This window comes from Sphingosinicella microcystinivorans, assembly GCF_003634215.1.
Taxonomy (GTDB): Bacteria; Pseudomonadota; Alphaproteobacteria; order Sphingomonadales; family Sphingomonadaceae; genus Sphingosinicella; species Sphingosinicella microcystinivorans.
In genome coordinates, this window is the sequence record NZ_RBWX01000010.1 from 230,000 (window position 1) to 283,346 (window position 53,347).

Genomic DNA, 53,347 nt, shown 5'->3' on the forward strand with positions numbered 1-53,347 from the left:
CTGCTGGGACAATTCGCTGACCAGGTATTCGCGTGCAGAGGTCTTCGCGCCGTCCGCGAGCGTTTTCAGGAACAATGTCTGCTTCGCCCGGTCACCGGTCATGCCAAGCAGGCGGGCAGCCGCGACGCGGTCGTCCGCCGCGAACGCCTGACGCTCGGGTGTCGGCACGGCAGGGTCGGTTGCCGCCGGAAGGGTGAGCGGCCGGTTCAGTCGCTCGGCAGCGAGCTGGCCATAGAAGGTGAGGGGGAAGCGTGCGGCGGTTTCGAGATTGCGATTGGCGTCGATGGTAAGCCCAGCCGCTTCAGCCGCGCGCCCCGCCCAGTAATGCCCGCGCGAGCGCGTGCCCGCGAACGCCGCCGCGGCGGCAAAGTTCTCGAAGTGGCGGACCGCTTCGCGCGCACGGTTCAGCTTGTGGAGCGCTGTCCACCCTGCCAGCCATTCAAGGCTTGTGAAGGTGTCACGCTCGGCTGCGTTGTAGCTGGTCAGCGGCCGGTCAAATGCGAAGCCGCCGTGATTGTGGGCGATCTCGAAGGCGAGGCTGTTCTGATTGTCGTTCACCGCGCCGCGCGCCGCCGCCAAAACCTCGACCATCCAGGCGTTGCGGTCTCCCGCGCTGCCGGGGGCGATGGCTGCGCGTGCAAGAAGCTGCCGGGCGGCAAGGCTGTTGCCGCTGGCGCGCAGGAAGGCGCTTCGGTCTGCAACAAGTCCGGGATCATTTTCAAAGCCCGTGCCGAGCTTGCCGAGCGCCAGATTTGCATCCACCGCTGCGGCCGCCGCGGCTGAGCCCCTTGCCGCTGTCGCCCGCTGGAGCGCGATGCGGGCTTCAGCGAGCGTGCGGTCGTTGCCCGCAAGGAAAGGGAGCATCCGCGTCGCGGTTGCGAGATCGCGCTGCCAGAGCAGCCGATCCATGCGGAACACATGGTCGTCGCGGCTGAGGATGCCGCCGAACGCCGCAAGGAACTGGTTTTCAAGCGCGGGGCCGATACCGCCGATACGCCAAGCCTGCTTCGCTTCCGTATTGGCCGCGTTGGTCATGCCTGCCGCCATCAGGGCTTCGGCGTGACGGAAGCGGCCGATGCCCGAAAGCGGCGGCAGAGCGCGGAAGAAGGAGAGGCGCGCGGCCATCGGCGTCGTGTCGGTGATCGTCCCCTCGGCGCGGCGGCGCAGATCGTCGGCGCCGGGCCAGTCTGGGTTGGTGCGCAGGAATTCCGAAAATTCGGAGAATGTGGCCGCGTATTCCGTACGCCGCAACCGATCCCACACCAGCAGCTTTTGCACGGTCGACGAACCGCTTATGCCCATCGCCGAGATGGGGCGGAACTCGCCGCGGGCCTGCGCTTCCAGCGCCGCCTTCAACGTATCCGCGTCGCCGCGGGACTGAGCCGAAGCAGGTGGTGCGGCAAGTGCCGCCGCCGAAAGCAGGGCAAATCGCAGAAGAACGCTGGTAACACTGGACACAGACTTTCAGAGCCTCCTATGACGCCACAAAGAGGCCGACTGCGGACGACGCGTGCAAGGGTGCATCAGCGGCGCGCGAGGAGGCAACGGGCGAGAGTAGCATGACAGCGAGATTCTACGGTTCTATTCCAGCACTTGTCACCCCGTTCCGCGACGGATCGGTAGATTTTGCCACCTTCGAGACTTTTGTGGAGTGGCAGATCGCCGAAGGCAGCACCGGCCTTGTGCCTTGCGGCACCACCGGCGAATCGGCGACCATGACCATCGACGAGCACAATGCCGTGATCGCGGCCTGCATAAAGGCGGCCGCCGGTCGCGTCCCGGTGATCGCGGGCTGCGGGTCCAACGACACGGCGTGCGCGGTTTCGCACGTCCGCCATGCCGAGAAGGCGGGTGCGGATGCGGCGCTCGTTGTCAGCCCCTATTACAACAGGCCCAGTCAGGAAGGCCTCTATCAGCACTTCAAGGCGGTGGCCGAGGCGACCAGCCTGCCGATCATCCTCTACAACATTCCCGGACGCAGCGTCGTCGACATCGCGCCTGCAACGATGAAGCGGCTTTCCGAGATTCCGAACATTGTCGGCGTCAAGGATGCGACGGGTGTGCTTCAGCGCATTTCGGAGCAGCGCCTTTCCTGCGGCACGGACTTCATCCAGCTTTCGGGCAACGACGACATGACGCTCGGCATCATGGCTTCGGGCGGGCAGGGCTGCATCTCGGTGACGGCGAACGTCGCCCCGCGCCTGTGCGCCGAATTCCAGACCGCCTGCCGCGAAAACCGCTGGAACGATGCGCTTGCGCTTCAGGACCGGCTGTTTCCGTTGCACGCGGGTCTCTTCTCGGACGCAAGCCCCGGACCCGCGAAATATGCGCTTTCGAAGCTCGGCAAGCTGCGCGAAGAGCTGCGTTTGCCGATGGTTCCGGCCGGAGAGGCCGCGCGGCGCATTGTGGATGCTGCGATGGCCCATGCCGGGATCTGCTGATGGTGCGCCCGCAACGGGCAGGCAGCTTCAGCAAGGTCAAGACCGTCGCTGAAAACCGCAAGGCCCGCTACGAATATGCGATAGAAGACGTGTTCGAGGCCGGTATCGCGCTGACCGGCACCGAGGTGAAATCGCTGCGCTTCGGCGAGGGTACGATCGCGGAGTCCTATGCCGAGGTGAACGGCGAGGAGGTGTGGCTCATCAACGCCAATATCCCCGAATTCAGCCATGGCAACCGCTTCAACCACGAGCCGCGGCGCCCTCGCAAGCTGCTGCTGCACAGCCGCGAAATCGCCAAGCTGCACGGCGCCGTCTCCCGGCAAGGGATGACATTGGTGCCGCTCTCCATATATTTCAACGAACGGGGTCGTGCGAAGGTCGAACTGGCGCTCGCCAAAGGCAAGAAGCTGCACGACAAGCGGGCGACAGAGCGCGACCGGGACTGGAAGCGCGATCAGGCACGCATCCTCCGGGATCGCGGTTAGGGTTTTTTGAATGCGGCTCATCAAGTGGCTGAAGGAAAAGCGCCCCTCGCGAGAGGCGATGCTGGAAAACCGCTGGATTCGGCCGTTCGCCAACACCATCGGCAATCCGGTCATCTGGCATTTCAACCGTAAGTCGGTGGCGCGGGGCGTGGCGCTCGGCATGTTCTTCGGGCTCTCAATCCCCTTCGCGCAGGCGCCCGCCGCGGCACTCTTCGCCGTGCCGTGCCGCGCGAACCTGCCTGTTGCGGCGTTTGTCACCTTCATCTCGAATCCGCTGACCACACCCTTCATCGCCATCGGGGCGTACCAGATCGGCGTGTGGGTTCTGAACCGGCAGGACGGTGGCCTGCTGGCGAACATGACCGCCGATCATTGGGCAGAAGACCTGATGGTGGTGGTGACGAACGCGCCGCTGCCGCTTGCGATCGGCCTGTTCATTATCGCGACGTTCGGCGCGGTGATCGGCTACCTCGGCATTCATGGTATATGGCGCCTGTGGATTCACCAGCGGATGGAAGCCCGCCGGAAGCGGGAAGCGCGGCGGACGGGAGACGGTGATGGGCGAGTTCCGGGAAAAGCTGGTTGAAACCAAGAAGGCGTGGGCGCGAGCCGGTCGCCTGCTGACGGGCAAGACCGCCGAACACGGCGTCGACCGCCTGCCCCCGGGGCAGCGGCTTGTCGAAAACTGGCCCGTGCTGGACCTCGGCATTCAACCTGATGTGCCGAAGGCGGACTGGCAGCTTGTAATCGACGGTGCTGTCGAAAACCCCGTGACGTGGGATTGGGACGCGTTCCTCGCACAGCCGCAGGTGGAGGATGTCTCCGACATCCACTGCGTGACGCAGTGGTCTCGCTACGACAATCGCTGGAACGGCGTGTCGACACGCCATATCGCCGATATTGTGAAGCCGCTCGGCGGGGTGAAGCACGTGCTCTTCACCAGCTATGACGGTTACACGACGAATGTCGAATACGCGCATTTCCTCGAAGAGGACTGCCTCGTCGCGCACACGCACGACGGCGCGCCGATCAGTCGTGAACATGGTGGCCCGGCGCGGCTGGTGATTCCGCGCTACTATTTCTGGAAGAGCCCCAAGTGGGTGAAACGCATCACGTTCTCCCTAGAAGACAAGCCGGGCTTTTGGGAGGTTCGCGGCTATCACAATCTTGGCGATCCCTGGCTGGAACAGCGCTACAGTTAAACGTTCGTATAACGGAGTCGGCTGTTCATCGAATGGCAGCATCGCACGTGCGCGCGCGCAGGATAGGCTTCCGGCATGCTCATCCGTTTCAGGGACTGCCAATCATGAAGATCATTTTCCTTTGCGCTGCCTCGGCGGCGGCGCTTCTCGCTGCGCCTGCGATCGCTGCTGACACGCCCGAGATTGCGCCTTGGGGTTTCGACGAAGCAGGCATGGACCGCAGCATTGCGCCTGGCGACGACTTCCTTGGCTACGGCGGCGGCACATATCTGCGTCAGCTCGAAATTCCGGCGGACCGTTCGAACTACGGCATGTTCACGAAGCTGCGCGACCTTAGCCAGGAACGAACGCGCGAGATCATTCAGACCGCCGCCGCCAGTCACGACGGGCCGGGCTCCACCGGGCAGAAAGTCGGCGACTATTACGCAAGCTTCCTCGACGAAGCGGCGATCGAGGCGAAAGGCCTGGCACCGATCAAGGCCGATCTCGATGCAGTGGCGGCGATCAAATCCGAACACGCATTTGCCGCTGCCCTTGGCGCTGCCCTGCGCAGCTACGGTCCGTCGCCGTTCGTCTATTATGTCAATCAGGACGAGAAGGCGCCGGACCATTATATACCGGTCTTCGTGCAGGGCGGCATTGGCCTGCCGGACCGGGACTACTATCTCGTCGACAAGCCGGCCTATGTAGAGGCGCGGGAGGCGTATAAGACGCACATTGCACGCATATTCATGCTTGCGGGCACACCTGCTGCTGATGCGGCGAAGAAGGCTGCTTCCATCTACGACCTCGAACACAAGTTCGCAGAGGTGCATTGGACAGTTGTCGACAGTCGCGACTCCGACAAGACTTATAACAAGTGGACGAAGGCGGACTTCACCGCAAAAGCGCCCGGTTTTGACTGGAACGCCTTCTTCACTGCCGCCGGGCTCGGCAGTCAGAACGAATATATCGTGAACCAGCCGAGCAGCTTCGCGGGTATGGCGAAGATCATCGGCGAGGCCGATGTGGCCACGCTTCGGGACTGGTTGACCTTCAAGACGCTGAAGGACGCCGCGCCGCTTCTGCCCAAGGCGTTTGTGGACGAGAACTTCGCTTTCGAGGGGACGACACTGTCTGGCACGCCCGAGATCCAGCCACGCTGGAAAAGAGGCGTCGATGCGGTGAACAACGCGCTCGGCGAGGCGGTGGGCAAACTTTACGTTGCCAAATACTTCACGCCGGAAGCGAAGGCGCAGGCGGACGAGCTGGTCCGTAACCTCATCGCGGCAATGGACGCGCGGATTGCAAACCTTGCATGGATGACCCCTGAAACCAAGGTGAAGGCGCGTGCCAAGCTCGCGGCTTTCAAGCCCAAGATCGGCTATCCTGTGAAGTGGGTCGACTATTCCGCTCTCAATATCGTGCCAGGCGATGCCGTCGGCAATGCGAAGCGTGCCGCGGTATTTGAATATGATCGCAATCTCGCCAAACTCGGCAAGCCCATCGATCGCGACGAATGGTTCATGACTCCGCAGACGGTGAACGCCTACGCGAACCCGACGATGAACGAGGTGGTGTTTCCCGCGGCGATCCTGCAGCCGCCTTTCTTTGACCCGAATGCCGACCCCGCGGTGAATTACGGCGGGATCGGTGCGGTGATCGGCCATGAGATCACCCACCACTTCGACGATCAGGGCCGCAAGTACGACCCCACCGGCAAGCTTGCCGACTGGTGGACGCCCGAAGACGTGAAGCGTTTCAAGGTCTACACGGACCAAGTGGTTGCGCAGTACGGCGCCTACGAGCCGCTTCCCGGCGCGCACATCAACGGGGAACTCACGCTTGGCGAGAACATCGCCGACATCGCGGGGCTCACCGTCGCCTACGATGCCTACAAGGCGTCGCTCGGCGGCAAGGCTGCGCCGGTGCTGGGCGGCTTCACCGGCGATCAACGCTTCTTCCTGGGATACTCGCAGATATGGCGGCAGAAATATCGCGACGCCCAGCTCCAGCAGCAACTCGCGACAGACCCGCACACGCCCGGCAACTGGCGACCGACGGCCGTGCGCAACCTCGATGCCTGGTATCCGGCGTTCGGCGCGAAGCCCGGCCAGAAGCTCTACCTGCCTGAAGATCAACGCATCCGCATCTGGTAAATCCTTGACGCGGGGAAGCCGTCCAGCCATGGACGGCTTCCGGCGTCGGGGAGTAGCGCAGCCTGGTAGCGCATCTGCTTTGGGAGCAGAGGGTCGCAGGTTCGAATCCTGTCTCCCCGACCAACTCATTTTTATTGTTTATTTTCAGAGCGTTAAGCGGTGGTGCCCAAAATTTCTTGGGCACCTTTTTTGGGCACTTTTCCCCGGCATCAAGGGCGCGTGCGTCAGTGTCGGGTCCTCTCCGCTAGTCGGTCGTGCGTGCGCGGTCTTGCACAAGCGCGCGGATTAGCTGCCGTAGCATTTCCTTGGCTTCGCGAATTTCCAATTCTTGCGGCAGCTTTGGTAGGGCGTGGCGGTAGGTATGGGCGGTTTCCTTGAAATGCTTTAGGCGCTCGGGCTCCACCCAGCCAGTTGCCGCTAATGCTTCCCACTTTTTTCGGTTGTCACCATCGGGCATGACCGAATTGCGGATGTATTCGAGCGCAACGTACAACAAGCGGTAGTCATCTCCGGCGCTACCAAATACAGCGCAAGCGGCGTCAAAATCATCGTCCTTTGCTCGTAACTCTAGAATGCGCTCAGTCAGACTGGGCACACGAATAGGCGCTTGGCCGTTGACGGTAATTTGAACCTTTCCTGCGCGGGCTCGAACAACAGCAGTTTGAGGTTCGATTGTGGCGCTAATTCCTAGAGACCCGCCGGTTTCTGACAGCTCTTCGAAATAGGGGCCAAGATGAACCGGCTGATACGAGGGTATAGCAATAGCGAGGGACGTATTGGCGTCTTTGAGGAATGCGCGGGTCTGCGCGCGACCGTCCATATGTCCCGACGCATTGATTGCACCGATCATTGATAGGAAGGGGTGCGGCTTGGCGTCGGTGCCGTACTGCGTCCACCGCACCTCTCTGCCCAGTTCCTCCCCGAGTGCTTGGATATCGAAACGGTGGCCTTCGAGCGACGCTCGCCAGCGATCATGAGGTCTCGTCATAGCTTCTTACCATAACGCCCCCGAAGCCATCACGGCACTGTCAAAACACCCCCTCAAAACGCCGCAAGAACACGCGAGGAGCCCTCGGGGTAGGTAGGACTACCTGACGCCGCGTTTCGTTCGTCCTTGCCTCATTTCGGCAGGGTTTTACGGGCGAAATTGACCGTCTGGCGCCAACGCCGCCTCCCGCTTCCTTCGGTGCCCCCTCGCGACCGCCTCAAACACCTCGGGCGTCTCTCCCATTCCCACGCTTCGCATGATGGCGTTCCGGCACCCGCGCAGCCGCGTGCCCTGAACGTAGCGCGCCGCGTCCACATCGTAACCGCTATGCCCCTCGTAGCTGAGGTACTTCCAGAACTCATCGTAGGGCAGCCGGTTGCCGTCACTCTGGCTGAACAGGTACGCGAGGCAGAACCGCAGCGCGAACGTCGGCCGGGGCTTCTCGCCGGTGTATTCGCCGATAGCCTCGTCCAGCGCCACGACGGCCTTGTAGATCATCTGTTCGCGGGTGAACGGCATGGCGCCGACGGTGAGCTAGATGGGCAACCGAAGTTGGTTTCGGTCTACCTCGGGCACGCCGTCCAGCCGCCGCACGACACTTTCGGCTAGCGCCTTCGCGGCATCCTTCCGGGCACCTTCGCTGTGCGTTGAGAGCCCGATGCGGGCACCGAGGGGCGCGGTGAGGAGTAGCGTGGCGAGTTCGGTGGGATCGATTCGGGACATGGGCCAAAGAGAACATAAGCGGAACATTCTTGCAACGGCCCTCTATCGAAGGCGCGACGGGCGGAGTAGGTGGAGGCCCTGAAGGTTCACCGATAGCCCCCGAAAGTTCCGCCGTGTTCGCCGCTGCCCTCATCCTCTCTTGCATCGCTCCTTCGGTCCACGACGGGGACAGCCTGCGATGCCAGGGCGAACGGGTCCGGCTGGTGGGCATTGATGCTCCTGAGATGGCCGACAGTCCCCGTTGCAAGGATGGCCGAAGGGCGCGTTCGGATTGCCATGAGGGCCGTGCGGTGACGTCGAGGGACTTGCTGCGGTCGCTGACGCGCGGCGAAGTGCGCTGCACGGTGACAGGGCGGGACACTTACGGCCGGGTGCTGGCGCGCTGCGTGTCGGACGGGGTCGACCTCAACAAGGCGATGTTGCGGGCCGGGATGGCACGCCGCTACAGGTGATTGACTTGGGCAACTTCGGGGGCATGTTGGCGTGATGGGGGATACGCTTCAAATTGTTGGAATATCCGCTGCCGCTGCCCTAGCCGTCGGGGGCGGGATGATTTCGCTCGCGCTTAAAGAGCCTGCTGTTCAAAAGGTGCTCTCTCGCTGGCTTCTCGTTACCTCGCTCATCCTTTTCACCCCCGTGCTGATTGCGCTGCACTTCCATGCACAAGGCATGGAGAGTGCCGCCGCTCTGCTAAAGGGAGCGGAGCAGGTGGCTGTTATTCAAGACGTGGCTTCGACCCGCTTTGCCAAGGCAATTTGCCTTCTAGTTTTGGCATACTTGGTGGCCTTGCTCTCGTTTTGCTCATGGCTACGAGACGTTAAACGGGACACCGAAAAGAAATAGGCTGGGCAGAAACCCCTATGCTGCCGACGTGCGCCGTAACCACGGCTCCGCCGTCCGCTCAATCTCGGTGAGTTCGGCCGGAAAGGTCCGGTCCTGAAAGCCCCGCACGTCTTCCAGCGAGCCGTGCAGCCAGCGCTCCCACTCATCGGCAAGCAATAGGACCGGCATACGATGATGCACCGGCGCGACCGCCGCGTTGCAATCGGTCATCAGCCCCGAATAGACCGCGCCCCACTCGTCGCTGTCCTTCCACATGCCCGCCCACGCGAACACCGGCTGGCCCTTCACCCGAAACCACGTCCGCGTCTTGGCGCCTTGCTCGCCTTCAGCCTCGGCAAAGCTGGTCAGCGGGATCAGGCAGCGGTGTTCTGGACGGTGCGCGATATGGCGCCACATGAAGCTGGACAGGTCGGCAATGTTGTTCACCGGCTTGGGTTTGATCGGCAGGCCGGTTTTCTTGCTCTTTTGCGGGAGCGGAAAGCCCCACGTCATCGCCTGTACCACGCGCCCGCCGTCCGCCTCGCGCACCACCATGCCGGGGGCGCCGGGATACACGTCGCCTTGCGCGGCATTGAAGGCGGTCGGCATCCGAGCCTTGAAGGCGTCGGCGATGTCGGCGGCGCTCACGTTGAGGGTGTAGAGGTTGCACATTGCGCTAGCGTATCATGCTTCCGACCGGCAACAATGGTCGCCATTGGGGAGGGGGATAGATGTTACAAAGGGGCTGGGGCGTTATTCGCGACTTCATGGAAGTACTAGCCACGAGAGGGCGAAAGAACGCCATCTATCGGGGGCAGGCTGACGAGAATTGGGCGCTGATCCCTTCGATATTCCGACCAAAAAGCTATGGCATTAAGCATCTTACACGTCTCGGTGATTGGAAACGACGCGCGAGCAGGTTTGCTTCACCACTGCCCACTGATGACGTAGAGTGGCTCATACTCGCACAGCATTACGGCCTCGCGACGCCCTTACTAGATTGGACAACCGGCCCTCTCGTCGCCCTGTTTTTTGCGTGTGATGACCGAAAGAACCGTAAGCGAGACGGATGCGTCTGGTGGTCACGTCGAACAGTATTTGACGAGGTGGACGACACCATGATGATTGAAGTCTTCAAACCTGTTCGGGAAAGGCCACTCCTGATTAATGCTGTTGGCCGAAATGTCCGCTCTACCGCGCAAGACAGCCTGCTAAGCCTGCACACCCCCAGCGATTTTCAGACTTTGACGGCGGAACGCATTTTCACGGTAAAAGCGGCTGATAAAGTTGCGACATTGGCGGCGCTGGAGAAGTTGGGCTTTTCGGGGGAGCGCCTTCACTTTGATATAACAAAGCTGGTCGCACGCTTCAAAGAAGAGATAGCCAGTCAGCGCGTGGGCGCTACGTACTGATATCAAAGCTCCCCTTCGGGAACGGTCTCAGTATCTCCGCAACCGTCCTCCGCTGCCTTAACCAGTCCTCCCAATCCTCCGGGCGCACCACGGCCAACTGTCGGTCCTTATACGGTGCCACATCAGGACCCGCCTCAGTCGTCAGCGCGGCGAACGCCTCGGGCCATTCATCCGTCGCCGGGCGCCACATGCCAGCGAAGCAAAAGAACGGCTCATCCGTCACCAGCCGGACGGAGTATCGCTTGCGGCGGGAGCCCATGCCCGCTTCCACCTCGAACTCCGACGCGATGATGAGGCAGGGGTTCACGATGGTGCGCCCTTCGGAGCGCAGGAGACTTATGGGGTCTCCGTAGGGCTCCCTCGGTGCCAGCCCCCATTTGCATCGACGTTGCCGCGCGGCCCCGTCCTCCCACACGACAATCTGCGCGCGCTTTCCGGGACCGTCCCTCCAGCGCTCCGAGGGTGCCCTTTTGTGTACCGCAGCGGTCATTCGGCGCCCCCGTCAACGCCGCCGCCGTAGCTCCTTCTTCCATACCGTCTCGCTCGGCATCGGCAGGGTCTCATCGGTCGGCAGCTCACGGACAAGGTCCAGCGTCGGCCGCCGCGCCCCGCAGGACGTACAGCGGCACTTCTCGCGGACATCGGGGAGCCAGTCGGGACGGCCGCGCCTGTGGAAGTGATACCAGAGGGCGTGGGGGTCAAAGATGCGCTGATGGCGGCAGCGGGTGCAGGTGAGCTTGACGGTGTAGTGACGGACGGCCGCGTCGAACAGGTCGCGGATGGGGTTGGCGAGTTCGCGGCGTGACTGAGGGGAAGCTGAAGGGGGCACTGAGGGAGCCGTGGGGTTTCGGTGAGTCGGCGCATGAGCGGATGAGAACATAAATGGAACAAATGGACAAGCCCGGCGCGCTGTTCGATGATCGTCCGGCAGGTAGGGGCGGGGACGATTCGGGGCATGGTGACAGACGAAACACGCATCAAGTGGGTGCAGCGCATCGCCGATATTCTATCCGGCGCGATTGCGAAGTGGCCCGAACGGCCCGGCGACGCCAACGAACGGTATTATGAAGTCCGCGACGACATGAAGGCGGACGCGGTGTTGTGGGCGCTGCTCCCGCCATTCATCCGGGATGCCTCCCATATCGAAGGTGTCGTCGAACTGATCTCCAGTCCCGGCCTGAATGAAGCGCAAAGGCTGGCCTACCTTCAGGCGGCTTTGGAGAATACGGTTCAGGACATCCTCAAGAAGTCTAGGGAATGGGCGGGGGTTCATATTGAACCTGCGGTGCACCGGCACTCCGGTTCAGAAATCACGGCGATTGCCGCTGAGGCGCTTAGCGCAGGCGTTCCCGAACTGGGCACGCCGGAGCTTGCTCAACTGAGGCCGCGCATAATCGCATCGTCTTGGACCGGCAGACGCACACCCGCCGAGCAGGCGGAAGTCGCGCGCAGCCTTGTGCCCGATGCCCTAATCGCAATCGACGCATTTATCGCCGAGAGGCGGGCTCAATCGCTTCACAACAATCCCCCGGAGCCGCTTCAAGACGAACAGGCGGCGGCCTTGAGGGCACTGCGGGATGCTCTAACGGAGCTGCTGGACGCGGTGGAGCGCGGAAAGTCTCTTGATAGCGCTATGGGGCGGCTGAGGGCGCGCCTTGGGGTTACTTTCAGTCTATCCGAGGAGAACCGAAAACTCCTTGTGGCTAACCGCGCCGTAATCGGCATCGGCTCAGCGCTTGGTTGGGGAACGCTGGGAATTTGCGCGGTCGTTCTGGGGATGCCCATAGAAGCCGCCGCAACTATGGCGGCAGGTGAAATGGGAATGTTCGGGCTCGCGCAGCGGTCGGGCAACAAGGCCGACTAAAACGAAAAAAGCAGGGGAGAGCGGAAGGAAAATTGGACTGACCCGGTCCCCCGCAGTCCTCCTCAACGGCCCCTTCGGTCTTCCCCAAGCGCCCTGTAGACGCTCGCGCGGCCGATCCCGAGTTCCTTGGCAATTTGGCTTGCACCCATGCCCCCGGCACTGAGGGCGCGGACCTTGGCGGGGTCGATGGCAGCCGGGCGGCCCTTATACACACCCGCTGCCTTGGCCTTGTCGATGCCCTCCCGCTGGCGTTCCCGCCGAATGTCGGCCTCGAACTCGGCGAAGCTGGCGAGAATGTTCAGCAACAGCTTGCCGTCGGAACGTGAGGTGTCGATTGAGCCCTGTTGCAGGCAACGGAAGGATGCGCCCTTGGCCGTGAGGGTGTCCACAATCTGCCGCAGGTCCGTGATGGACCGGGCGAGCCGGTCAAGGCGGGTGACGACGAGAGTATCCCCCTCGCGGGCATAGTCGAGGGCATCGGCGAGTGCCTGCCGCCCGTCCGTCGTGGTGCCGCTGCGCTTCTCGGCAAACAGCTTCTCGCACCCGGCAGCCGTTAGCGCCTCCGTCTGCACGTCAAGGCTTTGGCCGGTGGAACTTACGCGGGCGTATCCGATCAGCATGGCATTTATCCGTCTCAGTAGGGTCTAGACCTTTACGCATAGCTGTCTCAGAAATTCGAAGTCAACCCTATTGAGACAAAATTGCAGGGGCGCCGAGACGCCTCGCTAGGGTTTACCCAAATGGAACACGCCCCGCAGGGCACACCACCGGCGCGCTTTCGGCGAAGGAAGGGGACCGAAAGAGAACCGATGGTGTGTTCGGGTGGCCCGGCCGCTAGGCGACGGCAGGGCGAGCGAAGAACGCCGCTGTGCGTGCGACCGATGCCGCGACTGTGGCGGCGTGCGAATTGTCATCTCCCGCCTCCGCAAGCGGCGATAGCCATGCCGGGCGGGTGCGCCGCGTGACACGGTCGAAGAACGCCGCATTGCGCTGCGCTACGTCGCGAACACTGGCGAGAAGCGGGTCGGCCTGAGAAAGCTGGAATGTCATGGGGTCTGCCCTCGATTAGCGTTGAGGGCACACCACATAACACGATCTAAGCCGTTGTAAACAAAGAAATACTTCGTTTAATCGAACTATGCCCCCTTCAACATACGCCACCCCCCTGCCGCCATAGCGCTCCGCCGGAAACCTCGGTCAAGAGGATGAACCCCGAGGTTCACCGGCGGAGCGCCAGAGGGCACCCCTACGGGGGGAACGGCGCTGACGGTTCAGCGTATATGCACCCACGGAATTTTTCGCCGAAACCATTGGCCCCTCCGTATTGCTTCGGCTGGTCTCCCGTGAAACTGTGCGGCCATGATACGGGGCAGGCAGAAGCGATCCTTGCGGTTCACACTTATCTGCGTGGCGGGCGCCCTTGTGCTGGTGCATGTGGCCTATGGGGCGAGCAGGATGTTGGCCCCGAAGCCGGAGCCGCTTCCGTACATTGCCCTGTTTGAGGCTCCGGTCATACAGGAGCGCTGGAGTCATGATTTCGGACCCAGTACCGTCGTTGTTCCTCGCTCCGAAGCCCATCTGATAATGGCGACGTTGCGCTGCGGAGCTACCCGGGGCGTGTATCTTGTAGAACCGACCCATATTCCCACTCATATGCTGCTACCGCAGGACGACGGAATCGGCCGTGTTGTCGATTGCCTACGCGGTGATCCGGTGATCCAAATAGAGCTGAGGGTGGGCGAGTGGGATGACTATGTGGGCACGCTCATGCCCCTGCGCTTGCGATAACTCCCGGCAGAAACCATCGGACCCCCTCAGGTCCGCTTTCGGCTCTACTCCCGGCCCGCCTTAGTCTGGCAGCGGCTCGTGGTACGTCACGGCTGACAGCGACTTGCCCGGAATGGGATTGTGCGTCGTGGTGCGCGGTGCGTTGGGCGCTGCGAGTTCATCCGGCGTGACCGGCTCCAGCGCCGCGATGTTCGTTCGGAACGTGGTCGTGCCGAGCGTCTCGGTGCGGTAAACGGGTGTGGGTTCTTGGGTAAGCATCGGTTTTCCTTCAGTCAGCCTGCAACGCCCCGCCGTGTCCCTCAGTGCCCCCTCGGAGCTTCTGAAGGTCCGCCGAGGTCAGCTTTCGCTTGGGCGGGAACGGCCGGAAGTCGAACAGCGGGCAGTTGCCGCTTTCGCAGCCGGCGACCTGCTGTCGCCATGTCCCGGCAGCGCCGGGGTCGTAAATACAATCCCGGCATTTGGCGCTGATCGCCTCGCTACGGGTGGTGGGGTTAGGCATTCGTTTCCTTGGTCTATTTCACCGGGAAAACCCTGTCAGAATGGACCGCCAGACACCGAAAGGGGCCTCGGGGGTATGGAAGTACCGGGGAGGTGGCCGAGAGGTGTTTTTTGGCTTTTCTGAAGGGGTTTTCGGGGTGGCCTCAGGCAGCCGCCAAGCGGGGCGGCGGCTCGACGCCGAGGGCGCGGAGCCGAGCATCGACTTCGGCAATGTGGCGCTCACGTTCGGCAAGCCGCTCGGGCGTCCAGAATTGCAGGTGCCACCTTTGGGCGTGGCGCTGGCCGTCGCAAACACGGCAGATATACATCTTGCCCAAGGGGCGCGAACGGTCGCCCGCAAAGGCGTCTAGCGGCTTCTCGACTTTGCAGCGGGTGCAACGGCGGGTCGTCGGGGTGGCTTTGGTCATGGCTACCTTTCGGGAATTGGCGGGCGGGCTAGGCCCGGTCGATGTATTTCCGTGAGAGCTTCTTGCCGCTCGGCGATCCGATGTACGCCTCGGCTGCGGAGCCCGCGATTGTGAGCCCGGCGCCAAGCGCCGTGGGCTTCTGGACGTGAGACAACATGCTCTCGGCTTCCGCGTTCGTGGCGCGGTTGCGGCTCTCGTAGTTCGCAAGCGTCCGATCCCCCGCAAGCTCTTGCTGCATGGCGCTGTCCATCAGCATCGCCTCCACCGAACCGGATGTCAGGGACAGCCCGGCCTCGCCTGCGGCGGTGCGGATGCGGGCGGCCTCGCGGCGGGCCTCGCGCGAGCGGTCGAACAGCTCGGCGGATGCGGCGCGGCGGTTTTCCTCCAGCATGACTTCACGCTGATTGAGGATTGCCTTGGTCTGCGCCTTAGCGGCCTTGGCCTGCGAGACGACTTGCGCGGTGGAGGTCGCCACGGCCAGCGCCGTGACGCCGATTGATACCGGGTCACACATGGCCGGGTTTCCTTGTTCGAGCGTAGATATGGAAGGGCCTGCGCTCCACGCCGTGCGTGCGGTTCTCCGCGAGGCAGTCGAAGCCGCCCCAGCGCAGCCAGCGGAGCGACAGGGCGTTCCGGGCGTCCACGTAGTTCCAGAGGGTGAGGTAGGCCCGGTTGAGGTCGTCGAGGCGGGGGCGGGTCTGCCGCGCGATGGCGGCGGCGTTCCGCTTTATGCCTTCGGTCCCGAGCATCCAGACAATCCCGATGCCGGGGACGGGATGCGGGACCGCGCCAAAGATGGCGACGGGTTCCCCCGAGGAGTCGAGGACCGCATAGGCGTGCGACGACATGCGGAACGAGAGGTGCAGACAGTCGCGGGGGGCGATGCCCGAGGAGGCTTTCACCTCGGCGGCGTCGGAGCCCCGCAGGTTGTCGGCGAGGTGGTCAAGCCACCCCGCGACTTTGCCCGGATCGACGTGGCGGAGGTCCACCACGTCAATTCCGCTGACGGTCTCAATCGCCATCGGGCTCGGAGAGCCGGGCATAGAGCTGCACGCAGGTGCCGGGCGCGCTCGGGATGACCGCGCGGCGGGTGAAGCCCGCAGCCTTGAAGAAACGCACAGTGGCCGGGTTGCGCCGGTCAAAGACGTTGCCGAGGAAGCCGTAGTGCGTTCGAAGCAGGTCGCCAAAGATGCGGCCCGCTTCGGCGGCGATGCCGTCGGCGTTCCGTGCAAACCACTTCGCACCGACAAGCCACACCTTGCCCGCAAGTGGCTGGTCGCCCGGAAGGACGCCAAACACGGCAACGGGCCTCCCAGCGACGAACGCCACATAGGTGAACAGCGAGGACCGGAAGGTCTCCCCAAGCACGGCCGGAACGGCGGGACTGATCGAAGCCAGCCCGCGCTGATCGGCAGCGCAAAGGTTGTCAGCGATTTGGGCAAGCCAGGAATTGACTTCGGCGGGCTCGCAATCGAGCACGTCTCGGATTGTGATGTCTGCCACGGCTATTCCTTCTCGTCGGTGACGATGTCGATGGGGCCGCCCATGCTGACCACGGTCATGCCGGTGGGCGTGGTGGTCTCGTGGGCGCGGCTGCGCTCGGCGTAGGACGGGCTATTCGGGTTGTACGGGTCGGCGGATGGCCGCTTGGGATAGCTGCGATACCACTGGGGCTGGCGGCGCATGATTAGACCTGCACCCGCTTCTTCGCGGCCAAGGCCTTGGCCATCCGCTCAACCTCTTCCTCGCGCACCATCGCATCGGCGCGGGCACCAGCTTCGCGCCGCATGTCGATGCGGTCGGCGGCTGCTTTCCGCTCGGCGACCGCCGCGTCGAGGGCGCGCTGTAGACGGCTTTCGCCTTCGGTTCCCGTGAGTGCCGCGAGGTGTTCGCCAAGGCGGAGGAGTTTCGCCTCCCACTGTCGGCGTTGCTCGCCTTCCAGCTTGAACACCGGCACGGCTTTCGGCTTGCCCGTGACGGGATCGTACTCGGTGCGATGGGAGCTGATGGCTTGAAGCTCCGCCTCCACCTTGTCCATCTGGAGTTCAATCTCGTACTTGTCGCGAGCGAGCTGGAACACCTCGATCTGATACGGGTTCGCGCCCGGACCCGGTCCCGCCATCAGGCGTGCGTTGACGGCGCGCTTGGTCATCATCTCGGCGATGGCGCGCTGTTCGGCCTTCTCCCCGCCGCCGAACTCCTTGGCGCGGGCTAAGATCGCTTCACGGTCGGTCGGCGAGAATGTGCTGAGCGGCGGGTTGGCAAGGATTGCGGCGGTGCTGTCGTTCACGGTCGCATCCCAGCCGAAGGACTGCGTCTTGCCGTTGTTGTCCTTCTCTTCCCAGCCGAACGAGTTGGTGTCGCTGATGATGTCGAAATTCTGGATTTCGGCGCGCAGGGCTGCGTCGGCAGCACCTTCCGCCGCCGATGGCGCCGTGGCCGTCGTCGTGTCAGTCATTGGGCATTTCCTCTTGATGAGCGCTTCAGGGGCGCCATTGGTAGACAACCGCCTTGGGGCGGTCGGGGTTGTGCGGCTTCAGGGTGAAGCCCATGCACCGGGCAAGCCGGGCGTGGCTTTCCGATGATCGGTGAGCAGTCAGACACACGCCCTCGGGGCACTGCCGTGCCGTGGCGGCGAGGAGACCGAGAAGGGGGTCGGTGTCGATGACCGGGAAGCGGTCGTAAGCGTTCGTGAGGGCAAGCCAGAGGATGCCCTCGGGTTTGCCGACATCGAGACCGGCAATGGCCAGCGGCGCGCCGCCGTGGACGTAGGACAGCACCAGCGGCGTTGAGGCGGCAAGCTCGGGTAGCCATGAGCGTGCGTCGGCACGACCGTGGGAGGCTGACAGCGCAAGGACGGTGCCCATAGACACGTCCGCAGCGGCGGCCACCGCGTGAGACACATGGAAGGGGATGGCCGATACGGCACGCATCGGCGCTCCTTTCGGATGGAATGGGGTGCAGCGGGCCATCGGCCAGCGGGAGGGGGCACCGACGGCCCGCTGCAAAGGGTCCGTCACCGCGTCGATAGACAGCGGGAGGTCGCCTTAGGGGAACTGAAGTTGGGTTGAGGTGAGACCGAAAGAGGGCTCTAGGTTAGACCACTCCTAACCCTCTTCCCTCCTTCAATGAGGTCTTTCCGAATGTCTGTAGAAGGAACCTGAGAAGGAGTAGGAGAAGGAGCATATATAGATAAACCTAAGGACGCGCGTGTGTGGGAGCGGTCTGTCGAACTTCAAGAGTCCATCGAAAATTTTTCTGTCTGACCATGCCCACCCGGTCGGTGATGTCTTCCCGGCGCAGCCGTTCGGTCGGTCGGGCCGAGGCCGCGCGTGCAGGCCCGCGCGCGTTTCTTTCACCGAGAGTGCGGGCTAATTGGGGTATGCGGACCTCCCCACCTGAAACCCGCAGGAAACCGCCGTTTCTTCCCGTGCTCTTGCCGTCGCCATTTCGGTGCCAATCGGCCCGTCTTTGCCCGCCGGTCCAGCGCATCAGCAAGCGCGCGGGGGGGGGGGGGGCGGGCGGGAGCAGCTCAAACCGCTCCCGCCGCACCCGTTATGCTGCCAGCGCGTAGCCCTTGGACATTGCGAGACGCGGGAGAACGTCGTCGAAAATCCATCGACGAATTTGGTCTGCGTTAGGCAGCTCTCGTTCGTTCAAGAGGATGGCTTTCCAGTCATCGGATGCCATGAGTGAGTCCAGTGGAAGCGACGCCCAATCTGGTGAACCCATGACCTCCGCACCGGCCGTGCTGTCTGGCATGTAATACTCCCCGTCGGATGCGATTGTCGGCAAGACTATGCCGCAGAGCCACCGCACAACCGACGCACCGTTAGGGCCATGACACAGCAGCAATAAGGTATCTCCAACTCCGACGTATTCAACGCCGTCGTCCTTGCGGACCACATCAATCCTTGATCGGAGCGCCTTCAGCTCTTGTCGGCTGAGCCCGGCGTCGGTTCGGGCGGTTTCGAGTGGCGTGGCCCATGCCGAGCCGGAGTGCGCCGAGTACGGTCGGCTTTGAGCTTCGATGTTGACGGCAATGACGTTCGCCTGCGTTTCGTGAACCTGCATAAAAATCTCCCGCTTGATGTTCAGTTTTGGCGGTTCTTCCACCGGGAATGCGGGGTAATCGACGGCATCGTATGTATTTCAATTAGTTAGATGGCACTTCTTCAGAGATTGCTGCATTTGCCGCGTCTTCCGCCCAATCTCATTGTTCTCGACCATCGCCAGCTCCTTCGCCATGTCGCGGGAGAGCAGGTAGTCGGTGCGGGGGCGTCCCCGGCCGGGGTTAATTTTGGGCTGCTGTGCCCAAAAGTCCGTTCCAGCTTCGAAGCCGTACTGTTCGACCCGTAGCTTGAACCACTTCACGAAGCCGTGCTTGTTCCCCAGCCACGCATGAAGGGACCGGGCGTCGAACCGAGGTTGCCCCTCATGTTCGACTGGAGGGAGCGCTGCGCGGTGGTGCGGCCTTTGGCCGATCTTTCGGCCGGTCCTCCGGTGCCCCGGCGGGTCGTCCTTATGACCGTTAGTTATGGCCTAAGGTGCTGTTGAGGTGACGCCGAGGGATCAACCGTCCCGACCCTTTTGCACATCCATGTGCAAATCCACGCCGCAGGCGATATGTCGAACTCGGCAGACACGACGATGGGGGATCAGTTGACCAAACCGAGCGAAGGCTGGGCGGCTGAACTGACGGGCGGTGCCGTGGACCTCAGCGATTTACGCGAGATGCTGGCTGCACCTTTCGAGCCTTGGGTAGAGGACTATGAGTTTGACGGCGAGACGGTGTTGTTGCTGCGGTCTGTCGAGTGGAAAGGGTTCAGTGACGCTGCCGAATTGAATGAGCGCGCCGGCCTCTTGCTGACCCGCATAAACGGGGCCAAGCGCATCGCATTTGAAGACTCTAGAACAGTCGCCCTTGGCCGGACCTTCAGGTTTAATGCGGACGGCGATTTGCTCCCATTCACTCTTTCAATGTCAGTAAACACGTCCATCGGCGAGATTGGTTCGCGGACGCGCGGTCGGCTGGATGATGGGCTGCCGAAGGTGCCTGCCCCATCGCCACTGCAAGCTCGGTTGAAAGCCGCTGAGGATAGCGAACGCCATGCCGATTTGCTCACGCACATCGCGCGCGCTGACAACTGGTATGACCTTTACAAAGCCATGGAGCAGGTCGAGCGCATAAACGGCACGGGCAAGCGCTGGGATGTGATGATCGGCAGCGAGGATCGTCAATGGTCAGATGCTAAGCAGACGGCCAATTCGTATCGCCACGCCTACCATCCCACGAAGAACCGCCCGCCGAACAATCCCCCATCACTCGCGGAGGCCCGCAGTTTGCTCTTAAGGGTCGCGCGTCGGGTCGTCTAAAGCGCTTACGCGGCCTTCTTCCGGCGCTCCTTCTTCTCCTTCGGTAACCTCTCAGCGTCCCCATAGATCACCTCGGGCCGTTGAAATTCCACCTCAGGATAATCAATCAACTCTATGATTTCCTTTGCCTTCGGCAGCGATAATCCGTGAGGGTTATACACCTTGAACGTGAAGCCCGGCTCATGCCCGATGATGCGCGCCCATTGGTTCGCCGGGATGCTGTTTTCCTCCATGATCGCGGTGACGTTCTTCCGGGCGCTGTGGAACACGTAGCGGCTGGACGTGAAGCCGAGGCCGCGCTTCCACGCCCCGAACATGCGCGAGGCATCCGCGCCGCGTCGCAGGCCGGGGCCTTCCGGGTTGAAGGTCGGAAAGATCGGCGCATCAGGTTCGCCGCGCTTCTTTTCGAGAAGCCACGCCAGCTTTGAGTGCAGCGGTACCTTGCGGTGCCCGGCTTCGGTCTTGGCGTCCTCGACCTGCAAATAGTCCACGTCCCGCTCTTTGCGGACCTGCCCCCATGTCATGTCCGCCACCTCGTTAATCCGCAGGCCGGTGAACAGGGCAATGTGGAACGCCTCGTAAATGTCGCGGCGGTGCGGCGGGGAGGCGAGGAGCCTTGAGAGGTCGCCGCTCTCCCATGCCAGCGACGGCTTCACCTTCTGCTTCGCCACCTTGATCTGGAACGGGTTGTCGCCGGAGCAGTGGCCGAGCGGCTTGGCCCACTCCCATATCTGCTTCAGCACCCCGAGGTGCCTCTTAATGGCAGCCGAGGAAAGCCCGGTGGTCTGTCCGGCGAACAGTGCGACCGTCTCCCGGATGGGAACATTCTTGAGCTTCCCCCGGCCGTAGCGGGGCGGGAGCCGCCGCAGCAACTCGACGAACTCGGCGCCGTCCCTCTGTTGCACCTCGCGGAGCGGACGGGCGCCCCAAAACTCCGTGAACAGGCGTATGCTCGCCGCGTACTGGACATCGGTATTGCTGATGCGGCGGTCGGGTGCTGCCTTCCATGCGGCAAACCAGCGGTCGGCGACCTCACGGAAGGGCGGTTCGTACTGCGCCCGGTTCGTCTGCGGTTGACCTTGGCGCCGCGCTAGGCCGTCCATGAGCCCCGCAATGCGAGCAGCCTGCCGAGGGTCCGGCTCGGGTTCCTCGGTTTCGCGAGGGTTGGCGGGGAGGGGGAGCTGATCGACGATCCTGTCAATCTCCAGCTCCACGCCATAGCTGACGGGGTCAAGGCCGTCGGGGCTGCCGGTGGCGTGAACCTCTCCGGCTTGCACTTGCTGGAACGCCTTATCGTACTCCGCCCGGTTGAGTTCGTCCTTCGCGTGCGGGTTGCCGCCGAGGGCTAGGAAACGGAGCTTGTATTCGCCCGCCAGCCGTTTCGCCTTGGCCTCCGCAAGGGTCTCGTCGCGGGTCTCTAGGGTCTGTTCGATGCGTGCCCGGCCGTCGAAGTGTCGGCGGTATTGAGTGGGGATTTCCAGCACGAAATACCAGCCCCGTTTGCGCTTCTTCAAGTAGCGTCCGGCCATGCTTTTTCCTCAAAACTTGGGCACCTTTCTTGGGCACCTTTTAGGGGCACCTGAGGAAAAACGGAAGGAAAGTCAATGGGTTCAGAAGGTTGCGAGTCGACTCGAAAGAGTCCTGTCTCCCCGACCAACGGATTTTCTTGTTCCGGCACCGCCTGAAATTTCTCAAGACCATAAAGGATAGAGGCAGGGCGAGACACGGCCTCGATGTTGCCCTTGACGCTTTTTTAAGCGGTGTTGTGCTCCAAATGGGGGATGAAGACCTATTTATCGACTGTTGTCGCGCTCGGCGCCGTGACGGCGTTCAGCGCGCCGGCTCAGGCGGCGCTTATCACGTGTCCGTCCAGCTTCGTCGCGGACGGCACCGCCAAGGTGTTCGGTGGCAGCAACAGTGCCGTGGCAGCTTGCCAGTACGATAATGCAACTTCGCAAAGCACTGTCGCCAACCTTGCCAACATCAATGCCTCCGGTTTCTTTGGCTACAGCGATTGGGTCAGCAACAGTCAGGGCCAGATTGATCCCGGGGTCGGCGGAGCGGGGGTGTTCAACATCGCCGGTGTCGATTTCGCGGCCTACGATTACATTCTCGTGTTTAAGAGCGGCGCCGGAACGCATCTGACTGCATTCCTCTTCAACGAGGAATTCGCGTCGGGCAATTGGACGACGCCGTTTACCGATCCGCCGTTCGACCTGCCGGGCAAGAGCACTTCACATGGTGTTTCGCATTATTCGATCGTGAAGCGCTTCAACCCGAAAATTGAAGAGCCGCCGGTCAACATCCCGGAGCCGGAAGTGCTGGCGCTGCTCGGTCTTGGAATTGTTGGGCTTGGCCTGATCCGGCGCCGGGTTCGCAATCGCTGACACTTTAAAGGGTTTAGCGAGCGGGAGGCGTCCAGGGATGGGCGCCTTTTTCGTTTTTCAGCCCAGGCGCGCCTGCCAATTCATGTCCAAAGGATGGGACTCTCGTTTTTAGTGACGGGCTTCAAGGGCGCACGCGTGTTGTCGAGCCTTGCCCGCCACGTCGTGCGGGAAGCGCCAGGCTTCTCCCCGCCGCCAAAGACGGTGTTGGCGACTTTTTCTCTTTTCTCTTCAGAATTTTCAATTATTGAAAATATGGCCGGATTGGGAGAAGGAGGGCGCGATGAGGTTCGTACGGATGGGCCGCTTGATAGGCGTGCTGGCGTTGCTTTGCGCGACGAGCCCTGCCTTCGCTGATCGTTTCGATCCGGTTCGCACGGCCATACGCGAGCAGATTGTGGAGAGCGGCGTGCCTTCCATTGCCGTTGCGGTAATGCAGGACGGCAAGATCATCTGGGAGGAGGGCTTCGGCTGGGCTGATCGCGAAAAGCAGATCGCTGCGGATGCGCATACCATGTATTCGCTCGCATCGATTTCGAAGCCGATTACGGCCACCGGGCTGATGACGCTTGTTCAGGGCGGGAAAATCGATCTCGATCGTCCCGCTGGCGATTATCTCGGCAATGCGAAGCTGACGGCTCGGGTCGGCGACGCGAGAGATGCGACTGTGCGGCGCATCGCGGGGCATACAGCGGGCTTGCCTCTTTACTATCAGTTTTTTTACGAGGATGAACCGGTTGCCCGTCCGCCGATGGGAGAAACCATTCAGCGCTATGCCAATTTGGTAACCGCGCCGGGTGAGCGATACCAGTATTCCAATCTCGGCTTCGGCATCCTCGACCATATCATCAGCCGCGTTTCGGGCAGCAGCTATGCGGATTTCATGCGTCGGGAGGTTTTCCTGCCGCTTGGATTGACCCGCACGACGGTGGATATAGGGCCGGGTCTCGAACCGTATACGGCGACGCGCTACGACCAAAACGGACGGCCGATACCCTTTTATACGTTTGACCATCCCGGCGGCTCGGCGGTCTTTTCGAGCGCGCACGATCTTGTTCGTTTCGCCGGGTTCCACCTGAAGAACCGTTTGCCGGGACAAAAGCAGATCCTTGGCGCAGCGATGATCGATGAAATGCATCGTCCCATCGATCCGCAGGCCGACCGTGAGGAGGGAAGCGGTTATGGCATTGGTTTTAACGTGCGGACCAAGGACGGTTACCGTGTCGTCTCGCATTCGGGCGGCATGGCAGGTGTCGCCACGATCATGCAGCTTTTTCCCGATCGCAACGTCGCCATAGTGGTTCTCACCAATTCCAGCAGCGCAGCGCCGCGCATCATTGCCGATAAGATCGCCGCAACCATGCTGCCGGGCTGGAAGCCTTCACCGGTGCCGACAGAACCGGAAACACGGCCATTTTCGCCCACGCCCGCTCTTGTGGGAACATGGAAAGGCACGTTGTCGACGCCCGAGACGGAGATGCCGGTCGAGCTCGTCTTTCAGAATGACGGGCTGATCCGTGCCACGTTCGGCAACCAGTTGCCGACGCTCGTTTCCAAGGCTCGGTTCGAGAGGGGCTTTTTCGATGGCGACCTGAACGCGCGTATCCCGAACCCCGATGTCCGACGCTACAGCTATTTCGTGCACCTTGCGCTGAAGTTGGACGGTGCGATGCTCCGCGGTGCCGCGACTGCGATCGGGGATACGGACAACGACCGCGTTCGCAATGCGCTTACGCATTGGCTGTCGCTGACGAAGCAGCCCTGAGCGGCTTGTATCAATTCACGATTTCCTTGCGCACTTCCGACTGATATCAGCGGCGCTGGTCAGGTTCGGAAATATGACGGGCGCGCGCCGCGCCTCGTGTGCTGTTATGGGAAGCGTATGGCCGAAACCTTTGCCGCGGCGGGACCAACCCGTTTCCAGTTGGCGCTGCCATCGATCGCGGAAACCGCGTTCTGTTCCAATCTCGACGCTGCCGGCATCAGCTATGCGCGGATCGACCCCGCCTCGCTGTTCGGGGCACCGCTAGCAAAGCTGCCGCTGATCGTCTCGGGGAAAGCCGGTCTTGTCGCCGGGACAGTGCAGCCTTTGGCGGACATCGGAATTCTATCCAAAGCTGCACCAGTTATAGTCATTCTGGACGACGATGCGTTGGACGACGCGATATCCGTTATGGATATTGAAGGTGTCGAACTGGCCGTATGGCCGCTTGAGGCCGAGGACATCTTGAGCATTCTTCAACGCATCGACATCGGGCAGGGCTTTGCGGCGGGCGTTCGCGAGACGGGACGCGATGCCTTTGTGCAGATCGGTATGCTGAGCGATGAGGTGAGCCGTATTGCCGATCAGCTCGCGCGCCTTGCGAGCATGAAGGATGGGCCCGTGCTGCCCGTGGCTGTGACGGACCGCAGCGCTGCGGAAACCGCACGGAGTATCCGGGAGATCATCCGCAAGCGGCAGGTGCGCAAGCAGTTCTTTCCGGCCGAACTCTTCGCCGATCCGGCCTGGGATATCATGCTCGACCTTGCCGCCGCTCGGCTGGAAGGCAAGCAGGTCAGCGTCTCCAGCCTCTGCATTGCCGCCGAGGTGCCGACGACGACGGCGCTCCGCTGGATCAAGGGTATGACCGACGCCGGGATGCTGGCGCGGCGCAGCGATCCCGAGGACGGACGCCGGAGCTTCATCGACCTGTCCGACGAGGCGGCCGAGGCAATGGACCGCTACATCGCACTCGTCGACAGCGGCGCAATCTGATCCAGCCTAGAAGGGCAGCAGGCTCTTCTTCTTGGAAAAGCGCAGATAACCGGCGTTAACGCCAAGTCGCCAGCCCACGCCAAGCTTGATCGGCACGATCACAACATCGCCGCGCTGCACGTACTGAGCGGACAGGCCGCCGATGATGTAGGCCTTGCCTTCCGCGGCGGGATAGGCGCGGAACAGCTCCTCGGTGTCGTAGAGTTTGTAGATGAGAATGAACGTCTTGCTGCCGTCGGCGCCGACATCGAAGCCAATGGACGGCCCGCGCCAGTAGATCGGCATTTCGCCTTCCACCTTGTGGTAGAGCTTACCCTCACCATAGCGCACACCGACGCCGATGGCGCCGCCGCCTTCGCGCCCGGCGATATAAGCGTTGGGCTGGCCGAGATCCTTGAAAACCGTTTCGATCATGCGCGCGAGACCTTCCGCGCCGCGTCCGAAGACGTTTTCGGCGGCGGTGAGCACTTCGCTCTGGCTGAAGACGGGCTGCAGGTCGCCGTCACCCACCGCCCCGGGAGCGGCATCGGCGGCGGGTGCCGCGGGAACGCCACTTTGCGCGGAGGGCTCGGACGGGGGCGGAGGCGGCGGCGCGGTCGGGGTCTGGGCAACCGGCGCGGTCGAGGGAGGCACTTCGGCGGATATCGTTCCGTACGCTGCCTCGCTTCCCGGAACCGGTGCCAGATCGGCATTGGCATCCTGCGCGTGCGCAGTGGCTGCGAGGATCATCATCGAAAACACTGCCAAACCGGCCCGGCCCATACGAAACATCAACCCTAATCTCCCGCTTCAGTGACGGTTTCGGAGAGACCATGCGACGGGGAGTCCCCGAAATCAATGGCACCTGCCGCAGCGTTACTTGAAAGCCGCACGGCTGAACCCCGCTTGAACCGACAGATACTTAGTATGCGTCACACTCTTGTCACCCGCTGCGTGGCATGTTGAAATATGGCTCAAATGAGTCCGACTCGGCATCGGAAGGCCATACTGGGGAGAGAAACGTGGCGTTGCAGAATGATATTGCACGCGTTTCGGTACGCGTCATGAGCGACATTCGGCCGGCTTCTGAGGCACTGCGCGACATCGTGGCGCGCGCCGATCCGAGCTTCCGGATCGCGATCAGCGACAACATCTGCTCGAAACGCCCTATGGTGGACGAAGAGGGAAATACGCTTTCCTCTGAAGTGTTTGGCTTCGTGAGCGATGAGGAGCGGCAGTGGAGCGAGCACCGCGTGGCGCTCAGCTCTCCGCTGCTTCGGGCGTGCCGTTATGAAAGCGAGCCGTTCTGGGCGAACGAAGAAGGCTTCCGCACGCAGCAGACGAACCCGTACCTGGAAGGTATCGACCTTTCGAACTTCGACAAAAGAGCGATGTGCCACGCTGCCGTTGTGATCCCCGTCCATCTTCCCTTCGGCCAGATCGGTGTTGCCGTGATCGGCTCGGCGCGAAATTTGAGCGACCTGTCTGAAGTGTACGAGACCTACGCCGATGCATGGGGCGTCTGCGTGCACCGCTTCCTTGCGGGCTATGTGAAGCTGATGCGGACGCGCAAATGGCTGCCGATGGACTGCCAGCTCACCAAGCGCGAGGTCGAGTGCCTGCGCTGGGCGGCCGTCGGCAAGACCGACAAGGAAATCAGCCTTATCCTTGCTCGGAGCCACGCGACGGTGCGCTTCCACATCCAGAACGCCGGCGAGAAACTCGACGCGGTGAACCGCAGCCAGACGATCTTCAAGGCCGCCCAGCTCGGCTATCTTGGGCTGGCGGCATAACGCCCGCGACGCGCGAAGTAGGCGAAGTAGAGGCCAACACCTAATATTCGGTGCGCTTCGGCGCCGATTGACGGCTGATGCGCTTCAAAGAGAAATCGGTATCATCTTCACATCAATTCCTATTTGGGAAGAGGACCGAAACCGCCGCCGCCGGGGGTTTCGATTTCCACGGCGTCTCCGGCCTGAACCTCGGCGCGGGCCGTTGCAGAGAGGGGTTCGAGCGTTCCGTTTGCACGGACCACACGGCCGGTGCCGGGCTTCGCATCTGATCCCCCTGCAAGGCCGAAGGGCGCGACGCGGCGGCGGTTGGCGAGAAGGCTGACGGTCATCGGTTCGAGGAAGCGCAAGCGGCGAACCACGCCGTCGCCGCCCTTGTGAAAACCCCCGCCCCCCGAACCGCGCCGGACGACGAAGTTTTCGACGCGGACGGGGACGCGGAGTTCAAGCACTTCGGGATCTGTCAGGCGGCTGTTCGTCATGTGCGTCTGTACGGCGTCCGTGCCGTCGAAGTCCGGACCCCCGCCAGAGCCGCCCGCGATCGTTTCGTAATACTGGTGGCGGGCGTTGCCGAAGGTGAGGTTGTTCATCGTGCCCTGCGCGGCAGCCATGACGCCGAGCGCGCCGTAAAGCGCGTCGCAGATGACCTGGCTGGTTTCCACGTTGCCCGCGACGACAGCGGCGCCCGCGCGCGGGTTCAGCATCGTGCCTTCGGGAACGATGAGCGTGATCGGTCGCAGGCAGCCCTCGTTCATCGGGATGTCGTCGTCGACGAGCGTGCGGAACACGTAGAGCACGGCGGCCCGGCAGACCGAGAGCGGAGCGTTGAAATTGTCGGGGAGCTGTGCGCTGGTGCCGGTGAAATCGACCCTGGCCGAGCGGCTTGCGTGATCGACGGTGACGCGGACCTCGACCGCGGCGCCATTATCCATCTCGTAGCGGAAATGCCCGTCCGACAGCGCGCCGATCGCCTGCCGTACGGCGGCCTCGGCATTGTCCTGCACGTGACGCGTGTAGGCTTCGACCGTATCGAGACCGAATTCGGCGATCATGGCGCGGAGTGCGTCTCCGCCGCGCGTGCAGGCGGCGACCTGCGCTTTCAGATCGGCAATGTTCTGGGCAGGATTTCGCGCCGGATAGGGGCCGGACGCGAGTGTTTTTTGCGTCTCGGTTTCGCAAAATGCACCGACCGAGACGAGCAACTGGCTGTCGAAGAGGACGCCTTCCTCGTCCAGCGTCTTCGAGTCCGGCGGCATCGAGCCGGGGGTAAGGCCGCCGATGTCGGCCTGATGGCCGCGCGCTGCCGTGTAGAACAGGATGTCGCCGCCATCGGCGCGGGCGAACACGGGGGCGACGACGGTGACGTCCGGCAGGTGCGTGCCGCCGTTCATCGGGTTGTTGAGCGCGAAGGCATCTCCGGGGCGCATTCGCCCGCCGTGCGCGCGGATGACGGCGCGCACGCTGTCGCCCATCGATCCAAGGTGGACGGGCATGTGCGGCGCGTTGGCAATGAGGCCGCCTTCGAGGTCGAAGAGCGCGCAGGAGAAATCGAGCCGCTCCTTGATGTTCACCGAATGCGCCGTGGTCTGAAGCGCGATGCCCATTTCCTCGGCGATGGCCATGAAGCGGTTGTTGAAGATTTCGACCATCACCGGATCGGCGTCGGTGCCGAGCGCGCGCTGCGCGGGCAGGGGGACGACGCGGCGGAGGATGAGATCGCCGCCGGGTGAAACCTTGCCGCGCCAGCCCGCGTCGATGACGGTGGTGGCGCCGTCTTCGAGGATGACGGCGGGGCCGTCGACAGCCGTGCCGGGAGTGAGCGCGCCGCGCGCGAGCACAGGCGCCTGCGCAGGCGCGCCGTTCACGATCATCGTGCAGGTGGAGGCGTCCTGCGCCGCGCTTTCCACGCGAATGGGCGGGGCAGGCCAGTGGCCGACCGCCTCCACGCTCACCGCTTCAATGACCAGCGCGCCGCCGGGCATCACATAGCCGAAGCGGGTGCGGTGCTCCGTTTCGAAAGCCGCGCGCATGGCGTCGGGCGCGGCGAGGGGGAGGGTGAGGCCGCTATCGGCACCGGCATAGCGAAGTTCGGCCCGGCGGGAGACGGACACGCCCGCGAGGTCGTCCGCCTGTGCGGCGAGCGCGGCGCGGGCGTCGGCTTCGAGCGTGTCGGCAAGCGCTTCGGCGGACGCGATGCCGCTATCCAGCGGCGCGCCGAGCGTGCGTTCGCGCAGGGCGGTGAGATCGGCGAGGCCCATACCGAGCGCCGAGAGCAGCCCGGCGAGTGGATGCACATAGACTTCCCCGATGCCGAGCGCGTCGGCGACCTTGCAGGCGTGCTGGCCGCCCGCGCCGCCGAAGCTGGAGAGTGTGCAGGTGGTGACGTTGTGGCCGCGCTGGATGGAAATCTGGCGCACGGCCTTCGCCATGTCGTCGACCGCGATGGCGATGAACCCTTCCGCGAGCGCTGCGCCGGTGATGGGGCGGCCGGTGGTGGCGGAGACCTCGGCGGCGAGCGCGTCGACGTGGCGGACCACGGCGTCTCGGTCGAGCGGTTGATCGCCGCCGGGCCCGAAGATCGCCGGGAAATGCGCGGGCTGGATACGGCCGAGATAGATGTTGCAGTCGGTGATGGTGAGCGGCCCGCCGCGCCGGTAGCTCATCGGGCCGGGGTTGGCGCCTGCCGATTCCGGGCCGACGCGCAGGCGTGTGCCATCGAAGCGGCAGATCGATCCGCCGCCGGCGGCAACCGTGTGGATCGCGAGCATCGGCGCGCGGATGCGTGTGCCCGCCACGACCGTCTCGTGCGTGCGTTCGAAGCTGCCAGTGTAGAGCGAAACGTCCGTGGAGGTGCCGCCCATATCGAAGCCGACAATGCGGTTCATGCCTGCCGCCGCTGCCGTCTTCGCCATGCCGACGATGCCGCCCGCCGGACCGGAGAGGATCGCGTTTGCGCCGCTGAAGGCGCCTTCGCCCGCGAGGCCGCCGCTCGATTGCATGAACATCAGGCGTGTCGCGGGATCGAGCTTTTCCGTCACCTGTCGCACGTAGCGGCGGAGCGCCGGGGAGAGGTAGGCGTCGGCCACGGTGGTGTCGCCGCGCCCGACGAGCTTGATGAGCGGGGCGATTTCGTGGCTGACGGAAATTTGGGTGAAACCCGCGGCTTCGGCGAGATTTCTCAGGCGGCGTTCATGGTCGGGGTAGCGGTAGCCATGCATCAGCGCGATGGCGACGGCGTTGATGCCGCGCGCGCGGGCTGCGGCGAAACCTGCAACTGCCTGCGCCTCGTCGAGCGTGCGGACGACCTCTCCGTTCGCGCCCACGCGCTCGTCGATCTCCAGCACTTCGGCATAGAGCGGCGAGGGCTTCGTGATGGCGCGGGTGAACAGCTTCGGGCGGGCCTGATAGCCGATGGAGAGCGCATCCGCGAAGCCGCGCGTGATCGCGAGCAGCGTCGGCTCGCCCTTGCGTTCGAGGAGCGCGTTGGTGGCGACGGTGGTGCCCATTTTCACCGACGCGACATTTGCATCGGGCGCATGGCCGAGCAGGCGGGTGATGCCGGCGATCGCGGCGTCGGCATATTGCTCCGGGTTTTCGGAAAGCAACTTTGCGGTTTTCAGCGTACCATCGGGCGCGCGCGCGACGATATCCGTGAACGTGCCGCCGCGATCGATCCAGAATTGCCAGCCCTGCTCCATATGTATTCGGTTACAGGATGCCGCCGCCAAGCCAAAGCCGAACCGACGCGAGGATCAGCACGAAGATGTTGAGATTGCGGCCGGCGTTGCTGTCCGACAACGTTCCGATGCCTGCGCCGAGCGCCGCGATGGGGAGTGCCAGCCAGTTGACGAGGCCGATTAGTGGGAACAGGCCGACGATGCCGACAACGAGCGCGACAAGACCGATGAGGACGGAGATGAGGTTCAGCATTCGGGTTCCAGTGTGTCGTTCGACTATAACACCAATTTAGGTTGTCCTCGCGCGTTGGCAAGATGCAGGGCGTGATGATCGACCCGATGGACCTCCGCGAGTTCCTGCTTGCTCACGCCCGCGCGCGGGAGAGCGTGACCTATGCCGAGGCGCTGGGAGCGTTCGGCTACAGCTTCTCGCGCCCGAAGATGCGGGCTCTGTGCAAGATCCTCGGCGACGTGGACGCCCATGCGCGGGGGCGCGATGAGCCGGAGTTGGCGGTTCTCGTCGTCCGCCAGTCCGACAGGCTGCCGGGGCAGGGCTGGTGGGTTGCGGGCGGCGCGGAAGGGTACAAGGGCCTGTGGGAAGGCCCGGGCGCGCGGCGGCATGTAGCGAAACTGCAGAAGCGCGTGTTCGATTATTGGGCGGGGCGTTAGCTTAGAGCTTCCGTGCCGAGAACGTGTCGCACTGGTTCGGATCGCCGGTTTCGTAGCCGCGCTTGAACCAGCTCATGCGCTGCGCTGAGGTGCCGTGTGTGAAGCTGTCCGGCACGACGTAGCCCTGCGACTGGCGTTGCAGGCGGTCGTCGCCGATGGCGTTCGCGGCGGTCAGCGCCTCTTCGATGTCTCCGGGTTCGAGCTGCTGCTGGACGGTACGCGCCCAGAGGCCGGCGTAGCAATCCGCCTGAAGCTCCATCTTCACCTGGAGGGCGTTGCCTTCGGCCTTGCTAACGCGGGCCTGTTGCTGGCGGAGCTGGTTTGAAAGGCCGGTGATCGTCTGCACATGATGACCGACCTCGTGCGCGATGACATAGGCCTGCGCGAAGTCGCCGCCCGCGCCGAGCTGGTTTTCAAGCTGATCGAAGAAGCTGGTGTCGATGTAGATCTTCTGATCCGCCGGGCAATAGAAAGGCCCGGTCGCGGACTGTGCGGTGCCGCAGCCGGACTGGCCGACGCCCGCATAAAAGACGAGCGTGGGTTCGGGATAATCCTGGCCGGATTGCTTGAAGAAGCGGTTCCACGTGTCTTCGGTGTCGGCGAGGACGGTGCAGGAGAAGCGGTGGAGGTCGCTGCGTTCGCAGCCCTGGCCCTCGCCCGGCGTGGCGGGCGCCTGCTGCTGCGCCGGGACGCTGCCCTGCTGCGAGAGGCCGCCGAGAAGCTGCATCGGATCGACGCCGAAGACGAGCGCGAGGACGATGACGATGACAAGGCCGCCACAGCCCATGCCGCCCTTGCCGCCGATCGGGAGCCTGCCGCCGCCCATCGGGAAGCCCATGCCGCCGCGCCCGGTCTGGTCTTCGACGTTGTCGCTCATTCTGCGGCCGCGCCAGCGCATGGATCGTCTCCCCGTTGTTTGTGCGGCGAAAGTATCCGCTTGCCGCGCAGGCGTAAACTATTCGGCCAAGGCCTCGTCGATAACTTCGTAGATGCGGGAAAGATCCGTGTCGTCCGTGCAATAGGGGGGCATCAGATAGACGGTGTTGCCGAGCGGGCGGAGCAGCACGTCGCGATCTCGGAATGCCGCGAGCAGGCGCGGGCCGAGCGCGGAGAGATAGTCGCCCTTCGTGTCTTCCACCTCGACCGCGGTGATCGTGCCGATCTGGCGGGCATTGCGGATGCGCGGGTGGGCGGCGAGTTTCGCGAGGTGGACGCTCTGGCGCCCGGCGAGATCGGCGATGCGATCAAGCACCGGCTCTTCGCGCCAGATCGCGATGTTGGCAACGGCGGCGGCACAGGACAGCGGGTTCGCTGTGAAGCTGGACGAATGGTAGAAGAGCTTGGCGCGGTCCTTCGAGAGGTGCGCCTCGAAGATCGGCGGGGTCGCGAGCGTGACGGCAAGCGGGACGGCGCCGCCGGTAAGGCCCTTCGCGAGGCAGAGGATATCGGGGACGATGCCGGCCTGTTCGCAGGCGAGCAAGGTGCCGGTGCGACCCCAGCCGGTCATCACCTCGTCGGCGATGAAAAGGACGCCGTGGCGGCGGCAGATGGCGTGCATCTCGCGGAGCGTTTCGGGACCGTAGATCATCATGCCGCCGGCGCCGAGGACAAGCGGCTCGACGATGAAGGCGGCGGGGTTTTCGGTGCGGCAGAGACGTTCGAGCGTGTCCAGCGTTTCCTGCTCGCGACCTGCGGCGGGGAAGGGGACGGTGCCGACGTCGAAGAGCAGCGGATCGTAGGCGGCATTATAAACGCCGCGTTCGCCGACCGACATCGTGCCGATGGTGTCGCCGTGGTAGCTGTGCTCCATGACGAGGATGCGGTGGCGCGCGCCGCGATCACGCCAGTAGCCGAGCGCCATTTTGAGCGCGACCTCGACTGCGGTGGAGCCGCTGTCTGAAAAGAAGACGTGCGCGAGCGGGGCGGGCAGCATCTCCACAAGCGCAGCGGCGACGGTTTCGGCGGGCTCGTGCGTCCAGCCCGCGAAGATCATCTGGTCGAGCTTCGTCGCCTGATCGGCGATGGCGGCCATGATGTGCGGGTGGCAGTGGCCGTGCGTCGTGACCCACCACGACGAGATGGCATCGATGATGCGGCGGCCATCGTCTGTGTAGAGCGCGCAGCCTTCGCTGCGGACGATGCGCGGGATCGGCTCCCCGAGGCCGTGCTGCGTGAAGGGATGCCAGACGGGCGAGGTCATCGGAAATCCTCCAGCCGGAAGGCGGACGCGAAGGCGGACGACAGAGACGGTGCGGTGAGAGCGACGCGGGGGAGGCGGCCGAGACGCCTGACCTTGCCGATGGCGCAGATGGTGGCTTCGCTGTCTTCGTTTGCGTCGCCGGAAAAGGCGATGCCGAGGATCGGGACGCCGCGGGCGCGAAGGGCTTCCACGGTGAGCAGGCTGTGGTTGATCGTGCCGAGTTCGGTGCGCGCGACGATGACGACGGGGAGACCCCAACGGGCGAACACGTCCGCATAAAGCAGGCTGCGCGTGACGGGCACGAGCGCGCCGCCTGCGCCTTCGACCACAAGCGGATCATGCGCGGGGAGCGCAAGGCGGTCGGGATCGATCTCGATGCCGTCGAGCTCGGCGGCGCGGTGCGGGGAGCAGGGCGTCGTGAGACGGTAGGCTTCGGGGAGGATGTGATCCGCAGGGAGGCCCGACAGCGCGGCGACGCTTTCGCTGTCGCTGCCGTCTTCAAGGCCCGCCTGCACCGGCTTCCAGTAATGCGCGCGAAGCGCGCCCGAGAGCGCGGCGGCGAATACGGTTTTGCCGATGCCGGTGTCGGTGCCCGTGACGACGATGCGGCTCATGCAAGCACGTCCTGAAAAACGGCGGCGAGCGCCGAAACATCGTCTTCCGTCGCGTTCAGCGTCAGCGAGATGCGCAGGCGCGAGGTGCCTGCGGGAACCGTGGGCGGACGGATGCCGCGCACGTCGAACCCGGCGGCCTGCACGGCGCCCGCTGCGCGCATGGTGCGGGCGTCTTCTCCGAGGATGAGCGGCATCACCTGCGAGCCGGAAATGAGTGCGCCGTGCGAGCCGAGCATACGCTCCGCATGGACGATGAGCGCGGCGAGCTTTGCGCGGCGGTCGTCGGCGTCTTCTATGATGCGCAGCGCCGTGCGGACTGCAGCCGCCATGAGCGGCGACGGCGCGGTCGAGAAGATGAAGCCGCGCCCGCGGTTGACGAGGAAATCGGTGACGACGGCAGGCGCGCAGACGAGCGCGCCTTCGCAGCCCATGGCCTTGCCGCAGGTGTGCAGCGTGATGACGTTCTCGCGTCCCTCAAGCGCGGCGGCGAGGCCGCGCCCGCCCGCGCCGAACACGCCGGTCGCGTGCGCTTCGTCAATGACGAGAACCGCGTCGTTCGCATCCGCAGTCGCGGCGAGATCAGCAAGCGGGGCGCGGTCGCCGTCCATGCTGTAGAGGCTTTCGACCGCAATCCAGACGCGGCCCGTGCCGCCGCGTGCGCGCCAGGCGGCAATCGCATCGGCGAAGGCATCGACGTCGTTGTGGGGCACGGCGACGGTTTCGGCGCGCGTGAGCCGCAGGCCTTCGTGAACGCTCGCGTGGATGAGATCGTCGTAGACGACGAGATCGCCGCGCTGGGGCAGCGTCGAGATAATCGCCGAGTTTGCCGTGTAGCCGGTCGCGAACCAGAGCGCACTTTCGGACCCGAAGAAACGCGCGGCTTCGGCCTCGAGCGCTTCGTGTTCCGCATGATTGCCACGCAGCAGGCGCGAGCCGCCCGAGCCGGCTGGCACGCCGCGCGCAACGGCCTCTGCCACGGCTTCGGCAAGCGCGGGATCGCCGGCGAGCGCGAGGTAGTCGTTCGAAGAGAAATCCGTGCCCGTGCGCGGTATCAGACGTCTGCGGCGGGAGGCGGCGTCGAGCCGCTGAAGATCGCTGGCGAGGGGCTCGAAAACTGACATGGCGCGCTGCCTAGACCAAGATGGGGCGAAGGAACACGCCTTTTTGATGCTTGCAGGATCGCGTTTTTGTCACCATCTTTCGAATCGAGTTCAACAAGCGCGAAAGGAGGTGACCGATGTCTCATGGTTCAGCGATGGGGTCGGTTCAGTTCGTTCGGGGGTATCGCGCCTAGGGCTTTCGCCTAAGGATTAGACGGGTTCCCGGGCCGGATTGCCGGCCGCTGACCCATGTTGAAAGGCCGTTCCGGAGCCATCCGGGGCGGCCTTTCTCCGTTTTTGCTGCAGTGCAACCTTTCGGGATGAGCTGAGCCATACCCGGGATAGGCCGATCCCTGCAGGCGTTTCCCCCGGAACCTTCGCGCTATGCTGCAGTTGCTAGATAGAGGGCTTTAATGTGCCCGATCAACGGAGAGGGAAAAGAATGAAGACCATGTTTCTGAAGGCTGCGGCTGTTTCGGTTCTGTTTGCCGCGCCGGTTACCGCGCAGGTTGCCGAACCGGCCGCGACACCCGCGCCTGCGGCCGCTGCTGCGCCTGCGGCCCCCGCCGCGCCGGCAGATGCGGCCGCGCCTGCACCGGCGGCTGATGCCGCTGTGACGACGGCTGTCGCCGTGGACCCCACCTCGGTTGTGGGTAACGTGCTTGCGACGCCGGAACTCAGCACGCTCGCACAGGCGGTGAAGGCCGCCGAACTGGTCGACGACCTTTCGCAGCCCGGACCCTTCACGGTGTTCGCGCCCAACAACGATGCGTTCGCGCGGCTGGGCGCCGGTACGGTTCAGCAGCTGATGCAGCCCAATGCCAAGGCGCAGCTTTCGGGCCTGATCAACTATCTCGTGATCCCCGGGAAAATGTCGCAGGCCGATGTGGTCGCGGCGATCGAAGCGGGCGGCGGCAAGGCTGAGGTGAAAACCGTGCAGGGGAGCACGCTGACCGCGACACTGGACGCCGGCATCGTCAAGCTGACCGATAGCCAGGGCAATGCCACCTACATCACCAAGCCGGATGTGAAGGCTTCGAACGGCGTCGTCCACGTCGTCAACGGCATTGTGGTGCCCGCCCAGGGTTAACCACGGCGGGCGGATCCAATCCGTTCAACACTTTACAGGAACGCCCTGCGCCCCTATGCGGCGTGGGGCGTTTCCATTTTGGGCGAATCTGCCCTTTTTATCCCTGATATCCCCATTATCCACAGGCCCGTCGGGTCATTTTTCGCTTTGGCGACTCACGGATTCGTGAGACCTTCAATGCGTGGTCGGAAGGCGGTGAAAGCCCGGAAACGGGCGGAAACTCCCGGAAAACCACCAGGGTCGCGGTTCATTCCCTGTATGCGGCGCGAGAGCGAAGCCCACGGGAAATACCGATGGTCCTCGATACCGGAACCCCCGGCCCGAAAGCCCGCCCGTGCGAAGCACAGGCGACGTGGATGGACCCCGGCGAACGGCATCGAAATGCGAAACCGGCCGATCCCCCCGGGACCGACGGAGACGCAAGCCCCGAAGCCTGAACATCAGCCGCATGGCTGAATGGCGCAGGACCAACGGAGCGAGTGGGGGCTGGCCGAAAGGTCAGCCCCCGTTTGCTTTGGAGGAACGGATTCCGCCCAGGCCGGGCTGCAAAGCGCGGCTTTCTGCGCTTCCGGTGCTCACGTACCTTTAGTACGTTCCGCTCCGGTTCTCGAAACCCACACTTTTCGCCTCGGCCTGAACGAAATCCATTCGTCCAAAGCACCGCGTCTTCAGATCATTCCGCTTCGCGTTTCAGGACTTCCTGGCGGACGCGGACCGAGCGGGTGGCGATGCCGGTTTCGATGAGGAAGATGATGAGGCCGGTGACGATGAGCGCCATCGCGGTAATGAAGAGAACGGCGACGATGGTGCCCACTGCGGCGTCCGCAAGATCGCCCACGAACAGCACGCCGATGACGAGACAGATGGCGAGCGCGCTCGCGACGCACGCATAGATCGCCCAGTGTACCAGCACCATGCGCCGATCGAGCACAACAAGCTCGGCCATCGCGCGGCTGCGCATCGTTTCGTCGTAGCCAGTGATGTCCCGTTCGAGCGCGCGGGCGCGATCCACGACGCGACCCAGCCGGTTCGCCATGACGTTCAGTAGCGCACCGATGCCCGCGATGAGAAAGACCGGCGCAATCGCGAGCTGAACGGCGTGGCCGATGTCTGCGATCTGCACGCCGATGAAGGGGGAGGAGGCCATGATCCGTACCCTTGCCGCGCGTGCGTTGTCAGTCAATCGGCTATGGGCGGCGCGTCACGCCTGATCAGGCGGCGTATCGTAGAAATCGACGCGCATCTTCATCGGTCCGAGCGGTTCGACGAAATGATCCTGCTGCGGCAGCAGGAGACCGGACCCGCCCTGTTCCAGCACAACGGCCGATGGTGGATCGACGTAGGTAAGCTTCAGGCGGCCTTCCAGGACGCGGACGATGCCCCAGACGCCTGCTTTCGTATTGTGCCGCCTGCGGAGCGCATCGGGCAGGGTGCGCTCGTCGAACACCGGCGTGGAGCGATAGGGAGCAGGCATTTCAGGCGACCTGCCGGCCGGCCGCTCCGGGCCGGTGGAACATCGCGTACTGAAGGCTCTCGCTGATACGCTGTGCCTTTTCCTGGAGCGCCGCGGCGGCGGCGGGCGCCATGACATCGCTCGTCGTCCGTGCCCAGAGCGCGAGCCAGCGATCGAACAGGGCGGGGGTGATGCGACGAACATGCTTCAGATGCGCCATCATCGGGTTGCCCTTGTAGCGCCCGCTCGTCAGCATCACCGAGGACCAGAAAGCCGACAGCTTCTCAAGGTGTTCCGGCCAATCGCTGATAGAATCGTTGAAGATGAGGCCAAGCTCCGGATCTGCCCGCACGCGCGCGTAGAACAGGTCGATCAGCGTCTTCAGCCGGTCGTCGTCGATGTCGTTGTCCATTCGGTGGCTCCGACTCGTTTTTGCACGTCACCAATTATGAGCTTTGAAAGATGTATTTAAAATACATATAATGTGCGTGCGGCGAAATGGCAGGGGGTGGCGGTGTGCGGCTGACGCGTTACACGGACTATGCGGTTCGGGTTCTGATGCATCTCGCGGTGCATCCGGACCGGTTGTGCTCGATCGGCGAGATCGCTGAGGCCTACGCCATTTCGCGCAACCACCTGATGAAGATTGTCAACGACCTTGCAAACGCCGGCTACATTGCGAGCGAGCGCGGGCGCGGGGGCGGGATACGGCTGGCGCGGCCCGCGGCGGAGATCGGCATAGGCGCGCTCGTGCGTCATACCGAAGGCGAGGACGAACTTGCCGACTGCGGGCGCTGCGTGGTCGCGCCCGCGTGCGGCCTTTCGGGTGCGCTTGGCGCGGCGCTCGGCGCGTTCATGGCGGTGCTGGACGGCTATTCGCTTGCGGACATCACGCGCAGGCGCGCCGCGCTGGAGGCGCTTCTTGACGTGGCGGGGTGATCGCTACTCCGCCGCTTCGCCCTCCAGCGCCAGTTCCGCCGCTTTCGATTTTCGCTTCGCCTTTGGCTTCGGCATCTTCATCGGCGCGGCTGCGGACTTCTTTTCGAGCAGAGGCTTCAGGTAGCGGGCGGTGTAGCTGGTGGCGACCTTCGACACGGTTTCGGGTGAGCCTTCGGCGACCACATTGCCGCCCGCGTTACCGCCTTCAGGGCCGAGATCGATGATCCAATCTGCGGTCTTGATGACCTCCAGATTGTGCTCGATGACAACGATGCTGTTGCCCTGCTCGACGAGTGCGTGAAGCACTTCGAGGAGCTTGCGCACGTCTTCGAAATGGAGGCCGGTCGTGGGCTCGTCGAGAATGTAGAGCGTCTTGCCCGTGGAGCGGCGCGAAAGTTCCTTCGCGAGCTTCACGCGCTGCGCTTCGCCGCCCGAAAGCGTCGTCGCCTGCTGGCCGACGTGGATATAGCCAAGGCCGACCTCCACGAGCATGCTCATCTTGTCGCGGATCGCGGGGACAGCCTTGAAGAACTCGGCGGCATCCTCGACCGTCATGTCGAGCACGTCGGCGATCGACTTGCCCTTGAACTTCACCTCCAGCGTTTCGCGGTTATAGCGCTTGCCCTTGCAGACATCGCACGTGACGTAGACGTCGGGCAGGAAGTGCATCTCGATCTTGAGCATGCCGTCGCCCTTGCACGCCTCGCAGCGGCCGCCCTTCACGTTGAAGCTGAAGCGGCCGGGCTTGTAGCCGCGTGCCTTCGATTCCGGCAGTTCGGCGAACCAGTCCCGGATGTTGGTGAAGGCGCCGGTGTATGTCGCGGGGTTGGAGCGGGGTGTACGGCCGATCGGCGACTGGTCGATATCGATGACCTTGTCGAGATGTTCGAGCCCCTTGATGTCGTCCACCTGCGCCGAGACGAGACGTGCGCCGTTGAGCGCGCGCGCGGCGGCGGCATAGAGTGTGTCGATCGTGAACGTGGATTTGCCCGAACCCGAAACGCCGGTGATGCAGGTGAAGGTGCCGAGCGGGATCGAGACGCTGATGTCCTTGAGGTTGTTCGCGCGCGCGCCCTTCACGGTAAGCTTCTTGCCGTTGCCCTTGCGGCGGACATCCGGCACCGGAACGGCGCGGCGGCCGGAGAGATAGTCGCCGGTGAGGCTGTTAGGGTTGGCGAGAATGTCGGCGAGCGTGCCTTCGGCGACGACCTGGCCGCCGTGCGCACCTGCGCCGGGGCCCATGTCGATAACGTGGTCCGCGGTGCGGATCGCGTCTTCATCATGCTCGACGACGAGCACGGTGTTGCCGAGATCGCGCAGGCGCTTCAGTGTTTCAAGCAGGCGGTCGTTGTCGCGCTGGTGGAGGCCGATCGAGGGTTCGTCGAGGACGTAGAGCACGCCGGAAAGGCCGCTGCCGATCTGGCTGGCGAGGCGGATGCGCTGAGACTCGCCGCCCGAAAGCGTGCCCGATTTGCGATCGAGGTTCAGATATTCGAGGCCGACATTGTCGAGGAAGCCGAGGCGCTCGACGATTTCCTTCAGGATGCGTTCGGCGATCTGCTTCTGCTGATTGTTGAGGTGCTCGGGCAGGCCCTTTGCCCAGCGGAACGCGTCGCCGACCGGGCGGCGGACGGCGTCGGCGATCGTCTCGCCGGCGATCTTCACTGCGAGCGCTTCGGGCTTCAGGCGGGCGCCGTTGCAGGTTTCGCAGGGGGCGGCGGACTGGAAGCGCGAAAGCTCGTCGCGCATCCACTGGCTATCGGTTTCGCGCCAGCGGCGATCGAGATTGTTGACGACGCCTTCGAAGGGTTTCTTGACCTCGTAGGTCTTGCGGCCGTCCTCGAAACGCAGCGTGATCGGAACGCCCCCGGTGCCGTTCAGAACGACATCCTGGATTTCTTCCGGAAGTTCGTTCCACGGGGTGCGCAGCGAGAAATCGTAGGCGCGCGCGACCGAACGCAGCACCTGCATGTAATAAGGTGAGGGCGGATTGGACTTCGCCCACGGCACCACGGCGCCCTTTTCGATGCTGAGATTCTGGTTCGGCACGACGAGTTCGGGATCGAAATACAGCCGCTCGCCAAGGCCGTCGCAGGCCGGGCAGGCGCCGTGCGGCGAGTTGAACGAAAACAGGCGCGGCTCGATCTCGGGGATCGTGAAGCCGGAAACGGGGCAGGCGAACTTCTGCGAGAACAGGATGCGCTCGCCTTCGCCCTTCTTCCCGTCGACGAGTTCGACCACGGCCAGACCTTCGGCGAGGCCGAGCGCGGTTTCGAAGCTGTCGGCGAGGCGTGTTTCAAGGCCGGCCTTCACGACGAGCCGGTCAACGACCACGTCGATGTCGTGCTTGTATTTCTTGTCGAGCGCGGGGGCTTCCTCGATCGGGTAGACGGTGCCGTCGATCTTCACGCGCTGGAAGCCGGTGCGCTGCCACTCCGCGATCTCCTTGCGGTACTCGCCCTTGCGGCCGCGCACGACGGGTGCGAGCAGCATGAGGCGCGTGCCTTCCGGCATCGTCATCACGCGGTCCACCATCTGGCTGACCTGCTGCGCGGCGATCGGCTCGCCCGTGGCGGGCGAGTAGGGGACGCCGACGCGCGCCCAGAGAAGGCGCATGTAATCGTAGATCTCGGTGACCGTCGCGACGGTGGAGCGGGGGTTCTTGGAAGTGGTCTTCTGCTCGATCGAAATGGCGGGGGAGAGACCCTCGATATGATCGATATCGGGCTTCTGCATCAGTTCGAGGAACTGCCGCGCGTAGGCGGAGAGCGACTCGACGTAGCGGCGCTGGCCTTCCGCGTAGATCGTGTCGAAGGCGAGGGACGACTTGCCGGAGCCGGACAGGCCCGTGACCACCGTCAGCGTTTCGCGCGGAATCTCGAGGCTTATGTTCTTGAGGTTATGCTCGCGCGCGCCGCGGATCGAAATGTGGGTCAGCATAAGGAGGGCTGTCGTTTCCTGTTTGTTCCGGTCGGACACTAGCCGCAAAACGGCGCCGGGGGAAGACAGGAGATGGGGACAGCAGGTGCGCTTGGCAAGGACGGGAAACGGCGGACCGGCCTTACCCGCCGATCCGCCGTTTCGAGTAACGGTTCAGGCGCTCTTGCGGCGGCGGAGGCCGATGGCGGCCGCGCCGAGGCCGAACAGTGCCAGCGTGGCGGGCTCGGGAACGTCGGTGCCGAAGGGTTCCACAGTCACGCTGTCGAAGTTGAAGTTGAAGCTGACGGCGCCCGCGGGCGGCGCGCCGGTGCCGCGGTTCACGAACAGCGAGAAATTCTTCTGGCCGGTGAAGATCGCCGGATCGAACACGCCGGGGAGGTCCGAAGTCGAGAGCGCGGAGAAGGGGCCGGACATGCCGATCGTGACCTGGAACCGGACGGTGCCGGCAGGCTCGCCCGTCGTCTGCGACGGTGTGAGGAAGATATTGTTGAACGACAGCCGGTCCTGCCCGACCGTGAACTGGTCGGAGACCTGCATCGAGCCGAGATCGCCGCTCGCGGTGCCGCCGATGCCGCTGCCGAGATCGAAGCCGATTTCCTTGATGGCGCCCCCGTAGTTGTAGGCAGAGCGGGTGGCGTTGACGACGAAGGGCGTGCCGGCGGTCTCGTCGTCGTAGATCACATAGCCGGTGATCGTGGGCACAGCGGTGCCGAAGACGTTGGGCGCGGCGGGGCTGGAATTGATGCCCGTGAAGCTGACCTTGACGAGACCGGCCTGCGCGCCGGTGGATACGAGCATCGCCAGCGCGGCGACGGAAAGGAAGTGACGCATCGCAAATGTCCCTGTTGCGACCGACGCGCGGGATTGCGGTCGGTGATTGCAGATAGGACTTCGTTAACCATTGGGTGCGTCGGGGCGATGACGAGGCGGTAACGATTGGGTGACGGCGGGGTGCAGGGGCGCCTCCCGTGTCTTCGGACTTTAACGGAAGACGCGGAGCGCCATTTCGAGGCCAAGCAGAAACAGACCCGCAAGAAACACGCGGCGAAAAATTAGCGGGCTGATGCGTGCGCGGATGGCCTGCCCCGCCGCCATGCCGAGCAGTGCCGGAATGACGGCCAGAGTGGACATCAGCAGGTCGCCCTTCGGCACCGCGCCATGCCAGAACAATCCCGTGGCAAGTGCGATCGTCGAGACGGTGAACGACAAGCCAAGGGCTTGCACGAGGTCATCCTTCTCGAAACCCAGAGCCTGAAGATAGGGAACCGCCGGAATGACGAAGACGCCGGTTCCGCCAGTGAGGAGGCCGGTAACGAGACCGACCAGCGGCGAAGCCCATCGCTCCCGGGCGGGCGAAATCCGGAACGGATGCGCGAGCAACGAATAGGACGCGTAGACAACGAGCACGCCGCCGAGGAGCGATGTCGTCAGCCGCGTATCGCCTCCGGCGAGCAATGCGGAACTTGCCAGCGTGCCGATCACAATTGTCGCCATCATCGGCCACAGTCTTTGCAGCAGGGCCATGACGTGCGGACCGGATACGAGCTGCCAGACATTGGTGATGAAGGATGGCAGCAACAGAAGCGCGGCGGCGGTCAGCGGCGACAGGAGCGCGCCGAGAACGCCCATCGCCACAGTCGGCAGACCCATGCCGGTGACACCCTTGACGATACCCGCGAGGAAGAACGTGGTCGCGACGGCCGCAACAAGGAAAGCGGTTTGCTCCATGCGAAATCTATAGGCGCTGTTTCTTGAGAGGCCAGCTGGAATGGCAGCCTACACCGCCCCATAGCTCGCATAGTGCGACCAGAAATCGTTATCGCGCGCGAAGTTCGTGAAGCTCATGCCGATCGTGACGTCGAGCCCCTCGACATGGTGCCACCAGCCGACGGGGAGGAAGAGCGCTTCGCCGGGGGCGAGGTCGGCGATCATGACGGGCGGCCGGGTGCCGTCGCCGGGGCCGGGTTCCAGCGGCTCGCCTGCCCAGTCGCTGAAGCAGTGGCGGCTGTTGCGCATCAGCGCGCTGTGATGGCTGGAGACGAGACGGACGCGTTTGCGGCCCGCGATCTGGAGCAGCAGGTTGTTGGTGAGATCGTGGTGCCACGGGGTGATCGTGCCCTTGGGGCCGATCCAGAGGAAGCCGCCGGGGCCGCCCGGTTCGGCGAGATAGCCGGGCATGGGTCCGGTGTCGCCGTAGAGCGGGGCGAGGGCTTCGCGGTTGTGGGTATGGTTGTTGGCGGTGATGTAGAAATCGTTCGTCGGGGCGGTCTCGCTCGCGCGCAGGCGGGCGATGATTTCGCGGAAGGGCTGCACCGCGCCGTGCGCATCCGAATTGCGTTCGTAGTCCTTGTCGGCTTCGCGGCCCCATTGCACACGGACTTCGGCATTGCCGAGCCGGGCTTCGAAATCATCGAGCGACCAGCGCTTCATCGCGGGCCAGTGATCGACGAGACCGGTGAGGACAACGGGACGATGCGCGGCATAATAATCGGCGAAGAACGTTTCGGCTGAGGGGGCGTGGACGCGCGGCACGGGGCCTGATGCCTGTGCGGCGAGCTTCGCATAGTTGGCGAGGAACCAGTCGCGCTTCGCGATCCGGGCGCGCAGCCGTTCTCCCGCTGCAAGATATGGGCTCTTCCGGGCGCGCTCGATTTCCGAAACGGCGAGGGCGTGACCGATGCCGCGGCTCGCGATCCGCTGCGCGAGCCGCGCGGGGTCTTCATCGCCGAGCAGCGCCTCGGCGATCTCGCGGCGGAGATCATCGTTCACTGCGGATACCGCACCGCCGCCTTTCTTCGCCTTGCTCATACCCGCCTGATCTCCACGTTCGCTGTCCGTCTATGGGCAGCCGATGTTTCACCGATTTGACACATAGCGACTTTCGTCCACGTCCGTCAGCCGTTCGTCGGCGGCAATGATCGTTCGTCGAGCAGGCATCGTCGGAAATCGAAGCGGTGCGGCGGAGACGAGCGAAGCGGGATACTTACAGGATGCGGATCGGGAGCGACGGGCCCCACAGTCCCAGAAAGCCCGGACGTTCCCGGTTCGCAGCCAGAATTTCTCCGCCTCCCACAGGCGAAACAGGAAGGACCGTTGAGATGAGCCTCGTGAAGATCAGCGCTGTCGCGTTCGCCGCCGCAATGACGACCGCAGCTTTCATTCCCGCCGCGCACGCGATGGATGAAACCATCGTTGAAGCCAACATGGTGCGCCCGGTCGCACACGTGCAGTACGGCGATCTGAACCTTGCCACCGATGCTGGCGTGAAGACACTGCACGGCCGCGTGCGCCGCGCTGCCCACGCGATGTGTTTCGAAGGCGGGCGCCAGGATCTGCGTCGCGATCTGCTGTCGATGGAATGCCGCAACGACGCGATCGCGAGCGCTGCGCCGCAGATCACCGCCGCGATCAACAATGCCGGTACACAGGTTGCCGAGAATGCCGGTGCGGCGATCACGATCGCCATGCCGTAATACGCGGTAGATTGCATATGCCGCCATTGGGGCGGGCACCGTGTCCCAGGGTGCCCGCCCTTTTCTTTTAAAGTGGTGAACCCGGCGGCTATTTGCCGGTGATGCGCTTCACATCGGAGAGATAGGTGCGGCCGATACGGTGATCGCCGCCGTCGCCCAGATCGACCGACCACACGCCGTAGCCGAGATGGACGAGACCCTTGATGCGGTCGCGCCGGATGATCTTCGATCGGTGGATGCGGATGAAGAGATCGGGATCCAGCCTTCGCTCCAGTTCCTTGATGGTCTGGTGGAGCAGGAACGAGCGGTCGGCGGTGTGGAGCCGCATATAGTCCCGCTCGGCTTCGACCATATCGATCGCATCGACATCGACGCGGATGATTTCCGAGCGATGCGGAACCCAGAATTCCTTGACGTAGCCGTCATCATCTCCAGGCGCTGCGGGCGCGTTCGTGCGCAGCTCGCGGACACGCGCAAGCGCTTTGCCGAGGCGCGCCGGATCGACCGGCTTCAACAGATAATCGGCAGCCGCGACATCGAACGCGGTGACGGCATATTGATCGAATGCGGTGACGAACACCACCGTGGGGCGCTGCGGCATACGCTGGACCGCCTGCGCGACGCCAATGCCATCGAGGCCGGGCATCGAGATATCGAGCAGCACGAGTTCGGGGGCGAGCGCTTCAATGAGGCGCAGCGCCTGACCGCCGGTGCTGGCAGTTCCCACGAGATTGACGTCATCGAAACGCGACAGCAGAACCTGCATACGCTCGATCGCCATGGCTTCGTCGTCGACGACCAGCGTGCGGAGAGGACTATCGGACATCGGATACCGGTCGCTTCACGGGGATGGCAATATCTACGCGGAAGCCGCCGCCAGGCCAAGGACCAGCTTTGAACGCCGCCGCATCGCCAAAGCGCGCGCGCAGGCGATCGCGGACATTGTTGAGGCCGGTGCCGGTGCCATCCACCTGCGCCTGCGGCGCAGCGAACGCGCCGTCATCTTCCACCACGATGTGGAGCATCGCATCGTGGAGGCTCGCCTTCACGCGAATGCACACCGGCGCATTTGAAGGCGATACCGCATATTTCACGGCATTCTCGATGAGCGGCTGAAGAATGAGGCTGGGCACGCGCTGGCGTTCGGCTTCGGGGTCGATGTCGAAATCGAATTCGAGGCGGTCACCGAAGCGGGCGCGCTCGACCTCCAGATAGAGACGCTGCTGATCGAGCTCGTCGGCGAGCGGAATGTCCTCGGTCGGGTCGCTGGTGAGGCTCGCGCGGAAGAAGGTGGAGAGGTTCAGGATCATCCGCTCCGCCTCGTCGTTGCGATTGGTGAGGACCAGCGAGGAGAGTGAGTTCAGCGTGTTGAAGAGGAAATGCGGATTGATCTGATAGCGCAGCGCGCGGAGCTGCGCGGCCTGCGCTTCCTCGCGGAAGGCGGCGGCGCGGCGTTCGGCTTTCGCGGCATCGGCGGCATAGCCGAGTGCGAGATGGAAGGCTGCCCACGCGGCGAAGAAGAAGAACCATGTGACCGTGCCTTCGAAGATGATCGCAAGCAGCATGGCGAGCGAGCGATCCTTGTGCGCGAGATCCTCGGCAACGGACGGCAGCGGCTCGTAGACGTAGAAGGTGTAGAAGTTGAAGGTGGTAAACAGCGCCGCGGCGGGCACGCAGAGCAGGAACATCATCAGCGCGCGCTTGCGCAAGGGCGCTTTGGCGAGCGGGGCGAGTGCAAGATAGAGCGCCCAGCTGATCGTCATCCCGATAATCGTGACGACAGAGCGGCGCCCGGCCATCGCGATGAGATCTTCGAAACCGAGCGCGAAGGCGCGCAGCGTGACGATGAGGAAATAGAAAAGCCAGAAGCCGAAAATCGACTGGATGGCTGTGCGTGCCGAATCGTTGTCGAGCACGCCTTTTAGCAACGACCTGTTCATTGGACCCCACGATAGCGCATTCTCGCGGCGATTGCGCGGGGGCTGGTACGTCCTTCGTCGAAGCGCGTGGCCGCTTCGCAGGAAATTCGAGAGCAAAAGAAAAGCCCGGCGCGTCGTGGATACGAAACGCGCCGGGCCATTCTTTCTTTAACGCTTACTTCTTGGGCGCAGGCCGCGACGACGGACGCGGTCCGCGACGGCGCGGCGTGAGGCCGGCAGGCGCGGCCGGCTTCGCGGGCGCAGCCGCAGCAGGCTTCGCAGCCGCCGCCTTCGGCTTCGGACCGGGCTTCGCCTTCGGCGCTGCCGGAGCAGCCGTCACTGCCGGCTTGGCCGCAGCGGCCTTCGGCTTCGGACCGGGCTTACCCTTGGGCTTCGCAGGCGCAGCGGCGGCAGGCTTTGCAGCAGCAGCCTTCGGCTTCGGACCCGGCTTGCCCTTCGGCGCGGCCGGAGCCTTCACAGCCGGCTTTGCGGCGGCAGCTTTCGGCTTCGGACCGGGCTTACCCTTCGGCTTTGCCGGAGCCTTCACGGCCGGCTTTGCAGCGGCGGCTTTCGGCTTCGGACCGGGTTTACCCTTCGGCTTCGCCGGAGCCTTCACGGCCGGCTTTGCAGCGGCGGCTTTCGGCTTGGGACCGGGTTTACCCTTCGGCTTCGCCGGAGCCTTCACGGCCGGCTTTGCAACAGCGGCCTTCGGCTTCGGACCCGGCTTGCCCTTGGGCTTCGCGGGCGCAGCGGCAGCAGGCTTTGCAGCAGCAGCTTTCGGCTTCGGACCGGGCTTGCCCTTCGGCTTCGGACCAGGCTTCGCTTTCGGTGCAGCCTTGGCGCCGATATTTGTCGACGCCGCGAATTTCGTGATCTCGTTCGCGACGTTGCTGGCGAGTTCCTTGGCAATCTTTTCAAAGCCAGCGCGCGACTTGATGTCGTCGACAATGGTCTGCACGCCGCTCTTGCGCAGCGTCGCCGATGCCTGATCGAGCCACTGACCGAACATCGCTTCCGCACGCGCCTGCAACTGTGCACCGGCGGCTGCGAGATGCTCACCGAAATCCTGACCGGTCGACGTCTTCTTCGCGGCCGGCTTGGCAGCGCTAACCTTCTTAGGCTTCTTCGCCTTCGCTACCGTTTCTTTCTTCTTCGCCATCATGATCTCCCATTGACGGATGGAGGACGCTAACATGTCCACAAAATTTGAAAAACTACCAACGCGCAGATAGTTCGTAATAATTGCCATATTCTTGATGGAATTAGTCATGGCAAAACGCAAGACACGATTTCTGAAGACGCATTCGCTGCTGAGGGCCGGTGATGTATAACAACTGAAACGCGGTCCCGAAGATCAGGTTGCAAAGCACGACATCGAACGCGGTAAAAGTTTCCCGGCAGGCGGACCCGCTCTCGCAGTCGCAGCCGGAACATGACGAGGGGGAGGCAGGAAATACGATGACGGTTACCAAGCTGATAACACGCCGCATCGAGAAGCCGTGGGGCCGGCGGCATCTCTCACCTTTCTTTGAAGATGTCCCGGAGGATGATGAAAAGATTGGAGAGATCTGGTTCGAGACTCCAGACGGACGCGACCCCGATCTCCTTATAAAGTACCTTTTCACGAGCGAGCGATTGTCCGTTCAGGTGCACCCGGACGACGACGCTGCACGTGCTGCCGGCTATGCGCGCGGGAAGGATGAAGCCTGGCTCGTGCTTGCCGCCGAACCCCACGGCACGGTTGGTCTCGGCACGGTGCGTCCGCTGTCCGCAGACGAATTGCGCGACGCTGCAATCGACGGTTCGATCGAACAATTGATCGACTGGAAGCCGGTTAAGGCGGGTGATTTTATTTATTCACCGGCCGGGACGGTCCATGCGATCGGCGCCGGAGTCACCATTGTGGAGATCCAGCAGAACGTCGATCTCACCTATCGACTCTATGATTATGGACGTCCGCGCGAGCTCCATCTGGAAGAGGGAGTCGCGGTTTCGAACGCGCACCCCTTCTTCGTTTCGGACGAACGCCACGACCTTTCCCGCGGGCGTACGCTGCTGTCTGCGGGTGGGAAATTCGTCGTGGAACGCTGGCGCACCGGCGCGCGCCTGCACCTGCGTCCGCCGCGCGACCGGCCCGTCTGGATCACGGTGATCGATGGCCGCGCGGGCGACGCACGATCCGGCGAGACGTTGCTTGTGGAAGGCGATGCCGATCTCGAAGCCGTTCCGGGCAGCGATCTCCTGGTCGCCTATCCCGGCGGCGAGGTCGCGACGATCCTGGAATTCTGAAAATGCCTCAGGCGCGGCGTGCGGTTTCCAGCGGCTCGCGCGTTACCGGATAGCCGATGCCTTCCGGGATGCAGAGATGCGGTCCATCTTCGCACATGCGGACTTCGGGCTGCACGACGACGATCGGCGTTTCCATCGCATGCGCGATGAGCGCTTCGATGCTCCCGTGCTGCGCGAGGCGTTCAAGATTGCGGCGGGTAGGGAACATCACTGCGGCTTCCTGACGATCTGCACGCGCGATCGCTTCGGAGGGCGTGATCCACCCCGATGTCGTCGCCTCGTTGCCGTCGTGGCCCGCACTCGCACCCTCGGGCAGCCGCGCGAGATAGAAGCGCGTATCGTAACGTTTGCCATGAAGGCCGGGTGGCGGCACCCAGCGCGCGAAGGGAAAAAGCACGTCGAGATCGATCTGCTGATCGTGACGCGCGAGAAAATCGGAGAACGACAGTGCGCGCGAGGCGATCGCCGGCTGCGCTTCGATGAAGTCGCGCGGCGCGATCTTCCGCCCCTGCGTCAGCAGCACGCCGGCCTCCTCGAAGCTTTCGCGAACCGCGGCGACGCGCGCCGCGATTTCCTCCAGATCGAGATCGTGGCGGCTCGCAACGAGCCGCGACGTCGCGAGGCTCAAATCATGCGCGTCCACCTTGCCGCCCGGAAAAGCGATCATGCCTGCGGCAAAGCCCATCGTCTGCGCGCGTGTCTGCATGAAGATCTCGGGCGTCCCCGATCCTTCGCGCAGAAGGATCAGCGTGGCGGCGGGCTTGGCGTCGTCGTTCGTAGACATGCGGCGTATGTGGACCCGCAATGCCTGCTTGCCAAGCGGGGCAATGCCTATCATTTTCTCATCCATGGGCCCGATCGAACTGCTCGGTGTCGCCGCCAGCCTTAGCCTGCTCGCGGGATGGCGGCTCTATGCGACGGTATTCGCCGCAGGCCTCGCGATGCGTTTCGGCCTTCTCGACCTGCCGCAGCATCTTCAAAGCCTCGATGTTTTCGCCAGCCCCTGGGTGATCGGCGTTGCCGCAATCGGTCTCGTCGTGGAGTTTTTCGCGGACAAGATCGCGTGGCTCGACAGCATCTGGGATGCGATCCACACCGCGATCCGACCGCTCGGTGGTGCGCTGATCGCACTTGCCGTTGTCGATGCGGGAGACCCTGCGTGGCAGGTGGCTGCATTCCTCCTTGGCGGCGGCGCCGCATTCGTCAGTCACAGCGCGAAGGCGAGCGGCCGCGCGGTCGTGAACGCAAGCCCCGAACCGTTTTCGAACGTGATCGTTTCGGGTGTGGAGGACGTGCTCACCATCGGGGGGCTCACGCTCACACTTGTTGATCCGGTGCTCGCGGGGATCGTCGCGGTGTCGCTTCTCGCGGTAACCTTACTTCTTCTTTACGCAAGCTGGCGCATCCTGAAGCGCATCGACGTGGTGCTGCGGAAACTCTGAAATGACCGTCATGGAAGATTACGCCCGGGATGGTTACGCCATCATCCGGCAGTTCTTTTCGCTCTCCGACATCGCGCGGGTGGGCGCGGCGATCGACGACATACACGCGGAAGCCTCGGCGCACGGGCGCAGCTTTCGTCACGGCAACCTCTTCTACAAGATCGCGGACGGCGACGTGCGCATGGCGCAGTGGCCATCGTGGCGCAGCGACGTGCTGGACGATGCGCGCACCGACGCGCGCTTCGCAGCGCTGCTCGGCCCTGTGATCGGCGGCGACATAAAACAGATCATTAACCAGATTCACTGGAAGCGGCCGGGCGGGAAGGGCGATTTCGCCTTCCATCAGGACTCGCGCTTCCGGCGCCCGCCGGATGCTTACCGCAATCTCGGCGCGAGCTACGTGCAGACCGGCCTTGCGATCGACCCGCACAATGCACGCTCGGGCGGAATGCGTATCCTGCCCGGCAGCCACCGGCTGGGTGCACTCGACATGGAAATCGCAGGCGCGGTGATGGACAATAGCGCCGCCGAAGACGCGCTCGTCGCGCTAGGCCTCGACCCTTCCGGGCTCATCGACCTCGATCTCGAACCCGGCGACCTTGCGCTGTGGAGCCCTTATCTCGTGCACGGATCGGGCACGAACCATGCCGATCATCTCCGGCGCTTCTACATCAACGGCTATGTCCGCGCCGCCGATTGCGACCGGGGCGAGTGGGCGTTCCGGGACGGCGCACCCGTGCGGCTCGGCGCCGAACCGGCGCTCGTTCACTATGAACAATTGCACGAACGGCCGGAGCCGCACTACGTCGATTGATCGAAAAAACGGGAAATCCGGGTGGTGGAGCTGAGGGGAATCGAACCCCTGACCTCTGCAGTGCGATTGCAGCGCTCTCCCATCTGAGCTACAGCCCCGCTCCGGACGGCGCTCTATACCGATGCCTTCCCGCCGATGCAACGGGGTTTGCACGGCCCCCAGAAATGGCGTTCAGGCCTGCGCTTTCTTGATGCGCTCGTGGTGACGGATCACCTCTTCGATGATGAAGCGAAGGAACTTTTCGGCCAGTTCCTCGTCCAGCCTGGCATCGGCGGCGAGCTTCCGCAGCCGTGCGATCTGGCGGGCTTCCCGGTCCGGATCGGCGGGCGGCAGGCCGGCGACGGCCTTGTATTCGCCCACGGCCTGCGTGATCTTGAAGCGCTCGGCGAGCATATGGATGAGCGCTGCATCGATGTTGTCGATACTGCTGCGGTAAGCGGCGAGGCGGTCATCTTTCCGGTCGTCGGTCATCAGGCTCCCCAAAACGTCGGCGCGTCGATGTGGCGCGGTGACAAAGCGCCGTGGATGTAGCATGGACGCATGACAGCGGAAACGTCGTGGGACAAGTCAGAGTCGTGAGCGCCACCATACACAGGTTGAATCGGGCAGAGCCGGCACCGTCCATCGACGGGCTGATGCAGCTCGTGGCGCCCGAAATGAACTCCGTGAACCAGATCATCCTCGACCGGATGCAGAGCCCCGTGGCGGTGATCCCGGCGCTCGCAGGACACCTGATTTCCGGCGGCGGCAAGCGACTGCGGCCGATGCTGACGCTCGCGAGCGCCCGCCTGCTGGGCTATTCGGGCGAGCGGCACCACAAGCTCGCGGCGAGCGTGGAGTTCATCCACACCGCGACGCTGCTCCACGATGACGTGGTGGACGGATCGGACCTCCGGCGCGGCAAGAAGGCGGCGAATCTCATCTGGGGCAACCAGGCCACGGTGCTCGTCGGCGACTTCCTGTTCAGCCGCGCGTTCGAGCTGATGGTGGAAGACGGCTCGCTGCGCGTCCTCAAGATCCTTTCGAACGCCTCCGCCGTGATCGCGCAGGGTGAGGTCGACCAGTTGATGGTCGCGCGCCAGATCGAGACAAGCGAGGAAAAGTACCTGCAGGTGATCACGGCGAAGACGGCGGTGCTGTTTGCCGCCGCCTGCCAGATTGCCGCCGTGGTCGCGGAGCGCGACGAGGCGTGCGAGGGTGCGCTCGAAAGCTATGGCCGCAACCTCGGTATCGCCTTCCAGCTCGTGGACGACGCGATCGATTACATGTCCGACGCCGAAACCATGGGCAAGGGGCAAGGCGACGACTTCCGCGAAGGCAAGCTGACGCTGCCGGTGATTCTCGCCTACCGGCGCGGCGACGACGAAGCACGGCGCTTCTGGCGCGACGCGATGGAAGGCCGTCGCAAGTCCGACGAAGACCTCGCCGAGGCGATCGAACGGCTGAAAACCTCTGGTTCGATCGCCGATACGCTGGCGCGCGCGCGGCACTACGGCGAACTGGCCATCGATGCGATCGCGGATATGCCGGCGAGCAGCGCCAAGGCCGCGCTTACCGAAACCGTGCGTTTCGCGATCGCACGCGCATTCTGAACGCTTGACGCGCGGCCCGCGGCTGCGCCATTGGCGTTCCCACGAGCTTTCAAGGACGAGGTCAGATGGCTGCCCGGATTTACC

Annotated in this window: 63 protein-coding genes, 2 tRNA genes and 1 pseudogene (2 of these 66 cut by a window edge); 25 read left to right on the plus strand and 41 right to left on the minus strand. The window is 63.7% G+C overall.

The window, feature by feature from the left end; all coding sequences use genetic code 11:
• Positions 1-1,458 carry the 5' portion of a lytic transglycosylase domain-containing protein gene (locus DFR51_RS15670; protein ID WP_126494864.1) on the minus strand. It extends 600 nt beyond the left edge of the window, so 1,458 of the gene's 2,058 nt are visible here — the first part of the coding sequence; the start codon lies at positions 1,456-1,458; the stop codon falls past the left edge of the window.
• Between the two features lie 101 nt (positions 1,459-1,559).
• On the opposite strand from DFR51_RS15670, the gene dapA reads away from it, so the two are divergent.
• The 6 genes from dapA (at position 1,560) to DFR51_RS15700 (ending at position 6,389) form a co-directional block, all read left to right on the plus strand.
• Entirely contained in the window at positions 1,560-2,441 is an 882-nt protein-coding gene (dapA, locus tag DFR51_RS15675; RefSeq protein ID WP_121052926.1) for a 4-hydroxy-tetrahydrodipicolinate synthase, read from the plus strand.
• Positions 2,441-2,926, plus strand: coding sequence for an SsrA-binding protein SmpB (smpB, locus tag DFR51_RS15680; protein ID WP_121052928.1), 486 nt, complete (start codon positions 2,441-2,443; stop codon positions 2,924-2,926). Before dapA ends, smpB begins: the two co-directional genes overlap by 1 nt.
• Positions 2,927-2,936: 10 nt before the next feature.
• A complete protein-coding gene (locus DFR51_RS15685) occupies positions 2,937-3,512 on the plus strand; it encodes a DUF2062 domain-containing protein (RefSeq protein ID WP_121052930.1) in 576 nt (191 codons plus the stop codon).
• The gene (locus tag DFR51_RS15690; RefSeq protein ID WP_121052932.1) at positions 3,484-4,128 is read left to right on the plus strand and encodes a sulfite oxidase-like oxidoreductase; all 645 of its coding nucleotides are present in this window, start codon (positions 3,484-3,486) and stop codon (positions 4,126-4,128) included. The genes DFR51_RS15685 and DFR51_RS15690 overlap by 29 nt, the downstream gene beginning before the upstream one ends.
• Positions 4,129-4,232: 104 nt before the next feature.
• Positions 4,233-6,266 carry a M13 family metallopeptidase gene (locus tag DFR51_RS15695; protein ID WP_121052934.1) on the plus strand — a complete coding sequence of 678 codons (2,034 nt, stop codon included), beginning with the start codon at positions 4,233-4,235 and terminating at the stop codon, positions 6,264-6,266.
• Between the two features lie 46 nt (positions 6,267-6,312).
• Positions 6,313-6,389, plus strand: a tRNA-Pro gene (locus tag DFR51_RS15700).
• Positions 6,390-6,510: 121 nt separating this feature from the next.
• Here the strand turns inward: DFR51_RS15700 and DFR51_RS15705 are convergent.
• From DFR51_RS15705 to DFR51_RS15715, 3 genes are all read right to left on the minus strand, one after another.
• Positions 6,511-7,254 carry a hypothetical protein gene (locus tag DFR51_RS15705; protein WP_121052936.1) on the minus strand — a complete coding sequence of 248 codons (744 nt, stop codon included), beginning with the start codon at positions 7,252-7,254 and terminating at the stop codon, positions 6,511-6,513.
• Positions 7,255-7,401: 147 nt separating this feature from the next.
• Positions 7,402-7,773, minus strand: coding sequence for a hypothetical protein (locus DFR51_RS15710; RefSeq protein WP_121052937.1), 372 nt, complete (start codon positions 7,771-7,773; stop codon positions 7,402-7,404).
• 15 nt (positions 7,774-7,788) lie between these two features.
• Entirely contained in the window at positions 7,789-7,977 is a 189-nt protein-coding gene (locus DFR51_RS15715; RefSeq protein WP_121052939.1) for a DUF6771 family protein, read from the minus strand.
• A gap of 203 nt (positions 7,978-8,180) precedes the next feature.
• On the opposite strand from DFR51_RS15715, the gene DFR51_RS15720 reads away from it, so the two are divergent.
• Positions 8,181-8,429: a thermonuclease family protein gene (locus DFR51_RS15720; protein ID WP_276330580.1), complete on the plus strand. Its 249-nt coding sequence runs from the start codon at positions 8,181-8,183 to the stop codon at positions 8,427-8,429.
• 34 nt (positions 8,430-8,463) lie between these two features.
• Positions 8,464-8,820, plus strand: coding sequence for a hypothetical protein (locus DFR51_RS15725; RefSeq protein ID WP_121052943.1), 357 nt, complete (start codon positions 8,464-8,466; stop codon positions 8,818-8,820).
• Between the two features lie 15 nt (positions 8,821-8,835).
• Here DFR51_RS15725 and DFR51_RS15730 read toward each other — a convergent pair whose 3' ends face one another.
• A complete protein-coding gene (locus tag DFR51_RS15730; protein ID WP_121052945.1) occupies positions 8,836-9,471 on the minus strand; it encodes an SOS response-associated peptidase in 636 nt (211 codons plus the stop codon).
• A gap of 95 nt (positions 9,472-9,566) precedes the next feature.
• Between DFR51_RS15730 and DFR51_RS19620 the strand changes: the two are divergent.
• Together DFR51_RS19620 and DFR51_RS19415 are read left to right on the plus strand one after the other, a co-directional pair.
• A pseudogene (locus DFR51_RS19620) lies at positions 9,567-9,845 on the plus strand (FRG domain-containing protein); the annotation flags it as partial.
• Positions 9,846-9,917: 72 nt separating this feature from the next.
• Positions 9,918-10,211 carry a hypothetical protein gene (locus tag DFR51_RS19415; protein WP_243445435.1) on the plus strand — a complete coding sequence of 98 codons (294 nt, stop codon included), beginning with the start codon at positions 9,918-9,920 and terminating at the stop codon, positions 10,209-10,211.
• Here DFR51_RS19415 and DFR51_RS15740 read toward each other — a convergent pair.
• Together DFR51_RS15740 and DFR51_RS18850 are read right to left on the minus strand one after the other, a co-directional pair.
• Complete coding sequence (locus tag DFR51_RS15740; RefSeq protein ID WP_121052948.1) at positions 10,201-10,701, minus strand: SOS response-associated peptidase family protein; 501 nt, start codon at positions 10,699-10,701, stop codon at positions 10,201-10,203. The genes DFR51_RS19415 and DFR51_RS15740 overlap by 11 nt on opposite strands.
• 12 nt (positions 10,702-10,713) lie before the next feature.
• On the minus strand, positions 10,714-11,040 hold the full coding sequence (locus DFR51_RS18850; RefSeq protein WP_126494861.1) for a hypothetical protein: 327 nt from the start codon (positions 11,038-11,040) through the stop codon (positions 10,714-10,716).
• A gap of 87 nt (positions 11,041-11,127) precedes the next feature.
• On the opposite strand from DFR51_RS18850, the gene DFR51_RS15745 reads away from it, so the two are divergent.
• Positions 11,128-12,075, plus strand: a complete 948-nt coding sequence (locus DFR51_RS15745) for a hypothetical protein (RefSeq protein ID WP_121052950.1) — start codon at positions 11,128-11,130, stop codon at positions 12,073-12,075.
• A 62-nt stretch (positions 12,076-12,137) separates the two neighbouring features.
• Here DFR51_RS15745 and DFR51_RS15750 read toward each other — a convergent pair whose 3' ends face one another.
• The 13 genes from DFR51_RS15750 to DFR51_RS19420 all read right to left on the minus strand — a co-directional run bounded on the left by DFR51_RS15750 (position 12,138) and on the right by DFR51_RS19420 (position 19,307).
• The gene (locus DFR51_RS15750) at positions 12,138-12,695 is read right to left on the minus strand and encodes a recombinase family protein (protein WP_121052951.1); all 558 of its coding nucleotides are present in this window, start codon (positions 12,693-12,695) and stop codon (positions 12,138-12,140) included.
• Positions 12,696-12,909: 214 nt separating this feature from the next.
• Complete coding sequence (locus DFR51_RS15755) at positions 12,910-13,125, minus strand: hypothetical protein (RefSeq protein WP_121052953.1); 216 nt, start codon at positions 13,123-13,125, stop codon at positions 12,910-12,912.
• 798 nt (positions 13,126-13,923) lie between these two features.
• Positions 13,924-14,121, minus strand: coding sequence for a hypothetical protein (locus DFR51_RS15765; protein ID WP_121052957.1), 198 nt, complete (start codon positions 14,119-14,121; stop codon positions 13,924-13,926).
• Positions 14,122-14,131: 10 nt separating this feature from the next.
• A complete protein-coding gene (locus DFR51_RS15770; protein ID WP_121052959.1) occupies positions 14,132-14,362 on the minus strand; it encodes a hypothetical protein in 231 nt (76 codons plus the stop codon).
• A gap of 142 nt (positions 14,363-14,504) precedes the next feature.
• The gene (locus tag DFR51_RS18855; RefSeq protein WP_126494859.1) at positions 14,505-14,768 is read right to left on the minus strand and encodes a hypothetical protein; all 264 of its coding nucleotides are present in this window, start codon (positions 14,766-14,768) and stop codon (positions 14,505-14,507) included.
• A 28-nt stretch (positions 14,769-14,796) separates the two neighbouring features.
• Positions 14,797-15,282 carry a virion core protein, T7 gp14 family gene (locus tag DFR51_RS15780; protein WP_121052963.1) on the minus strand — a complete coding sequence of 162 codons (486 nt, stop codon included), beginning with the start codon at positions 15,280-15,282 and terminating at the stop codon, positions 14,797-14,799.
• Entirely contained in the window at positions 15,275-15,790 is a 516-nt protein-coding gene (locus DFR51_RS15785) for a hypothetical protein (protein WP_121052965.1), read from the minus strand. Before DFR51_RS15785 ends, DFR51_RS15780 begins: the two co-directional genes overlap by 8 nt.
• Entirely contained in the window at positions 15,780-16,271 is a 492-nt protein-coding gene (locus DFR51_RS15790; RefSeq protein ID WP_121052967.1) for a hypothetical protein, read from the minus strand. Before DFR51_RS15790 ends, DFR51_RS15785 begins: the two co-directional genes overlap by 11 nt.
• A gap of 2 nt (positions 16,272-16,273) precedes the next feature.
• Complete coding sequence (locus tag DFR51_RS15795) at positions 16,274-16,453, minus strand: hypothetical protein (protein ID WP_121047417.1); 180 nt, start codon at positions 16,451-16,453, stop codon at positions 16,274-16,276.
• Positions 16,454-16,455: 2 nt separating this feature from the next.
• Positions 16,456-17,226 (minus strand): hypothetical protein, encoded by a 771-nt coding sequence (locus DFR51_RS15800; protein ID WP_121052969.1) that lies wholly within the window; start codon positions 17,224-17,226, stop codon positions 16,456-16,458.
• A 25-nt stretch (positions 17,227-17,251) separates the two neighbouring features.
• Positions 17,252-17,701: a hypothetical protein gene (locus tag DFR51_RS15805; RefSeq protein ID WP_121052971.1), complete on the minus strand. Its 450-nt coding sequence runs from the start codon at positions 17,699-17,701 to the stop codon at positions 17,252-17,254.
• Between the two features lie 622 nt (positions 17,702-18,323).
• Positions 18,324-18,884: a hypothetical protein gene (locus DFR51_RS15810; RefSeq protein WP_121052973.1), complete on the minus strand. Its 561-nt coding sequence runs from the start codon at positions 18,882-18,884 to the stop codon at positions 18,324-18,326.
• A 36-nt stretch (positions 18,885-18,920) separates the two neighbouring features.
• Positions 18,921-19,307 (minus strand): antA/AntB antirepressor family protein, encoded by a 387-nt coding sequence (locus DFR51_RS19420; protein ID WP_121052974.1) that lies wholly within the window; start codon positions 19,305-19,307, stop codon positions 18,921-18,923.
• Between the two features lie 87 nt (positions 19,308-19,394).
• On the opposite strand from DFR51_RS19420, the gene DFR51_RS15820 reads away from it, so the two are divergent.
• Complete coding sequence (locus DFR51_RS15820) at positions 19,395-20,144, plus strand: hypothetical protein (RefSeq protein ID WP_121052976.1); 750 nt, start codon at positions 19,395-19,397, stop codon at positions 20,142-20,144.
• A gap of 5 nt (positions 20,145-20,149) precedes the next feature.
• Here DFR51_RS15820 and DFR51_RS15825 read toward each other — a convergent pair whose 3' ends face one another.
• A complete protein-coding gene (locus tag DFR51_RS15825; RefSeq protein WP_121052978.1) occupies positions 20,150-21,673 on the minus strand; it encodes a DUF6538 domain-containing protein in 1,524 nt (507 codons plus the stop codon).
• A gap of 291 nt (positions 21,674-21,964) precedes the next feature.
• Between DFR51_RS15825 and DFR51_RS15830 the strand changes: the two genes are divergently transcribed.
• The 3 genes from DFR51_RS15830 to DFR51_RS15840 all read left to right on the plus strand — a co-directional run bounded on the left by DFR51_RS15830 (position 21,965) and on the right by DFR51_RS15840 (position 25,283).
• A complete protein-coding gene (locus DFR51_RS15830; RefSeq protein ID WP_160119242.1) occupies positions 21,965-22,531 on the plus strand; it encodes a PEP-CTERM sorting domain-containing protein in 567 nt (188 codons plus the stop codon).
• Positions 22,532-22,811: 280 nt separating this feature from the next.
• Positions 22,812-24,293, plus strand: coding sequence for a serine hydrolase domain-containing protein (locus DFR51_RS15835; RefSeq protein ID WP_121052982.1), 1,482 nt, complete (start codon positions 22,812-22,814; stop codon positions 24,291-24,293).
• A gap of 117 nt (positions 24,294-24,410) precedes the next feature.
• Complete coding sequence (locus tag DFR51_RS15840; protein ID WP_121052983.1) at positions 24,411-25,283, plus strand: helix-turn-helix domain-containing protein; 873 nt, start codon at positions 24,411-24,413, stop codon at positions 25,281-25,283.
• A gap of 6 nt (positions 25,284-25,289) precedes the next feature.
• On the opposite strand, the gene DFR51_RS15845 is transcribed toward DFR51_RS15840, so the two are convergent.
• The gene (locus DFR51_RS15845; RefSeq protein WP_243445433.1) at positions 25,290-26,015 is read right to left on the minus strand and encodes a DUF1134 domain-containing protein; all 726 of its coding nucleotides are present in this window, start codon (positions 26,013-26,015) and stop codon (positions 25,290-25,292) included.
• A 311-nt stretch (positions 26,016-26,326) separates the two neighbouring features.
• Here DFR51_RS15845 and DFR51_RS15850 point away from each other — a divergent pair, with 311 nt between their 5' ends.
• Positions 26,327-27,055 carry a helix-turn-helix domain-containing protein gene (locus tag DFR51_RS15850; protein WP_243446573.1) on the plus strand — a complete coding sequence of 243 codons (729 nt, stop codon included), beginning with the start codon at positions 26,327-26,329 and terminating at the stop codon, positions 27,053-27,055.
• Between the two features lie 119 nt (positions 27,056-27,174).
• On the opposite strand, the gene DFR51_RS15855 is transcribed toward DFR51_RS15850, so the two are convergent.
• Both DFR51_RS15855 and DFR51_RS15860 read right to left on the minus strand, forming a co-directional pair.
• Positions 27,175-30,750: a hydantoinase B/oxoprolinase family protein gene (locus DFR51_RS15855; RefSeq protein ID WP_121052990.1), complete on the minus strand. Its 3,576-nt coding sequence runs from the start codon at positions 30,748-30,750 to the stop codon at positions 27,175-27,177.
• Between the two features lie 10 nt (positions 30,751-30,760).
• Positions 30,761-30,982, minus strand: a complete 222-nt coding sequence (locus DFR51_RS15860; protein WP_121052991.1) for a hypothetical protein — start codon at positions 30,980-30,982, stop codon at positions 30,761-30,763.
• A gap of 41 nt (positions 30,983-31,023) precedes the next feature.
• On the opposite strand from DFR51_RS15860, the gene DFR51_RS15865 reads away from it, so the two are divergent.
• Complete coding sequence (locus DFR51_RS15865) at positions 31,024-31,398, plus strand: ribose-phosphate pyrophosphokinase (protein ID WP_243446574.1); 375 nt, start codon at positions 31,024-31,026, stop codon at positions 31,396-31,398.
• A gap of 1 nt (position 31,399) precedes the next feature.
• Here DFR51_RS15865 and ypfJ read toward each other — a convergent pair whose 3' ends face one another.
• The 4 genes from ypfJ to DFR51_RS15885 are packed head-to-tail and all read right to left on the minus strand — an operon-like array spanning position 31,400 to position 35,333.
• Complete coding sequence (ypfJ, locus tag DFR51_RS15870) at positions 31,400-32,296, minus strand: KPN_02809 family neutral zinc metallopeptidase (RefSeq protein WP_121052993.1); 897 nt, start codon at positions 32,294-32,296, stop codon at positions 31,400-31,402.
• Positions 32,297-32,353: 57 nt separating this feature from the next.
• Positions 32,354-33,598 carry an adenosylmethionine--8-amino-7-oxononanoate transaminase gene (locus DFR51_RS15875; RefSeq protein WP_121052995.1) on the minus strand — a complete coding sequence of 415 codons (1,245 nt, stop codon included), beginning with the start codon at positions 33,596-33,598 and terminating at the stop codon, positions 32,354-32,356.
• On the minus strand, positions 33,595-34,212 hold the full coding sequence (bioD, locus tag DFR51_RS15880; protein WP_121052997.1) for a dethiobiotin synthase: 618 nt from the start codon (positions 34,210-34,212) through the stop codon (positions 33,595-33,597). Before bioD ends, DFR51_RS15875 begins: the two co-directional genes overlap by 4 nt.
• On the minus strand, positions 34,209-35,333 hold the full coding sequence (locus tag DFR51_RS15885; protein ID WP_121052999.1) for an 8-amino-7-oxononanoate synthase: 1,125 nt from the start codon (positions 35,331-35,333) through the stop codon (positions 34,209-34,211). The genes bioD and DFR51_RS15885 overlap by 4 nt, the downstream gene beginning before the upstream one ends.
• Before the next feature lie 421 nt (positions 35,334-35,754).
• Here DFR51_RS15885 and DFR51_RS15890 point away from each other — a divergent pair, with 421 nt between their 5' ends.
• Entirely contained in the window at positions 35,755-36,402 is a 648-nt protein-coding gene (locus tag DFR51_RS15890; protein WP_121053001.1) for a fasciclin domain-containing protein, read from the plus strand.
• A 673-nt stretch (positions 36,403-37,075) separates the two neighbouring features.
• On the opposite strand, the gene DFR51_RS15895 is transcribed toward DFR51_RS15890, so the two are convergent.
• The 3 genes from DFR51_RS15895 to DFR51_RS15905 are packed head-to-tail and all read right to left on the minus strand — an operon-like array spanning position 37,076 to position 38,267.
• Complete coding sequence (locus DFR51_RS15895; RefSeq protein ID WP_243445431.1) at positions 37,076-37,549, minus strand: DUF2721 domain-containing protein; 474 nt, start codon at positions 37,547-37,549, stop codon at positions 37,076-37,078.
• 54 nt (positions 37,550-37,603) lie between these two features.
• Entirely contained in the window at positions 37,604-37,876 is a 273-nt protein-coding gene (locus tag DFR51_RS15900; protein WP_121053003.1) for a TehB family protein, read from the minus strand.
• 1 nt (position 37,877) lies between these two features.
• Positions 37,878-38,267 (minus strand): group III truncated hemoglobin, encoded by a 390-nt coding sequence (locus tag DFR51_RS15905; RefSeq protein WP_121053005.1) that lies wholly within the window; start codon positions 38,265-38,267, stop codon positions 37,878-37,880.
• Between the two features lie 86 nt (positions 38,268-38,353).
• On the opposite strand from DFR51_RS15905, the gene DFR51_RS15910 reads away from it, so the two are divergent.
• Positions 38,354-38,794 carry an RrF2 family transcriptional regulator gene (locus DFR51_RS15910; protein WP_338068334.1) on the plus strand — a complete coding sequence of 147 codons (441 nt, stop codon included), beginning with the start codon at positions 38,354-38,356 and terminating at the stop codon, positions 38,792-38,794.
• A 3-nt stretch (positions 38,795-38,797) separates the two neighbouring features.
• Here the strand turns inward: DFR51_RS15910 and uvrA are convergent, their stop codons facing one another.
• From uvrA to DFR51_RS15930, 4 genes are all read right to left on the minus strand, one after another.
• On the minus strand, positions 38,798-41,734 hold the full coding sequence (gene uvrA / locus DFR51_RS15915; protein ID WP_121053178.1) for an excinuclease ABC subunit UvrA: 2,937 nt from the start codon (positions 41,732-41,734) through the stop codon (positions 38,798-38,800).
• Between the two features lie 153 nt (positions 41,735-41,887).
• Positions 41,888-42,565, minus strand: coding sequence for a PEP-CTERM sorting domain-containing protein (locus DFR51_RS15920; RefSeq protein ID WP_121053007.1), 678 nt, complete (start codon positions 42,563-42,565; stop codon positions 41,888-41,890).
• Positions 42,566-42,715: 150 nt separating this feature from the next.
• Positions 42,716-43,462 carry a sulfite exporter TauE/SafE family protein gene (locus DFR51_RS15925; protein WP_121053009.1) on the minus strand — a complete coding sequence of 249 codons (747 nt, stop codon included), beginning with the start codon at positions 43,460-43,462 and terminating at the stop codon, positions 42,716-42,718.
• A 48-nt stretch (positions 43,463-43,510) separates the two neighbouring features.
• The gene (locus DFR51_RS15930; RefSeq protein WP_121053011.1) at positions 43,511-44,542 is read right to left on the minus strand and encodes a cupin-like domain-containing protein; all 1,032 of its coding nucleotides are present in this window, start codon (positions 44,540-44,542) and stop codon (positions 43,511-43,513) included.
• A 290-nt stretch (positions 44,543-44,832) separates the two neighbouring features.
• Between DFR51_RS15930 and DFR51_RS15935 the strand changes: the two genes are divergently transcribed.
• Positions 44,833-45,207 carry a UrcA family protein gene (locus DFR51_RS15935; RefSeq protein WP_160119241.1) on the plus strand — a complete coding sequence of 125 codons (375 nt, stop codon included), beginning with the start codon at positions 44,833-44,835 and terminating at the stop codon, positions 45,205-45,207.
• 88 nt (positions 45,208-45,295) lie between these two features.
• Here the strand turns inward: DFR51_RS15935 and DFR51_RS15940 are convergent, their stop codons facing one another.
• From DFR51_RS15940 to DFR51_RS19080, 3 genes are all read right to left on the minus strand, one after another.
• Entirely contained in the window at positions 45,296-46,033 is a 738-nt protein-coding gene (locus DFR51_RS15940; RefSeq protein ID WP_121053016.1) for a LytR/AlgR family response regulator transcription factor, read from the minus strand.
• Positions 46,023-47,147 carry a sensor histidine kinase gene (locus DFR51_RS15945; protein WP_121053018.1) on the minus strand — a complete coding sequence of 375 codons (1,125 nt, stop codon included), beginning with the start codon at positions 47,145-47,147 and terminating at the stop codon, positions 46,023-46,025. Before DFR51_RS15945 ends, DFR51_RS15940 begins: the two co-directional genes overlap by 11 nt.
• Positions 47,148-47,301: 154 nt before the next feature.
• Positions 47,302-48,285 carry a transcriptional regulator gene (locus DFR51_RS19080; RefSeq protein ID WP_160119240.1) on the minus strand — a complete coding sequence of 328 codons (984 nt, stop codon included), beginning with the start codon at positions 48,283-48,285 and terminating at the stop codon, positions 47,302-47,304.
• A 299-nt stretch (positions 48,286-48,584) separates the two neighbouring features.
• On the opposite strand from DFR51_RS19080, the gene DFR51_RS15955 reads away from it, so the two are divergent.
• Complete coding sequence (locus DFR51_RS15955) at positions 48,585-49,415, plus strand: class I mannose-6-phosphate isomerase (protein ID WP_121053020.1); 831 nt, start codon at positions 48,585-48,587, stop codon at positions 49,413-49,415.
• Positions 49,416-49,422: 7 nt separating this feature from the next.
• Here the strand turns inward: DFR51_RS15955 and DFR51_RS15960 are convergent, their stop codons facing one another.
• On the minus strand, positions 49,423-50,199 hold the full coding sequence (locus tag DFR51_RS15960) for an NUDIX hydrolase (RefSeq protein WP_160119239.1): 777 nt from the start codon (positions 50,197-50,199) through the stop codon (positions 49,423-49,425).
• Between the two features lie 64 nt (positions 50,200-50,263).
• On the opposite strand from DFR51_RS15960, the gene DFR51_RS15965 reads away from it, so the two are divergent.
• Both DFR51_RS15965 and DFR51_RS15970 read left to right on the plus strand, forming a co-directional pair.
• The gene (locus DFR51_RS15965) at positions 50,264-50,857 is read left to right on the plus strand and encodes a DUF4126 domain-containing protein (RefSeq protein WP_121053024.1); all 594 of its coding nucleotides are present in this window, start codon (positions 50,264-50,266) and stop codon (positions 50,855-50,857) included.
• A 10-nt stretch (positions 50,858-50,867) separates the two neighbouring features.
• Positions 50,868-51,671, plus strand: a complete 804-nt coding sequence (locus DFR51_RS15970; protein ID WP_207790688.1) for a phytanoyl-CoA dioxygenase family protein — start codon at positions 50,868-50,870, stop codon at positions 51,669-51,671.
• A 22-nt stretch (positions 51,672-51,693) separates the two neighbouring features.
• Here DFR51_RS15970 and DFR51_RS15975 read toward each other — a convergent pair.
• Together DFR51_RS15975 and DFR51_RS15980 are read right to left on the minus strand one after the other, a co-directional pair.
• Positions 51,694-51,769: transfer RNA gene (locus tag DFR51_RS15975), tRNA-Ala, on the minus strand.
• A gap of 73 nt (positions 51,770-51,842) precedes the next feature.
• Positions 51,843-52,142: a chorismate mutase gene (locus DFR51_RS15980; RefSeq protein ID WP_121053028.1), complete on the minus strand. Its 300-nt coding sequence runs from the start codon at positions 52,140-52,142 to the stop codon at positions 51,843-51,845.
• Between the two features lie 104 nt (positions 52,143-52,246).
• On the opposite strand from DFR51_RS15980, the gene DFR51_RS15985 reads away from it, so the two are divergent.
• Both DFR51_RS15985 and DFR51_RS15990 read left to right on the plus strand, forming a co-directional pair.
• Positions 52,247-53,263: a polyprenyl synthetase family protein gene (locus tag DFR51_RS15985; protein WP_121053030.1), complete on the plus strand. Its 1,017-nt coding sequence runs from the start codon at positions 52,247-52,249 to the stop codon at positions 53,261-53,263.
• 65 nt (positions 53,264-53,328) lie between these two features.
• A protein-coding gene (locus DFR51_RS15990; RefSeq protein ID WP_121053032.1) for an ETC complex I subunit crosses the window boundary here: on the plus strand, positions 53,329-53,347 show its 5' end (the start). It continues 260 nt past the right edge of the window; the window shows 19 of its 279 coding nt (coding positions 1-19); the start codon lies at positions 53,329-53,331; its stop codon lies off the right edge, out of view.

Bases quoted from the DNA above. Each gene is read 5' to 3' on its own strand.
- dapA (WP_121052926.1), top strand. From the start codon at position 1,560: ATGACAGCGAGATTCTACGGTTCTATTCCAGCACTTGTCACCCCGTTC.
- smpB (WP_121052928.1), top strand. From the start codon at position 2,441: ATGGTGCGCCCGCAACGGGCAGGCAGCTTCAGCAAGGTCAAGACCGTC.
- DFR51_RS15685 (WP_121052930.1), top strand. From the start codon at position 2,937: ATGCGGCTCATCAAGTGGCTGAAGGAAAAGCGCCCCTCGCGAGAGGCG.
- DFR51_RS15690 (WP_121052932.1), top strand. From the start codon at position 3,484: ATGGGCGAGTTCCGGGAAAAGCTGGTTGAAACCAAGAAGGCGTGGGCG.
- DFR51_RS15695 (WP_121052934.1), top strand. From the start codon at position 4,233: ATGAAGATCATTTTCCTTTGCGCTGCCTCGGCGGCGGCGCTTCTCGCT.
- DFR51_RS15705 (WP_121052936.1), bottom strand. From the start codon at position 7,254: ATGACGAGACCTCATGATCGCTGGCGAGCGTCGCTCGAAGGCCACCGT.
- DFR51_RS15710 (WP_121052937.1), bottom strand. From the start codon at position 7,773: ATGCCGTTCACCCGCGAACAGATGATCTACAAGGCCGTCGTGGCGCTG.
- DFR51_RS15715 (WP_121052939.1), bottom strand. From the start codon at position 7,977: ATGTCCCGAATCGATCCCACCGAACTCGCCACGCTACTCCTCACCGCG.
- DFR51_RS15725 (WP_121052943.1), top strand. From the start codon at position 8,464: ATGGGGGATACGCTTCAAATTGTTGGAATATCCGCTGCCGCTGCCCTA.
- DFR51_RS15730 (WP_121052945.1), bottom strand. From the start codon at position 9,471: ATGTGCAACCTCTACACCCTCAACGTGAGCGCCGCCGACATCGCCGAC.
- DFR51_RS19415 (WP_243445435.1), top strand. From the start codon at position 9,918: ATGATGATTGAAGTCTTCAAACCTGTTCGGGAAAGGCCACTCCTGATT.
- DFR51_RS15740 (WP_121052948.1), bottom strand. From the start codon at position 10,701: ATGACCGCTGCGGTACACAAAAGGGCACCCTCGGAGCGCTGGAGGGAC.
- DFR51_RS15745 (WP_121052950.1), top strand. From the start codon at position 11,128: ATGATCGTCCGGCAGGTAGGGGCGGGGACGATTCGGGGCATGGTGACA.
- DFR51_RS15750 (WP_121052951.1), bottom strand. From the start codon at position 12,695: ATGCTGATCGGATACGCCCGCGTAAGTTCCACCGGCCAAAGCCTTGAC.
- DFR51_RS15755 (WP_121052953.1), bottom strand. From the start codon at position 13,125: ATGACATTCCAGCTTTCTCAGGCCGACCCGCTTCTCGCCAGTGTTCGC.
- DFR51_RS15765 (WP_121052957.1), bottom strand. From the start codon at position 14,121: ATGCTTACCCAAGAACCCACACCCGTTTACCGCACCGAGACGCTCGGC.
- DFR51_RS15770 (WP_121052959.1), bottom strand. From the start codon at position 14,362: ATGCCTAACCCCACCACCCGTAGCGAGGCGATCAGCGCCAAATGCCGG.
- DFR51_RS18855 (WP_126494859.1), bottom strand. From the start codon at position 14,768: ATGACCAAAGCCACCCCGACGACCCGCCGTTGCACCCGCTGCAAAGTC.
- DFR51_RS15780 (WP_121052963.1), bottom strand. From the start codon at position 15,282: ATGTGTGACCCGGTATCAATCGGCGTCACGGCGCTGGCCGTGGCGACC.
- DFR51_RS15785 (WP_121052965.1), bottom strand. From the start codon at position 15,790: ATGGCGATTGAGACCGTCAGCGGAATTGACGTGGTGGACCTCCGCCAC.
- DFR51_RS15795 (WP_121047417.1), bottom strand. From the start codon at position 16,453: ATGCGCCGCCAGCCCCAGTGGTATCGCAGCTATCCCAAGCGGCCATCC.
- DFR51_RS15800 (WP_121052969.1), bottom strand. From the start codon at position 17,226: ATGACTGACACGACGACGGCCACGGCGCCATCGGCGGCGGAAGGTGCT.
- DFR51_RS15805 (WP_121052971.1), bottom strand. From the start codon at position 17,701: ATGCGTGCCGTATCGGCCATCCCCTTCCATGTGTCTCACGCGGTGGCC.
- DFR51_RS15820 (WP_121052976.1), top strand. From the start codon at position 19,395: ATGTCGAACTCGGCAGACACGACGATGGGGGATCAGTTGACCAAACCG.
- DFR51_RS15825 (WP_121052978.1), bottom strand. From the start codon at position 21,673: ATGGCCGGACGCTACTTGAAGAAGCGCAAACGGGGCTGGTATTTCGTG.
- DFR51_RS15835 (WP_121052982.1), top strand. From the start codon at position 22,812: ATGAGGTTCGTACGGATGGGCCGCTTGATAGGCGTGCTGGCGTTGCTT.
- DFR51_RS15840 (WP_121052983.1), top strand. From the start codon at position 24,411: ATGGCCGAAACCTTTGCCGCGGCGGGACCAACCCGTTTCCAGTTGGCG.
- DFR51_RS15845 (WP_243445433.1), bottom strand. From the start codon at position 26,015: ATGATGATCCTCGCAGCCACTGCGCACGCGCAGGATGCCAATGCCGAT.
- DFR51_RS15850 (WP_243446573.1), top strand. From the start codon at position 26,327: ATGAGCGACATTCGGCCGGCTTCTGAGGCACTGCGCGACATCGTGGCG.
- DFR51_RS15855 (WP_121052990.1), bottom strand. From the start codon at position 30,750: ATGGAGCAGGGCTGGCAATTCTGGATCGATCGCGGCGGCACGTTCACG.
- DFR51_RS15860 (WP_121052991.1), bottom strand. From the start codon at position 30,982: ATGCTGAACCTCATCTCCGTCCTCATCGGTCTTGTCGCGCTCGTTGTC.
- ypfJ (WP_121052993.1), bottom strand. From the start codon at position 32,296: ATGCGCTGGCGCGGCCGCAGAATGAGCGACAACGTCGAAGACCAGACC.
- DFR51_RS15875 (WP_121052995.1), bottom strand. From the start codon at position 33,598: ATGACCTCGCCCGTCTGGCATCCCTTCACGCAGCACGGCCTCGGGGAG.
- bioD (WP_121052997.1), bottom strand. From the start codon at position 34,212: ATGAGCCGCATCGTCGTCACGGGCACCGACACCGGCATCGGCAAAACC.
- DFR51_RS15885 (WP_121052999.1), bottom strand. From the start codon at position 35,333: ATGTCAGTTTTCGAGCCCCTCGCCAGCGATCTTCAGCGGCTCGACGCC.
- DFR51_RS15890 (WP_121053001.1), top strand. From the start codon at position 35,755: ATGAAGACCATGTTTCTGAAGGCTGCGGCTGTTTCGGTTCTGTTTGCC.
- DFR51_RS15895 (WP_243445431.1), bottom strand. From the start codon at position 37,549: ATGGCCTCCTCCCCCTTCATCGGCGTGCAGATCGCAGACATCGGCCAC.
- DFR51_RS15900 (WP_121053003.1), bottom strand. From the start codon at position 37,876: ATGCCTGCTCCCTATCGCTCCACGCCGGTGTTCGACGAGCGCACCCTG.
- DFR51_RS15905 (WP_121053005.1), bottom strand. From the start codon at position 38,267: ATGGACAACGACATCGACGACGACCGGCTGAAGACGCTGATCGACCTG.
- DFR51_RS15910 (WP_338068334.1), top strand. From the start codon at position 38,354: ATGGCAGGGGGTGGCGGTGTGCGGCTGACGCGTTACACGGACTATGCG.
- uvrA (WP_121053178.1), bottom strand. From the start codon at position 41,734: ATGCTGACCCACATTTCGATCCGCGGCGCGCGCGAGCATAACCTCAAG.
- DFR51_RS15920 (WP_121053007.1), bottom strand. From the start codon at position 42,565: ATGCGTCACTTCCTTTCCGTCGCCGCGCTGGCGATGCTCGTATCCACC.
- DFR51_RS15925 (WP_121053009.1), bottom strand. From the start codon at position 43,462: ATGGAGCAAACCGCTTTCCTTGTTGCGGCCGTCGCGACCACGTTCTTC.
- DFR51_RS15930 (WP_121053011.1), bottom strand. From the start codon at position 44,542: ATGAGCAAGGCGAAGAAAGGCGGCGGTGCGGTATCCGCAGTGAACGAT.
- DFR51_RS15935 (WP_160119241.1), top strand. From the start codon at position 44,833: ATGAGCCTCGTGAAGATCAGCGCTGTCGCGTTCGCCGCCGCAATGACG.
- DFR51_RS15940 (WP_121053016.1), bottom strand. From the start codon at position 46,033: ATGTCCGATAGTCCTCTCCGCACGCTGGTCGTCGACGACGAAGCCATG.
- DFR51_RS15945 (WP_121053018.1), bottom strand. From the start codon at position 47,147: ATGAACAGGTCGTTGCTAAAAGGCGTGCTCGACAACGATTCGGCACGC.
- DFR51_RS19080 (WP_160119240.1), bottom strand. From the start codon at position 48,285: ATGGCGAAGAAGAAAGAAACGGTAGCGAAGGCGAAGAAGCCTAAGAAG.
- DFR51_RS15955 (WP_121053020.1), top strand. From the start codon at position 48,585: ATGACGGTTACCAAGCTGATAACACGCCGCATCGAGAAGCCGTGGGGC.
- DFR51_RS15960 (WP_160119239.1), bottom strand. From the start codon at position 50,199: ATGTCTACGAACGACGACGCCAAGCCCGCCGCCACGCTGATCCTTCTG.
- DFR51_RS15965 (WP_121053024.1), top strand. From the start codon at position 50,264: ATGGGCCCGATCGAACTGCTCGGTGTCGCCGCCAGCCTTAGCCTGCTC.
- DFR51_RS15970 (WP_207790688.1), top strand. From the start codon at position 50,868: ATGGAAGATTACGCCCGGGATGGTTACGCCATCATCCGGCAGTTCTTT.
- DFR51_RS15980 (WP_121053028.1), bottom strand. From the start codon at position 52,142: ATGACCGACGACCGGAAAGATGACCGCCTCGCCGCTTACCGCAGCAGT.